The organism is Chryseobacterium indologenes, assembly GCF_002025665.1.
GTDB classification, from domain to species: Bacteria; Bacteroidota; Bacteroidia; order Flavobacteriales; family Weeksellaceae; genus Chryseobacterium; species Chryseobacterium metallicongregator.
In genome coordinates, this window is sequence record NZ_CP018786.1 from 1383835 (window position 1) to 1441505 (window position 57671).

Sequence of the window (57671 nt, forward strand, 5' to 3'; positions counted from 1 at the left end):
GATCAAGATGGCTGATCGCCTGACTGGAAAGCCTATTCATTTGGATATTTCAGATTTGCCGATGAAACAGGGGATTATTACGAATAGAAATAAGTTTATCCTTGGTCCATCGGGCAGTGGTAAATCATTCTTCACCAACCATATGGTGCGACAGTATTATGAGCAGGGAGCGCATGTCCTTCTTGTAGATACCGGAAATTCCTATCAGGGATTATGTGAACTCATTAAAGGTAAAACCAAAGGAGAGGATGGAGTATATTTCACCTATACAGAAGACAATCCTATTGCTTTCAATCCATTCTATACCGATGATGGAATCTTTGACATCGAAAAAAGGGAGAGTATCAAAACCTTGATTCTGACACTATGGAAAAGAGATGATGAACCACCGATTCGTTCAGAGGAAGTGGCTCTGTCCAATGCTGTAAGTGGATACATTGAAGTGATAAAATCTAATGACCTGCATCCTTCTTTCAATGGATTCTATGAGTACATCAAAGATGACTATCAGAAAGTATTGGAGCAAAAGAAAGTCAGGGAAAAAGACTTTGATATTGCCAACTTTCTCAATGTGCTTGAACCTTATTACAGAGGAGGGGAGTATGACTATCTGCTGAATTCAGAGAAGCAGTTGGACTTGTTATCAAAGCGTTTCATTGTCTTTGAAATCGATGCCATTAAGGATCATAAAATTCTGTTCCCTATTGTGACCATTATCATAATGGAAGTCTTCATCAATAAGATGCGAAGGCTCAAAGGAATCAGAAAACTGATCCTCATCGAAGAAGCCTGGAAAGCCATTGCCAAAGAAGGTATGGCAGAGTATATTAAATACCTTTTCAAGACTGTAAGAAAATTTTTCGGAGAAGCCATTGTGGTGACTCAGGAAGTCGATGATATTATCCAGTCACCCATCGTGAAAGAAAGTATCATTAATAATTCAGACTGTAAGATCCTTCTCGATCAGCGGAAGTATATGAACAAATTCGATGACATTCAGGCAATGCTGGGATTAACGGATAAAGAAAAAGCTCAGGTACTTTCTATCAATATGAATAATGATTCACGAAGACTTTACAAGGAAGTTTGGATTGGATTAGGTGGAACGCACTCAGCAGTCTATGCGACTGAAGTTTCTACCGAAGAGTATCTAGCTTATACTACTGAAGAAACAGAAAAAATGGAGGTGATGAACCTTGCATCAGAACTTGATGGCAATGTAGAACAGGCCATCAAGCGGATTTCTCTCAAGAGAATCAAATCGAACACAAAAGACAATTAAATCATTTAAAATCTTACAACAATGAAAAATTTAATCATTAAAACCTTAATGGTAGCATTTTTTGCTGCCGTAACCTATACAAAAGCACAATTTGTCGTAACAGATCCCGCAAACCTGGCTTCGGGAATTTTAAACTCAGCCAATGAAATCGTGCAGACTTCATCAACGGTATCTAACGTTGTTAAGAACTTCAATGAAGTTAAGAAAGTGTATGAACAGGGTAAAGAGTATTATGACCAGCTGAAAGCCATCAATAATCTGGTCAAAGATGCCAGAAAGGTTCAGCAGACTGTTCTTTTGGTAGGTGATGTTTCTGAGATGTATGTGAATAATTTCGGAAAGATGCTCAATGATCCCAATTTCAATGCTCAGGAATTAGCTTCTATTGCCAATGGTTATTCTGCGCTTCTTACCGAGAGTACGGAGCTATTGAAAGAACTCAAAGAGATCATCACTTCTAATGGTCTTTCTCTGAATGATAAAGAAAGGATGGATGTTGTTGACAGAGTCTATAAAGAGGTCAAAGCGTATCATAATCTGGTACGATACTACACCAATAAAAATATTTCGGTCAGCTACCTGAGAGCGAAAAAACAGAACAATACCCAAAGGGTATTAAATCTTTACGGAACCTCCAATCAAAAATACTGGTAAGATGGAACTTAGCAACTTACACGAAGTATTGCGTTCCGTTTATGAGGAAATGATGCCGATGTGCGCTGATATGGCGGCAGTAGCGAAAGGTGTTGCGGGATTGGGAGCATTATTTTATGTAGCACTAAAAGTCTGGCAGTCATTGAGCCGTGCAGAACCTATCGATTTGTTTCCCATGCTGAGACCCTTTGCCATTGGCATCTGTATTATGTTTTTTTCGACAGTGGTACTAGGAAGCCTTAATGGGGTAATGAGTCCCATTGTTCAGGGAAGCCACTCAATGCTGGAGAATCAGGTATTGGATATGAATGAGCTGCAGCAGAAGAAGGATCTTTTAGAACGGGAAGCAATGCTCAGAAATCCGGAGATGGCATATTTGATTTCAAACGAAGAATTTGACAAAAAGCTGGAGGAACTCGGATGGTTACCTTCAGATTTGGTTACGATGTCCGGAATGTATATTGAAAGAGAAATGTTTGCGATCAAGAAAGATATAAGGGATGGTTTCCGCGAGTTTCTTGAAATATTGTTTCAGTCGGCAGCTTTAGTTATTGATACCATCAGAACCTTCTTTCTGATTGTACTTTCAATCTTGGGACCGATTGCATTTGCAATTTCCGTCTGGGATGGATTTCAGACCACTTTAACTCAATGGTTGACTAGATACGTTAGCGTTTATCTATGGCTTCCAGTTGCCGATATATTCAGTGCTATTCTTGCCAAGATACAAACTCTGATTTTAGAACGGGATATTGAAATGCTCGCAGATCCGACCTTCATTCCTGATACCTCCAATACGGTGTATATCATCTATATGGTGATTGGCATCATAGGTTATTTTACGGTGCCAACGGTGACTGGCTGGGTAATTCAGGCAGGAGGAGCAGGCAATTTCATGCGCAATGTAAACCAAACTGCCACGAAATCAGGTAATGTCGCAGGAGCGGCAGTAGGTTCTGCAACAGGAAATATTTCGGGAAGATTATTAAAATAAAAATACAGTTCTATGGAATTTAAAACATTAAGAAATATTGAGAGCAGCTTCAAACAGATCCGTTTGTTTACATTCGTTTTTGCGGTGTTGTGTTTTGGAATTGTAGGGATTGTGGTATTCAAATCCTATCAGTTTGCCGAAGATCAGCGTCAAAAGATCTATGTGCTGGATAACGGTAAATCATTGATGGTAGCCCTTTCACAGGATATGTCGATCAACAGACCTGTAGAAGCAAGAGAGCATGTGAGACGATTTCATGAATTGTTCTTCACCATAGCCCCTGATAAGAATGCTATTGAAAGTAATGTAAAAAGGGCTTTCAATTTGGCTGATCAATCTGCATTCAATTACTATAAAGACCTTCAGGAAAAAGGCTACTATAACAGAATCATTTCCGGTAATATCCAGCAGAGAGTTGAGGTAGATAGTGTCGTTGCCAACTTTGACACTTACCCTTATGATGTTAAAACATACGCACGACAGTTTATAATCAGGTCCAGCAATCTTACCATCAGAAATTTAGTCACTAATTGTTCACTGGTTAATTCTGTACGGTCTGACAGCAATCCTCAGGGATTTATCATTGAAAAATTCAACGTGCTTGAAAATAGAGATGTCGAAACTGTTGAACGCTAATAAGACCGATATGAAAAAACTAAGAGATACACTCGAAAATTATGTTGTAAAGATTGATAAACAATGGAAATCTCTTCCGGTAGAGCGACAAAAATTCCTGACCAAGGTTTTCTTTGGTGGTTATGTTTTGATAACCGTCATCGTCATTGTGAATATCTGTATTTCGACAGGTCAAAGAAGTAATACCATTTCTATCAATCATATTGACGGCATTTCTAAGAAACCTATCGAAAAAGGATCGAAGCATAATGAAATAGTAAACTCATCCACTAAAAAATAGAATATGAAAGATTCAGAGAAAATTAGAGTGATAGAAAATGATCTCTCCCAAAATTCTAACGGAGTGAATGATCATCCCAAGGCTCAATGGGAAAGACTAAAGAAACCTTTCATCTACTTTTTGATGGCTGCTATATGTGCATCTTGCTTTTATCTAATCTTTAAGTCCAAAACCGATCATACCATTATTGAAGAGGCCGGATTTAATGCAGCTATTCCACAGGCAAAAGACGGTCAATTGCAGTCTGATAAGCAAAAGGCTTATGAGCAGCAGTTATTAGAGCAAAAGAATGAAGAAAAGAGAAATTCAATAACAACTTTATCAGATTACTGGAATGACCAGAACGGTGTAAACTATAATAGCAACCCACCTTCTTCAACATCCAATAGAAGTGTTCTTCAGCAATCCGATCAGAATGCTCTAAACAGTTATCGAAATGCACAGCAGACCTTAAGCTCATTCTATAATCGGGATAATCAGGAGGTCAATAACCTAAGGAAAGAAATTTCAAGGCTAAAGAATGAGTCAATGCAAAATCATGCTGTTCCTGTGGGTCTGGGAATGAACGACCAGTTAGAGCTCATGGAAAAATCGTATCAAATGGCTGCTAAGTATCTTCCAACGACGCCAAAGCAGGAAAAACCAGCAGAAAAAGAAGAGGTCGAAAAGTCAACGGAAAAGAAGGTTAAACTGACTTCAGCAATACCGGTACGTTCCAATGTTGTTTCCTCATTATACAGAGACCAGTCGGATAGTGCTTTTGTCGCAGGTTTGAATCAGAATAGATTTTATGACAGTCAAAATGATTCAGAAAACTCGGTTCAAACAAAAAACGCAATAAGAGGTGTGGTCTATGAAACTAAGACTTTGGTCAATGAAAGTACATTATCTATAAGGCTTTCAGAAGCGATGAAAGTCGGACGAGCTGAAATTCCAATTGGGAGTTTACTGATTGCAGTAAGCAAATTTCAGGGTGGGAGGCTTCAGTTAAAAATATCTTCCATTCAATCTCAAGGTAATATCTATCCTGTAGAAATTAATGTTTATGACACAGACGGTCAGATGGGATTGTATGTTCCTTATTCCGCGGAGCAGAATGCGGTAAGCGATATTGTAGCTAATATGAGCCAGACTTCAGGCACCAATATTATGATGACCCAATCTGCAGGGCAGCAGATTGCAGCTGATCTGAGCAGGGGAGTAGTACAGGGGCTGTCTGGTTATTTTCAGAAGAGAGTCAGACAATTGAAAGTAACTGTAAAAGCTGGCCATCAAGTTTTACTCTTACCCAAAAATAACTAATCAAAAAAAATAAAAATGAATACACAAAAGAGTCATTATATTCTCATTATGCTATTACTTCTATTAGTAAGCAAGGCATTTGGGCAGGATTCTGTGACAACTTATATTTCCTTGGAACAGGCAAAATTGGACCCTTTCCGGATTAACGTCACCTACAATAAAACAAGTCATCTGATATTCCCCTCATCAATACGATATGTTGATCTGGGAAGTGACCTCTTGGTTGCCAATAAGGCGGAACCTATCGGAAATGTTCTCCGGATTAAATCGGCTGTAAAAGATTTTGAAGAGGAAACCAATTTTTCGGTTATTACTGAGGATGGAAAATTTTATAGTTTTGATGCATCTTACAGTTCTTATCCCGATATATTAAGCTATGATTTGGTAAAACTTCAGAGAGGTATTGAAAGGCAATATGCTACTGATGTATTATTTGAAGATCTTAAAGGAAGCTCAACTACTCTGACAGAGCTTATTATAGAAAATCTTTACAGGAAAAGCAACAGAACTATTAAGCATATTGCTTCGAAAAGCTATGGAATTGAGTTTTCAGTCAGAGCACTGCACGTTAATGACAGCAAGTTTTATTTCACATTGCAGGTTAAGAATCAAAGTAATGTGGGGTATGCTATTGAATGGGTCAATTTTAAAATTGTCGATAAAAAGAACTTAAAGCGAACGGTCGTTCAGGATAAGATTTTAGAGAAGGTTCGTACCTATTTCCCGGAAAGGATAATAGCTGATCATTCAGACAGTAAAGGGATTTATATGCTTGATCAGTTTACACTCTTAAAAGATCAGGTTTTGGAGATTGAAATTCTGGAAAAGAATGGGGGAAGGCATCTGAAAGTACAGCTTGAAAATGAAGATCTTGTTCATGCAAGATTGATAAACAGTTTAACCATTAAAACGGAGTAAGATGCACAAAATATTTTTAACAGTCATCTTCATGATGATAATGGGTAGCAAAATATTTGCTCAACAGATGATTCCTAAGCAAATTGGTGTTGAATTTACCTATTCGGTATTTCCAAAATCTCCAGAAAAACAAAATTATATGTTAAGTACTGGGCTTGTTTCTTACTCGAAGAATGGTAATTACTTTTTTGGACTGGCAGAATATGGTAGAAAATATTATAAATACACAAGCGGCGATATCCCGATAGATAGTTTCCTGCTGAGCAGTGGGTACAGTTTTTATGTTTGGGGAGACTTCATGCGAAATGTCAATTTTAATCTGGGAATTGGAGGTCTTGTTGGTTACGAGCAGATTAATAGAGGTGATGAATTGTTGTATGATGGATCAAAGCTTAACTCTACAGGTAATTTTATTTATGGGACGAACGGTAAGCTGTCTATTGAAAGCTATCTGACTGAGCATTTAGTTTTCCTGGTCAACGGGCAACTTCGCTTTTTGAAAAATAGTCAAATGGTTAATTTTCACTCTCTGCTGGGGGTAGGAATAAGATATAATTTCTAAAAATAATGAAAAATGAAAAATATAATTAATACAGCTAAAATACAACTAAAGTGTTTCTTGCTACTATTTGTGATTGGACTATTTGTACAATCATGTGAAAAAGATGATTTGGAAATTCAGCAGAATTATCCTTTTAAGGTGTCGGTTATGCCTGTTCCTAAGGATATCGCTAAAGATGAGTATGTGGAGATCCGTATCAAAATTATTCCTGAAGGTAATTTTGCTGACACCAAATATTATCTTCGATATTTTCAGTTTGAGGGAGCAGGAAAGCTGCAGTATTATAACACTCAACCTTACTTTCCTAATGATATTTATCCTCTTTATGAGAAAGAGTTCAGATTGTATTATACTTCAACCTCTGAAGTTTCACAATCATTTACGGTATGGCTCTCAGACAGTTTTGGAAATGAGGAGAAAATTGAATTTCAATTCAACAACAAAAAGCTAAACGGATAAATACTATTTCTTTAGCTTACAAATATATATTTCCACTTCAAATAAAACCATCTAATTTGAGAAGTATTGTTTAGTATTTGCGGAAAGATGGTTGGCCTCCTAAAGGACAAGCATCTTTCCGCGACGCCACAAGAATCCAGACCGGGAACCGGCTCTGGATTCTTATTTTTAGAAATTTAAGTCCCTTATAAAATACCTTCATCGGAGAAAGAGAAGGAGTCGGTTGAAGTTATTATACAATGATCAAGCATGTTAATATTTAATAGTTGGGCAGCCTCCTTTATTTTTTGTGTGATGCCTATGTCTTCGCGAGAAGGTGTAAGGTTTCCGGAAGGATGGTTATGGGCTATAATAAATGATACGGCATTACATAATAGAGCTCCCTGCATGATGATTCTGATGTCAACAAGAGAAGAGGTAATTCCAGATTCTGATATTTTTTGTATTCCTAAGACCTTGTTAGCCTGATTCATATACATTGAGTAAAATGACTCTCTGTAGTCGATCTGATCTGCATCAAAATGTTCCCTGAAAATATCTGTAGCATCCTGGGAGTTCAGTACTTTTTTTTCAGCATTTCCTTTTCTTGTGTAGATCAATTTGATCTCATTTACAATATTATATTTCATTGTTATTGCTCTGAGTACGGCAGAGCCTTTTGTTTCCCGTACTTAAGTTAAAAAAGCATTTATTTAAAACATTATTTAAAACACTATTTAAAACACTATTTAAAACATCTTTGAAATGTTATGTATCTTTTCTGGATCAAAAGCCTTTTCAATCTCTTCTCCATTCTATTTCTTAAAAGCCTTTCAGGCTTCGCTGAATATTTTTCAAAAGAAAAACCGGAAAAAAGAAAGCAGATATGAAGTGTTGACAATGAAAAAAAACAAAAGGAAACGGAATAATTGGAGGGTACCTTTAGGGAGGAAACCGTTTATGCCGTAGTCTTTTGGTTGGATTAGCAAGACGGCTGGCAACAATACCTTAGCTGCCTTTTTACCGGTTTATTATGGAAAATGTTTCGTGTAATAGCAGTCAATAACCTGTTTTTGTATATGAAATGAATGTTTAAATTAACAATGTTGATTTTATTTGTATTTTAGTTGAATCTAAGAATGATGAATTTCTTTGCATCAATTTTCTCTTGTTGCACCTAAAAAATAAATTTAAACGTAATCACATCTTTTATAAATAAAAATTTTTTCCGCCTGATGGTTGATGTTAAGTGTTTCGTTTGATTTTACATGTTTCAAGCGTTAGACATTTATATTTAAAAGCCAAATACATCGCATAAGTGTCTGGGTTTAATTTCAGAACAGTTGTCCAATACTTTTATTAAAAAAGTATTGGTATGGAGAAGAAAGTTGAAATTAGTAACATTACCATAGAGGAGATTATCAAGATTTTTAAAGAAGAGGAGGGAATTGAATTGAGCATTGAGGAGGCGAAAAATATTTTAAGCTTTCTGACGATGCTCTTAAAAATTACCATTAAGAGTTTTTTAGAACAATAATATTTTCTAAGATTTATATATGAAAAAAGCCGATTTATATATCCGTGTGTCAACTGATGAGCAGGCAGATAAGGGATACTCGCAAAGAGATCAGGAGGAACGATTAAAACGTTATTGTGAAAACAATAACATTAAAGTAGGTCAAATCATTTATGAAGATTACTCAGCCAAGACTTTTATCAGGCCAGAGTGGATTAAATTACTGGATACGCTAAAGAAAAAAAGCTCAAAAACGGATCTGCTGCTTTTTACAAAATGGGATCGCTTCAGCAGGAACGCTGGCGATGCGTATCAAATGATTAACATACTTAGGAAAATTAACGTTGAACCGCAGGCCATTGAGTAACCTTTAGATCTTTCAATTCCTGAAAATAAAATGATGCTGGCTATATATCTTGCTGCACCGGAAGTTGAAAACGACAGGCGCGCTCTGAATACTTATTATGGAATGCGCCGTGCTAAAAAAGAAGGCAGATTAATGGGAAGGGCACCTTATGGCTACGCTAACAGAATAACGGAAAACGGGAAAAAGTATGTAATTCCGAAGGAACCGGAAGCTTCCAATATGAAATGGGCATTTAATGAAATGTCCAAAGGCATTTATTCAGCGAGCCAAATCATGGATATGATGAACAGAAAAGAAGGAAAGTCAGTTAAGATAAGTGCCTTTCTTGCAAGTTTACGGAATACCGCATATTGTGGGAAAATTTACGTGGAGCAATTCAATGAAGAGGAGGCTCATTTTGTTAAAAGTATTCATGAACCTTTGATCAGTGAAGAACTATTCGAAAAAGTTCAATGTATAATGGATGGAAATGTGAATCCAGCCAGACCTAATGTAAAAGTACTGTCTGACGATAATTTGCCATTAAGAGGTTTCCTTGTGTGTCCGGAATGTGGTCATTTGATTACAGGCAGTGCCTCTACGGGACGTTCTGGAAATAAATATTATTACTATCATTGCCAGTCCCCGTGTTCATACCGTTACAAATCTGAGATTATTAATTCTAAATTTTTAGAGATATTGCAGTCATTGGAAATGCGCATATCTATAAAAAATTATTTGAAAAAAGTACTGAGGCAAAATTTTGAAAAATTAATCAATAATCCCCAAAGAGAAAGGAAAGCAATTCTATTAGAAATAGATCGTTTAAACAGTAAATTGAAACAGGCAAGAAATAAACTGATGGAGGAAGTCATTGATGATGAAGATTATCTTGAAATTAAGACCGACTGTAAAGCACAAATTGAAAAGCTCGAAGCTAAATTAACTAAAGGAAAGGATAATAAGAAAATAGATTTTCAAAAACTACTAGACCAAGCATTATCGAACCTAGTAGACCTTGCGAAAGTCTATACTGATGGGGATATCGAGGTAAAACGTAAAATAATTGGTTCGATATTTCCTGAAAAATTGCAATTTTCAAAAAATCATTATCGAACCACCCGACCCAATGTTTTGCTCTCTTATATATACCAGATAAACAATGAGTTAGGTATGAAAAAAAACCGGAAAGAAAGTGAATTATCACCTCTTTCCGGTCTTGTACCCAGGACCGGGATCGAACCGGTACTCCTAAGAACTGGTGTTTGAGACCAGCGCGTCTACCAATTCCGCCACCTGGGCTTGATGTTGATTTCAAACGTGATGTTTGTTTCAAATTGGTGTGCAAATATAGGAACTTTTTTCAATGTTCAAAAGCTTTTTGAATAATTTTTTTTAAAAATTAAGTTCCAAACCATCGTAGGCAAGGTGTATTCCGGATGGAAGCTCCTTATCTTCAATGTCATGCAGGCCTAAGTGATGGCTGATGTGTGTTAAAAATAATTGCTTAGGTTTTAGCTCTTCAAACAACTTAATGACATCGGGAAGGATAAAATGGGCAGGATGGGGATCAAATTTTCTGATACAGTTTAAGATCAGAATGTCCAGATCCTTCAATTTTTCTTTCTCCGTTTCAGAAATAAATCCTGCATCTGTAATGTAAGCCAGTTTTTTAAACTTATATCCGAACACAGTAATTTTATAGTGAATCACTTCCACAGGAGTGATTTCCGTATCCAGTACCTGAAAAGGTTTATTTTCAATTTCGTGAAGTTCAAAAGCGGGTGCACCGGGATATCTTACATCTGCAAAAGCGTAAGGAAATCTGTTTTTTATTTCATGAGCCACTCTTGAGTAGCAGTACAACGGAACATCTTTTCCATTTTTAAAAATCAAAGGACGCATATCATCCAGCCCAATCACATGGTCATTATGTTCATGGGTAATCAGCGCAATGTCTACATTATGTTCATGATTGGTAAGCATTTGCTGCCTGAAATCGGGACCACAGTCGATCAGTATTTTTTTATTTTCCTCCGTAGTGATCATCACGGAAGAACGTAAACGTTTGTCTTTTGGATTTTCTGAAGTACACACTTCACATGTACAGCCTATAACGGGTACACCTTGAGAAGTACCAGTTCCTAAAAATTTCAACTTCATTTTGTTTTGAGGTTGGTTTAATTTTGGTAAATTTACAAAAAATTTCATGTCCTAATGTATCAGAAACTAACTCCTAAACAAAAAGCATTAACAATTAATCTAGATCCTACTATTTATGGTACTTTCGCAGAAATTGGAGCAGGGCAGGAGACTGTTCGCCACTTTTTTAGAGCAGGGGGAGCTTCCGGTACGATTGCTAAGGCAATGTCTGCTTATGACAAAGATTTTAGTGATGCCATCTACGGAAAGGAAGTAAAAAACAGGTATGTTACCCAAAACAGGCTTCGCAAAATGCTTCGATATGAAGTAGCTTTGATTGAAGAGAGAATTTCAAGAGATAATAATCCTGATAGAAAATTCTTTTCTTACGCCAATACGGTAACTACTATCAATTTTGACAAAACTGTAAAAGGCCACGGCTGGGTAGGAATTCGTTTTCAAACCAAAGAAAATGAAGATTATAATGAGATCGTTATCCACGTAAAATTCAAAGAAAATGATGCTACACTTCAGCAGGAAACCTTAGGGAATCTGGGAGTAAACCTTATTTTCGGGGCCTTTCATTATTTTGATAATCCAAGAACTTTGGTAGAATCTCTTTATGATGATATTGCAAAAGATAATCTGGAAATTGATATGATTGACTTTAGCGGACCTGCTTTTGCCTATGTTGATAACAGACTGATGTCTCTTCAATTGGTCAAGAATGGAATGACGGATGCTGTGATTTTCAATTCTCAGGGAAGCAACATGCTTCCGGCAGATGTTTTGTACAAGAAAAATATTTTCGCGGTAAGAGGAAGTTTCAGACCCGTGACGAAAGTGAACATTGATATGCTTAAAAACGGTATGGATATGTTCTTCAAAGATGCCACCTGTACTCACGAAGAAACAGAAGTTCTTATTGAAATCACCATTTCCAATCTGAGAGCAGACGGAGATATCGATGAAAGAGATTTCCTGGATAGAGTAGACATTCTTGGAAAACTGGGGTATACCGTTATTATTTCAAACTTCTCTGAATATTACAGACTGATTGATTACTTTGCATCTTACACAAGTGGAGACATCGGGGTAGCAATGGGAGTAAATAATATGTTGATGGTATTCGATGAGAAATATTATAAAAATCTTTCAGGAGGAATTCTAGAAGCCTTCGGTAAGTTTTTCAGAAACGGAATGAGAGTATATCTGTATCCTTATAAAGATCCGGAAACTCATCAGCTGTTGGATTCTTCCAACCTGAAAGTAGAGGAAAACCTGAAAGAATTATATAAATATTTCAAACACAACAACCGTATTGTTGATATTACCAATTATAATCCGGAGTTTTTGGAAATTTATTCCAGAGAAATATTGAGAAAAATTGCATGTTGTGTGAAAGGCTGGGAAACTCAGGTTCCGGAAGGCGTAGCAGAAATGATTAAAGAGCGTGGAATGTTCGGATATAAAGAAGAACTTTCCCTAAAACAATTCTCTTAAAATATAAATACAATGTCAGAATTAAAGAAAAGACTTTCCTCAATTCTTGAAAGTCCTAAACATAATACAGAAGAAAAACTTGAAAAAGTTTGCCACCTGTTGGATCAGGAAATCCCTTACTTCAACTGGACTGGCTTCTATTTCAAAAACGGAGATAAGGAAGAATTGATTTTAGGCCCTTATGTAGGAGCACCAACAGATCATACCATTATTCCTTACGGTAAAGGGATTTGCGGGCAGGTTGCCGTTTCCAATGAAACATTTGTAGTTCCTGATGTACATGAAGAAAGCAATTATTTAAGCTGTTCCATTGATACAAAAGCAGAAATTGTAGTTCCGATTTTTAAGGATGGAAAAAATATCGGTCAGATCGATATTGATTCTCACACCATCGATCCTTTCACGAAGGAAGATCGTGAATTATTAGAATGGCTTTGTAATGAAGTTTCTAAGATTTTGTAATCGAAACTTACTATAAAAAAATAAAAACTCCGGACATTTCAGCCGGAGTTTTTTATGGGTTATTAGTAGTAATAACAAACATAATTAAAGGTTCGTCGCCAGTGTTTTCAACAGAATGATATCCTATGGAGTTGATGGCTGTAATATCTCCTTTTTGAAGTGTTTTCTTACGTATTGTTCCTTCTGTTCCGGTTCTTTCTCTATATTCTCCGGTCCCATGTACAACAACATACAGTTCCTGCTCATTTCTCAGATTGTGCGTATGAAAGCCGGATTCGTCGCCTTTATTCAGTAAAACCATATACGCGGCCAGACGGTTATTGGCAAGCTCTTCCTGCTCAAACATCTGTATCATGTATACTGTTCCGTTTCCACCATACATATTTTCGCGTTTGTCTACACGTGTAATGGTTCTTTCATCTTTTTCAAACGCCATTACATACAGATTAATGTATTTTGACACCTCATGTATAACGTGATTGAATTCTTCTCCTTCAGATAATATAACTGTACCAGACATGTGAATTGAATATTTAAAGTTTAAAGATGATGATAAAAACTAACTTTGCTGCATTGAATGAATTTCTGTGAGAAGTTCTTTAAAATAATTCTCGCATTTGGCAATATGAGTTCCATACCAGGAAAAGGCTTCACCATCTACAATCATTATCTTTTTGTCAGGATAGAAAACCTGGAGTTCCTCAATATGTTTCTCTTTAAACGGAAAAGGTTCAGAGGAAAGCATAATGACATCGGCATCAGCCAGATCTTCAGTGATAATTTGTGGATAACGGGTTTTGTTCTTGAAAATATTTTCAAAACCAATTTCTGACAGAATCCTGTGAATGAAAGTGTCTGAACCAATGGTCATATAAGGATTTTTCCAGATAAGATAAGCGGCTTTTACCGGTGCTTCCAGTTTGGCCTGATTCAGAACATCATAAATTTTAAGATTGAAAAGCTGTGCTCTGTCTTCCTTTCCGAAAAGTTTTCCGAGATTTTTAAGCAGGTAATAATTATCCTCAATCGTATCAATATTGGTTACTGTTACTTTAAAGTCATTCATCAGAGCTTCTACCTGATCTTTTACGTTCTCTTCTTTGTTGGCAAGAATAAGATCTGGCTGTAATGCTTTAATCTTCTCAATATTGATATTCTTAGTTCCTCCGATTACGGCTACATTTTTTATTTTGTCCTGAGGATGAATACAGAATTTTGTTCTTCCTACGACTTCATTTTCGGTCAGTCCAAGGTCAAATAAAGCCTCAGTAATAGAGGGGACAAGTGAAACGATTTTCATATTGGCATGTTAGATGATGCCTAAAATTACAAAAGTTTTCCGGTTAAGAAAAGTCCGGCTACGGTAAAATAGATAATAAGTCCCGTAACATCCACCAATGTTGCTACAAATGGAGCAGAAGAGGTAGCAGGGTCAAGGTTTAATTTCTTTAAAACAAACGGAATCATAGAACCAGATAACGTTCCCCATAATACAATGGCAATTAAAGAGACCGAAACACTTAATCCGACATATACCCAATATTGGCCATAATCAAAAAGACCAATCTGCTGCCAAAGCATAATTCGTATAAATCCGATGACTCCTAAGATTGCCCCCAGACATAATCCGGAAATAATTTCTTTTTTCATGACATACCACCAATCTTTCAGACTGATTTCCTGAAGAGCCATTGCACGGATAATCAATGTTGCTGCCTGTGATCCGGAATTTCCTCCACTGGAAATAATCAATGGAACAAATAGTGCGAGAACAACTGCTTTTTCAATTTCTTTATCGAAATATCCCATCGCAGAAGCTGTCAGCATTTCCGAAACAAATAGAATGATCAGCCAGGTCGCCCTTTTTTTGATCATCTCTGTCCATGAAGTTTGGATGTAAGGAAGATCTAATGCTTCCAATCCCCCGAACTTCTGAATATCTTCCGTGTTCTGCTGTTCAATCTGATCGAGAATATCATCAATAGTTACGATTCCTACCAGAACACCGGCTTCCGTAATAATAGGAAGAGCGCCACGGTCATATTTTTCGAAATAGGTTACCGCGTCTTCTTTGGACGTAGTTGTCGTAATCGCCACGAAATGATTATCTGTGATGTCGGAAACCAAAGTATCTTCCTCTTCCAGCAGTAAAGTTCCAATGGCAAGGTCATCAATTAAGCGGTTTCTTTCATCCACCACATACAGGTAGTTCATGGTTTCCACTCTTTTTCCTACCTTTTTGATCTGTTGAAGACATCTTTTTACCGTCCATTCCTTACGGATCTGGATATAATAAGGTGTCATCAGACGGGCAATCGAATCCGAATTGTATCCAAGAAGTTTTAAAGCAATTCTTCTTTCCTGCGGATTAAGGTGGTTGATGGAATACTTAATCAGCTCATCCGGAAAATCCTCGAAAAGAGCAGTTCTGTCATCCGGAGTCATGGCATTCAGAATTTCGGAAACTTCATCGCTTCCGATACTTCTGATGGTATCCTCTTGAAAATCAGGGTCAAGGTGCGAAAAAACTTCTGCTTTGTATTCTTTCGGAACCTTCAGAAACGCGAGCAGCCTCTCGTCAGCAGGAAGTTCGCTGAGAGTTTCGGCAATATCGGCAGGGTTGAAGATAAGTTCGTCTCTAGAATTCAAAACGTGAAATTTTTTGGATATGCAAAAATAATTCAAATTTTTAAGACTGAGCAATAAAGTGGCAAAATTAAGGATTAATTAAAGTTTAGTGCTTCAGTATAAGGGTAAAAAAAACACCCGCCGAAACGGATGTATAAAAATTAAATTTTAAATTCCAATATTCTTTATATTGGTTCGCATTCTGAAGTAGGAATGTATATGCAGACAGCGTTTGTACAGCATTGATATGGGCCGCAATCTGAGTTGTCACCACACTTTTTTATTCCGCTTCCTTTAATGTTTTTTTGTTCCAGCCTGTTGAGCTTCTTAAGATTTGAATTTTTCATGGTAATCAAATATAGTAAGATTAAGGCTCTATCGGACAGTCATGATCAAGGCATTCTCCATTACAGCAGTATCCCACAGAGCAAGGTCTTGTGATGCTGCATCTGAATGGTCCTATACCGCCATTGATTTGTTTGGCGGCTTCTCTGCTGAGTTTTTTTAGATTTTTCATAGCGTTATAGTTTGGATTTAATGTCAGACTAAAATAGTAAATATTTCTATATTATTCATTTACGAGTGAAAATATTTTACTATGAATCAATGTTTTATTTATGTTTTAAATAAAAACACCTACTAATGCAGGTGTCTGTAATGATCATATATTATTCCAGAGGACATGGATTGACAACACAAATGTTGTGACAACATGATCCGCCCGGACATTCGTAATGTTCTGTACATCTTTTGAAAGGTCCGCTGCCTTTAATTTCCTTTTGTACTTGTCTGCTGAGTTTTTTTAGATTTTTCATAAATTTTGATTTTATACGGTTTAGTTTTATCTTTTATTCAAGGCAGATGAAAGGGGAGCAGATTCCAAAACAGCACCATCCAACGGGACACGGATTAGTTTCGCTGCATCTTTCCATAGATCCTCCATTAATTTGTTTTGCTTTTTCTCTGCTGAGTTTCTTTAGATTTTTCATGAGATTTTGGTTTTAATGTTGGTCTAAAATAGTAAAAAATATTTAATAAATCCTTGTTTGGTGAAAATATTTAATTGTTAATCAGTTGTTTATAGTGTATTTTGAATAATAAAGCACCTGTTCAGAAGGGTGAACAAGTGCTTTGTTTAACATGAAAATATTTATAATTCAGGACATGCATAAGCAACACATACTCTGTGACAGCATGAACCGCCAGGACATTCGAAATGATATTGACATTTTTGAAGACGGATGATACTTCCCAGAATTTCTTTCTGGCTTTCTCTGCTCAGTTTTTTAAGATTTGATTTTTTCATAATAATTTAGATTTAAGATAAAACTAAACTAATGAAAGCTTTCAAATCATTGGTATACATAAAGATATACTACAAGCTAAAATCTATAAAAGAATTATGAATTATGAATTATGAATTATGAATTATGAATTTATTTTGGTAGCTGCATGAAGAAAAATTCACCATTGACTTGCGAAGCAAAATTGACCATTGATGATAAAAGGCTGTATATTCCAACCTTAAACCCAGAACTTTAAACCTTAAAGCTCTGCTTCTGTCGGTTTCAGTTTTCTCAGTTTTTTGATGATTCCTTTTATCGCTCCTTCGGTTCCTATTTTAACAGAGTTGGTTGTAGAACCCAGCAGGCGCATATTTTTCCGGTAAGTATCATGATCGGTTTCGGTGACAAGAGTTCCGTCAGAACCAAAGAGCTTCATACTCACAACCACCTGATTGGAGAAAACATACTTGCCAAATCCTACTTTGAAATATCTCACTTTGGAAACAATAGCAAAATCTGCATCATTGTTCAGACAGTAATCTGCGATAGTTTGCTTATCTATACTGTCGAAGGGAACCTGAACTTCAGCCCTGAGCATTTTATTTTTTCTATTACTGAAATTATCGGTAACGGCATCAAAAAAAGCGTTGTTGGTAGGATCTTTTATTTCATCGATATCAGGCTCTACCTCAGGATTGAAGTAAAGAACTTTTTTTATTTTATCATCAGCACTTTTCTGGGCTTTTACCGAAGTAAGTCCGATGAATAAAAAAGTAGTAACCGCTGTAAAGAATATAATTTTTTTCATTTGTAATTCGAATGCAAAATTACTGCCTTTTCGTTGGATTGCATATAAATTATTAAGAAATTTTTAACATTTTTTTCTATCAAAATTGATATATGAAATCAATAATGTTTGCAGAATCAAAAAATAGTCGTAATTTTGCACCCGTTACATAATAATCATTAAACAATATTGGAATGTACTTAACAACAGACAAAAAGCAGGAAATTTTCGCAAAACACGGAAAATCTGCACAAGACACAGGAAGTGCTGAAGGACAAATCGCTCTTTTCACTTTCAGAATCAACCACTTATCTCAACACCTAAAGGCTAATCGTCACGATTTCAACACAGAGAGATCTCTAGTGAAATTGGTAGGTAAGAGAAAAAGTTTATTAGATTACCTTAAAAACAAAGATATCGCAAGATATAGAGCAATTATTGCTGAACTAGGTTTAAGAAAATAATCTATAAAGATTTTCAAAATAAAAAGCAACTTCGAAAGAGGTTGCTTTTTTGTTTTTACACAACAGGGGATTTTTAATCACAAAAGCCACAAAAGTTTTTTTAGAAAATACGAAATGGTTGAGAAGAACACTTAAATTTCTTAAAGTCTTAGAATTTCATGTGATGATAAAAGAGTATTTAGATTCCTACGGAATGGCAAACTGTATGGATAGACCAATACGCCAATTGTGTCATTCCGTAGGAATCCAGCCGTATTAAACCAACAAGAAAAGCCTCAACAAAAACTCCAATCCTGACCAACATCACAACTAAAGACGTTATAATTCCCTCCCTCGGAGGGGTGGCGAAAATTCAAAGAATTTTTGACGGGGTGGTTCACAACATCACTATTCAGCCTTCTTCCCAATCTTCCCCAAATGCGTATTCTGAAAACTATCCGGATACTTCAAACCGTAACCCAGAATCCTGTCAAACGCAGAGTGAGAAAAGAGAATAGCCCCGATCATTTGTAAATAGGGCAGAGACAAGGCTGTTCCTGCAAAATAAACAATGACAGCTACTCCGAAATGGTGGAAGAGATTATAACAAAAAGCTCCAACTTTTGTATTAACTATATATCCCAGCATAGAAATATCCGGAACAAGAAATAATCCGGCAAACCACCACCAGGAATATCCTGTTTGTGCAAAAGCATATATACCTAACAGTAGAAATGCGGTATATTCAAGCTTTAACTGTATTTTCATAATAATTGAGTTAGTCTGTAAAATAAGTTCCTTTTTCTGACGAAAAGTTACATTTTTAGATTGGAAAAAAGAAAGCGGAATACCTTTGAGATATTCCGCCTTATACATTTTGATTGAATTTGATTTTAATGCCCTGATTTAGTTTCTGTAGTTTCTACATGACCTAAATATTTGGTACAGTAAGCTCCAAATATAAGAATAACCAAATAGCAGAATACAGGAATAATAAATGAATGCTGTACTCCGAACTGATCTGCAAGATATCCCTGGAATATCGGAACAATAGCTCCTCCCAGAATCGCCATTACCACTAAAGAAGATCCCTGGCTTGTATATTTACCCAGTCCTGAAATAGCCAGTGTGTAAATATTAGAGAACATAATAGAGTTGAAAATTCCGATTCCTAAAATACTGTACATCGCCAGCTCACCATGATTCACCATTGCAGAAATTAATAGAATAACATTAATTGCTGCGAAGATGGATAATGTTCTTGCCGGAGCTGCTTTACCCACGAAAAAGGCAATAAAATTAAGTATGATAAACACAATGAAAAAGCTGATCTGACTGAAAGTAAGATTAACAATACTGAAAATCACAAGGAAAACAGCAGCGGCTGCTCCCAGCATATAAACTGCCTTTTTACTTTGGCTTATTGATTGATTTAAAGAAATAGCTCCAAGAAAACGGCCAATCATCGCTCCTCCCCAATATAAGGAAAGGTAATTTTTACTGATGATCTCATTAAAGCCCATTATCTGTGGCTGCTCCAGGAAACTGATGATAAAACTTCCTACGGCAACTTCTCCTCCTACATAGCAAAACATGGCAAATACTCCGAATTTCAGGTGGCTGAATTCAAGTGCTCCCCAACCTTTCACAATTTCTTCTTCACCCATCTGGAATGAAGGAAGTTTAACTCTGGAAATCAATAAAGCAACCAGTAAAAGAATCCCTGCAAAAATAAGGTAAGGAATTCTTGTTGCCACCGCACTGAATGATCCGTCCGGAGAAGAGAAAAATTCAAAAATAAGATGACCTCCCAGTACCGGAGCAATGGTGGTTCCGAATGCATTGAATGCCTGAGTCATGTTCAGTCGGCTGGAAGCAGATTCTTCACTTCCCAGCAAGGAAACATAAGCGTTGGCTGTAATCTGCAGTACTGTAAAGCCGAGTCCTAAAATAAACAAAGCTCCCAGAAACAGAGGATAATATGAAAACGTAGCTGCCGGATAAAACAGAACGCAGCCGAATGCTGCCAGAAAAATTCCGAACAGAATTCCCTTCTTATAACCTAATTTATTGATAGGATCTCCTTTCGTAATGGAAATCATAAAATAAATCAGTGATCCGATAAAGTAAGCTCCGAAGAAACAGAACTGTACCAGCATGGATTCGAAAAAGGTAAGATTGAAAAGTTGTTTCAGATACGGGATCAGGATATCATTCATACAGGTGATGAATCCCCACATAAAAAACAGCAGGGTGATGGTAATCAACGGAACCGTATAATTCCTGCTTTGAGATTGTACTTCTTTATTAATCATAAACATTTATTTATCTGGATAAGGATAGTTCCTTAACTTTTTTTAGCCTACAGCATTGTAATTGGTGAAGTAGGGCAAATATAGGGATCAGCCTATTGGTTTGCAATAATTTTAATAATTTTTAAAATGAAACAGATACTTTTTTCCGTTTAAAGTTTTATTTTCATTTTTTGAGACAATAATACAAAAACGACAGGATTTTTCAATACATTATCCTCAAAAAAATGCTTTTTTGTTTTCAGAAATGATGAATAAGTTTAGATTACTGGTATAAATTTTCAAACTTTCATCAATTGATAGCCAATTTTTTGTATTTTAAATGCCTATTAAAGCAATCGAAAAATTTAATATATCATTATTATATAGTACCTTTGCAAACGAAAATTTAAAGAGTTTAAATATTAATCATACTCAATACGGAGTATAAAGAAGCAAATTTATGAGTATACCTCAAGCGTTTACAGAAACGATTATCCTTGCAGACGGCAGGGAAATCACTATCGAAACGGGAAAGCTGGCTAAGCAGGCTGACGGATCTGTAGTGGTGAAATGTGGCGGAACAATGCTTTTAGCAACTGTTGTAGCCAATAAAGAAGCCAATCCTGGTGTAGACTTTTTACCATTAACGGTAGATTACAGAGAAAAATTCTACGCAGGTGGAAGAATTCCTGGAAATTTCTTCCGTAGAGAAGCAAAACCATCTGATGATGAAGTGCTTACAATGAGATTAGTGGACAGAGTATTACGTCCTCTTTTCCCTGAAGATTTCCACGCGGAAGTACAGGTGATGATCTCATTAATTTCTTACGATAAAGAAGTAATGCCTGAAGCATTGGCAGGTTTGGCAGCTTCTGCAGCTATTGCAATTACAGATATTCCTTTCAACGGACCAATGTCTGAAGCAAGAGTAGTAAGAATTGACGGACAATTGGCTGTTAACCCAAGTTATGAGAATTTATTAAAATCAGATATCGACATTATGGTTGGAGCTACTAAAGACTCCATCGTAATGGTAGAAGGAGAAATGAAGGAGATCTCTGAGCAGGAAATGCTTGAAGCAATCAACTTCGCTCACGCTGAGATCAAAAAACAGATCGAAGCTCAGGAGAGATTAGCTGAAAAAGTAGGAAAATCTTTCCCTAAAAGAGAATACAGCCACGAAGATCACGATGAAGAAATTCGTGAAAAAGTATGGAAAGAGTGCTATGATAAAGTATATGAAGTAGCAAAAACTCCATCTAACAAAGAAGAAAGAGGAGAAAAATTCAAAGCAGTTCTTGCAGATTTCTTAGCACAATATGCTGAAAATGAAGAGGAATTGGCCAGAGTAACTCCTTTCGTTAAAGTATATTACCATGACGTAGAGAAAGAAGCGATGCGTCAGATGATTCTTGAAGACAATATCCGTCTTGATGGTCGTGATCCTCAAACGATCCGTCCAATCTGGTCAGAAATTGATTACCTTCCGGGAGCTCACGGTTCTGCAGTTTTCACAAGAGGAGAAACTCAGTCTCTGACAGCGGTAACTTTAGGTTCTGTGAAAGATGCGAACATGATCGACAGCGTAATCACACAACACGACGAAAGATTCTTCTTACACTATAACTTCCCTCCATTCTCTACAGGTGAAGCAAGACCTTTAAGAGGTACTTCAAGAAGAGAAGTAGGACACGGAAACTTAGCTCAAAGAGCTTTAACAGCAGTAATTCCAGCAGAAAATCCATATACAATCAGAATTGTTTCCGATATCTTAGAATCTAACGGTTCTTCTTCAATGGCAACAGTTTGTGCTGGTACATTAGCATTGATGGATGCAGGGGTTCAGATCACAAAACCTGTTTCAGGGATTGCAATGGGTCTGATCACTGATACAAAATCAGGTAAATTCACTGTACTTTCTGATATCTTAGGAGATGAAGATCACCTTGGAGATATGGACTTCAAAGTAACAGGTACTGCAGACGGTATCACAGCTTGTCAGATGGACATCAAAATCCAGGGACTTTCTATGGATATCATGGAGAAAGCTTTGATGCAGGCTAAAGACGGAAGATTACATATCCTGAACAAAATCACGGAAACTATTTCTCAGCCAAGAGCAGACGTGAAGCCTCACGCTCCGAAAATGGTAGTAATGGAGATTCCAAAAGACTTCATTGGAGCTGTAATCGGGCCTGGAGGAAAAATTATCCAACAGTTACAGAAAGATACTGATACGGTTATTGCTATCGAAGAGATGGGAGAAATCGGACGTATCGAAATTTCTGGTACAGACAGAGAGAAGATCAATGCTGCTATTGCAAGAATCAATGAAATTACTTTCGTACCGGTTATAGGTGAAGTTTACAAAGGTAAAGTAGTGAAAGTAATGGACTTTGGTGCATTCGTAGCGATTGCTAAAGGAACAGAAGGACTTCTTCACATTTCTGAAATTGAGTGGGCTCGTTTAGACAAAGTTCCTTATGCAGAAGGTGATGAGGTAGAAGTGAAGTTCATGGGTTACGATGACCGTAAGAAAATGAAACTTTCCCGTAAAGTTCTTTTACCAAGACCTCCAAGACCGGAAGGACAAGGTAGACCAGAAGGGCAGAGAAGACCAGAAGGACAAGGAAGACCAGAGGGACAAAGAAGACCTGAAGGACAGAAACCACAAGGTGAAAAGCCACAAAGCGAAAAACCAGTGGAAAACCAAACTCCATCTAACGAAGCTTAATAAGATTCATTCTTAAATATAAAAAATCCCTCAATTTGAGGGATTTTTGCTTTGTATCTCATTGCAAAATGCAGAGCATTGAAGCAATAATCTTATTATTTAAATTCAAAAGTGAGACTGCTTCATCTTCAGCTTCCAATGACGTTATTACGTTCCCACTCTCTGTTTCAGGTCCTCAGCACCGCCTGTTTTTCTGGGCTGTCCGTTTTTGGAAGAACCAAAATTATAGGTATATGAGAGCGTTGCTACGCGTGTATCTCTTTTTACTGCAAAGTTTTCTAAATAATCATTATAAACCGTCTGTCCTTTAATATTGCTGGTAAAGAAAACATCTGTGAAGGAAAGTTTCAATACACTGTTGTTTTTAAACTTCTTCTGTGCTCCGATATTCAGGTACCAGTTGGGGCTCATATTCAGATAGGCATAGACTTCTCTGGCTTTGTAATTTCCGGTAAGTTCAGCAGTGAAACCATTTCCCAGTTTAAAGGAATTGATACTGTTGATACTGAACGTAAAATTTCCCTGGTTATTAATCTGCGTTCCGGAGACATTTCCGGTGTATGAACCATAGTAGAAATTGGCACTGTTGTTCATATCCCACCATTTGGTCACCTTCACCGGAGCAATCAGGTTTAATCCAAAATAAGAAGCAGAATTAAGGTTTTCAATAGTCTGTACAGTTACGATCTGTCCGTTTTCTGTTATGGGTTTTAAGATATCTGTAATGTTGTCAGAATTCCTGCTGTAGCTTAATGTGGCGAAATATTTATTACTCAGACTATACGTTAATTCGTAATTCATCGTGATTTGTGGGTTCAGATCAGGATTTCCGGCTTTCAGAGTGGTAGGATCCAGATAGAATTTAAAAGGATTGAGCTGGTTGTAGCTAGGTCTTGTAATTCTTCTGCTGAAATTGATTTCAAGATTACTTTTTTCTGTCAGATCATAGCTCAAAACAGCGCTTGGAAACAATTGGGTATAATTTCTCTTGTTGATCTGGTTAGTGGTAATCTGAGTTCCTTTTACATTCGTGTTTTCAAGCCTTAAACCACCTGTTACTTTAAATTTTTCCCATTTTTTTGATACATTTCCGTACACTGCATTGATGTTTTCTTCATAAATAAAATGATTGGTTTTTCCAAGATCCGGAATAGGAACACCAGAACTCGCATTGAAGAACTTCAGATCGTTGTCTGTCTTTACAAAACTGGTTTTTACTCCGCTTTCCAGCTTCCAGTCGTTGCTGAAGTTTTTTGTAAGATCAGACTTTAAAGAATAGATATTGAGTTTTCCATCCATATCACCTTTAATAATGTCGAGATTATCTGTGTTACTGGCAATTTCATGCGTTCTGGTATCAAAGCTCTGCAAAGAAGAATTAGTGTAGTTAATGTAGTCAAAATCGGTAGAAATATCAGAACCCAACGAATCAATCGTATATTTATGATTAAGATTGAATGAAACATTGGTCCAGCGGTCATTCGATCTGTTGACCGTTGTGAATGTACTTTCCGGAAGATAGTTGCTGCCCAGTGTCACATTGGAATTATCACCGTTCACATTGAATTTGTTGGAAACCAGTCCCACGGAAAATCCAAGTACATTTTTGTCATTCAGATAATAATCCATTCCTGCTTTGGCCACATGGCTGTTGAATTTGAATTTCAGATAATTGTCCTGTACATAAGCTTTTTTAAAGGTATTTGCTTCATAAAAATTTCTGTCAAGCACCAATCCATTATAAGCTTCCCTGTAAGCAAAGCTGTAATTTCCGAAAATATTGATGTTTTTATTCCTGTGATTAATACTGAAACTGTTATTGTTTTTCACATATTTCCCTGATCCTAAAGAGCTGGAAATACTTCCATTAGTTCCTCTTCGCTGCTCTTTTTTAAGTTTAATATTAATAATTGCAGATCCTGCAGCATCATATTTTGAAGAAGGATTGGTGATGAATTCAATCTTTTCAATAGTGGAAGAGGGGATTCCTTTCAGGTAATTGGCAAGGTCAGCTCCCGTCATCGGTGTATTTTTGCCATCGATCTGAATTAAGAGATTTCCTTTTCCGCGAAGACTGATATTGTCATTGTTATCAATGTTCACTCCCGGAGCCTTTTCCAACACTTCAAAAGCAGAATTTCCGGTGCTGGCAATACTGTTTTCAACGTTCATGATCATTTTTCCATCCTGCCTTTCAATGAGAGGTTTAGTTTTCGTAATGGTAACTCCTTCAATAGATTTTACATTGAGGTCAATGGGATTGAGGGTCTTATTTTCGGTTAATGAAATATTTTCTGAGTGATAAACCTCAGTACCGTTTTTATTAATTTTTACCTGATAAGTTCCTTCTTTTAAATCATTAAAATTGAACTTACCATTGGTATCAGCAATTTCTGTTTTGATCAATTTCTGATCAGCGTCAAAGAGATTGATCTCCATCTGCTCTGCTTTGTCGGATTTGATATTTCCTGACAAAGTCAAACTCTGTATTGCCTGCTGGGCAGAAATCCTGCTGCTGAATAGCATCAGCATACAGACAATTATAAGTGAGAATATTCTGGTCATAACGTTTTACTTTTTAGGGTTGAGACAGTTTTCTGAAATTTTCAGTAAAGCAGAATACATCACTTCCAGTTCATTGTTGCTGATGCCCTTTAAAGCTGTTTTTCGGTTCTTTTCTACGATATTCTGAACCTCTTTAATCACTTTTACCCCGGAATCTGTCACTTCCAGCTGGGTTTTTCTTCGGTCTTCAGGATGAACTTTTCTGATAATGTATTCGGATTTTACCATTAAATCAATTATTCTCGTGACAGAAGCATTGTCCTTAAAAACAAGATCACCAATTTCATTCTGGGTAATTCCCGGGTTTTCCAGAATCGCTTTGATGATAAGCCATTGATCAATAGTGATCGTGTAACCATGAACTTTCAGCTGGCGCTGAGCATAGTTTCTATAGGCTCTTATCGCTTTGTCTATGTTGTAGAATATGATTGAATTTAATTTTTCCATATTTTCAGATTTAAAATGATGTATCAATTATTGATATATCAACTAATTAGTAAATCATCATTTTACTTTGTTACAATTCCTGAAAAAATATTTTCAAAAAATTTAAAAACTGTTGGTTGTTTCTTTGGGGTTTGCCTTTACAGAAGCACTTTTAGACCCTGAAGTGAAATTTATATTTTCTATAGTTTTAAATAATCTGTCGATTTGTTTTCTGGTGGAAATATCCGGAGAAACATTATAAAGCTCATTGATCAGATCCAGAGAAGTAGGTTTCTTGGGATATTGGTTGTTATTGAGGAAATTTTTCAAAGCTATATTTAGTTTGTCTTCACCTAATACATTACTCAATTCTACCATTGCTGCAGCTCCTTTGGAATACGAAATATGCGGAACATCTCCGGTCGCTTTATAAATCGGTACATTTTCAGACAGTCCTTTTTCATTGTCGTAGATCTGTTGATGTACTTTTATTCTTTCCATCATTTTTTCTCTGCCATGCATTTTTTTGTAGAGCATCATTTCAGTATACATTGCCAGGGTTTCGGTAAGCATTACAGAACCTTCTCTGTCATCCGGGTTGATCTGACTGTTGCCCCACCAGAGATGGGAAAGCTCATGACCTGCCAGTTCATTGATGACATCCTGTTTTTTATCGGCTTGTATGTTGGCGTGAAAAATCATGTTTTCCGGCATAAAGACGGCAGAAGGATAGGCCGTAGCTGCAAAACCTTTGGTAAAAGAAGAGATCTCTGCAAAAGTGATGCTTTTAAAAGGATATTGTCCAAAATTCTGCTGACAGTAATCTAAAGTAAGCTTTGCATTTTCAAGAAGGTGATTCACATTTTCAAAGTGCTTTTGATGATAAAAGATATTGATGTCAATTCCTTTATAGTTCTCACTTTTGATCTTATATTCTGCTGATGAAACGGCAAACCTGAAAGGAATCTGATCTGCTTTATATTCGAAATAATTACGTCCGGGCTGGGACCATTTTTTGATAAGATCTCCTGTTCCAATGGCTGTCTGGCTTTTTTCCGTGGAAATAATCATATTCAAATTGATAAAATCCCTTTTTGAAATTTCAGGAGCTTCCGGTTTCTTCAGTTCAGTGAGTTTTCCAAGCTTGAATTGGCCTCGCTCTTTTTCATCCTGAATTTCATCATCTTTTTGATAACCGATGGTAGGATAATACCTGCTGATTCTCATAAAAGAACCCTCTTCAATAATGGCATTGAAGGACTGGTGACCGTTGACAGCAAACCATTGATAAGATAATTTAAAATCAAGAGAAGCTGTTTTACCTGGTAAAAGAGGTTGTTGTAATGAAACTTCTGTAACATGTTTATTAATTTTTGAGATTTCAGTACCACACTTTAACACAGCAGATTCCAGTTTTAAATCCTCATTGAAATTGATCAGAACCTTATTAATAGGCTCATTGGTTTGATTTTTAAGAATATATTTTCCTATGATCTGATAAGCATTTTCAGAAGGGAAGAGTTTGATTTCTGTGGTAATATCAGAAATATCAGGCTGTGGAAGATGTTCATATTTCCGATAGTTTTTTTCATATTCTGCAGAGCTTAGAACAGCCTGATCTTCATTTTTTGGAAAATAACCTTTCATAAACAATACTCCGGCAAAGATTCCTGAGATGAGCAGAATGATACTGAAGCCAGATGCAAGTACAGGAACTTTTTTAATTTTTATAATACTGTTGAGTATCCATAAAATACTGATAATCCCTGTTCCGAATAAAAGTCTTAGGGCAAAAGCCTTTTCATAGATTCCATAGCCGTTAAAATCGCTGTATGTACCTTTAAAATCAGAAAAAATCCTGAAGAGAGGATAGGAGATCAGTTTCCCTGAAACCGGACCTGATAATATAAAGACAGCAAGGATGGAAACTCCAAGGGCTATGAATTTATGGGGAATTCTGTCATTAATAAAAAGAATCAATCCGGAAAACAGAATCAAAGGGAAGGTATTGAAAAGAAAAACACCGAGATAAGCATTCCAGTCAATATGAAAATACTGATAGGCTGCCTGAAAAATAATTCCCTGAATAATTAAAATTCCGGTAAAGAAGAACAGCAGAAAGCTGATGGAAATAAAATGTCCGGTTAACCGGTTTTTTGATAAATAGGTACTGTTTTCAATCAGAGAAAACCCTGATGAAGAACTTCTCCAGTAGGCATCGTTCAGGAAATAAGCCGAAATAAGAAGTCCGAGCAGATGAAAATTCTCTGAAATGGTTGTCGCCATAAGTCCTGAACCTGCATACTTCTGCGGAAGACGGATTCCTTTTTCAATTTCGGCATACATTTCCATCCCAACGCAAAATAATAACAGAATGGAAACAGCAGGAACGGCAATGCTTTTAAACAAATAAGTAAGATCCGTTTTGGCAAATGAAAGGACAGATCGAAATGAACTATATTCATTAAATTTGGGCATAACGGTGGAATATTCTGCTTCATTTTTTTCAGAAAATGTAAGAATATTTCCTAGTATTTTTACTTTCTTTCCTGAAGTATTGGAGAAAGAAAATAGCTTGAGTGAAAGCAGAAGAATTCCAACAGATATAAAAAAGAATAAAATTCTGTTAAACAAAAGGTATCCTGAAAAAGGAACCATCTGTATGTTTTTCTGATCAACCGTAAGATCACGAGCTTCCATAAAATAAGCGGATAATCCAAAAGGATCTATTAAAGCCGAAAACTGTTGTATTTCCAGTGACTGGGGAAGACTTCCCGCCATAAAGGGTGAATTGGAAAACAGCAGAATAATCATATAGAAAACATAGAGAAGCAATCCACCTACTACAACCAGTAATTTTCTCTTTACCGTAACAGCAATGAGAAACAGAAAACTACAGACAATCAGGCTATTGATAAACCCGAAGATGAATAAAGGATACATATAATGAAGAATGTTAAAACCTTCCTGCATTTCACTTCCCGTACGCATAATCTGACCTATAATAAATCCTGTCATTAAGAAAGAAAAGCTTAAAAATGTCTGTAGAAAATAGGTGTAGAATTTTCCTTTCAGATAAGAGAATTTTGAAAAAGGAAAAGAAAAAAGGATGCTGTCAAATTTTGAATCCTGATCTTTAAAAAGCAGCTGCAACGCATAAACCGTAGCGAAAAAAATTACGGCAAGACTCAGCATTCCGGTCATAAAACCAATGGTGTAGGGCGAGTTTAAATAAATTCCTTCTCCTACTGAAAGGTTGAACTGGTTTCCACAAAAGATGCCCATTCCTATTAAAAGTAAGGCCACAAGATAGGTGAGCCAGTGCTTGGAAGAGCGTCCGGCTTCAAATAAAAATATCGTATTCATGATTAAGGTTTTTGGGTGAGTGTGTGGAAGTAAACGTGTTCCAGCAAAGGGGTTACGGAACTGAAGTCATTCGGAGATTCTTTAGAGAATACCGTGATGTGAAGCTCTCTTTCCAAAAGCTGTCTGCTGATGATTTCATAGCTGGAATGGTAAGTTTCCAGTTCATCTTTGTGAATGGGTTTTGACCAGATTCTGTTTTCCAGTTCTGCAATCAGTTTTCCGGGATTTCCTTGTCTGAGGATTTGCCCATGATTCATCACTGCCATTTCCGAACAAAGGTTTCTGACATCTTCAACAAGATGGGTAGACAGAATAACGATTACATCCTGACTGATATCATTGAGCAGCGTATTAAAACGGTTGCGTTCTTCCGGATCCAATCCTGCTGTGGGTTCATCTACAATGATGATTTTCGGATCTCCTAATAAGGCCTGAGCAACCCCGAAACGCTGTTTCATCCCACCTGAAAAAGTATGGACTTCTTTTTTAGCAAAATCAGAAAGGTTGACCTTTTCAAGAAGACTCAGAATTTGATTTTTACGTTTGTTTTTATCAGTAATACCTTTCAATAGGGCGATATGTTCCAGTAGGTCATAGGCAGAAACTTTTGGGTATACCCCGAAATCCTGTGGGAGAAATCCAAGATTCTGTTTGATATAATCCGGATTTTTGACGATATCTACTTCATTGAATAGCAGGGTTCCGGAGGTTGGTTTCTGAAGTCCGACAATGGTTTTCATCAAAGAAGATTTTCCGGCTCCGTTGGGACCCAACAGTCCGAACATTCCGTTTTTGATGTCCAGTGAAATGTTTTTAATAGCCTGAAAACCATTTTTATAGGTAAGGCTGAGGTTGGTGATGGATAGTGTATTCATAACGTTGTGTTTGGGGAATAGAAGGACAGGCGGCCTTTCGGCAGCTGATTTAGAAGTTAGAAGTTAATGGCTGGAAGCTAGAAGCAGGAGGCTAGAAGCTAGAGGTTAGAGGAAGTTTCAGATACCATGCTCAAACACTCTCACCTTCAAACTCAAAACCCGCAACTCGCACCCCGAATCCCGTCTACTCTTTAAATTCAAGAATATCTCCCGGCTGGCATTCCAGGATTTTACAGATGGCTTCAAGGGTATCGAATCGGACACCTTTGGCTTTTCCGGTTTTTAAGATAGAGAGGTTTACGGGCGTGATACCCAGTTTTTCTGCCAATTCTTTACTCTGCATTTTTCTTTTGGCAAGCATCACATCTAAGTTGACTATAATTGGCATTTTAAATAAATAGGTCTTGTTCGTTTTGCAAATGTAGTCCTTGCTTAAAGATATTCGCAAGAAACAGGCAGAAAATTCCAAGCATAAAGTGAATAAACACCAGTCCCCATATCATACTTTCTACTTCCACAAAGAAACTCGCGATAATCACCAGTGGAAGAGGAATGAAAATATTATACAGGTAAAATTGCTTAAGCTGATTGATATTTTCCTGAGTAAACAGCTTCTGTTGGAAAAATACTTTGAAAACTTTGGCTGATAACCAGAAAAAGGTTCCATAAGTGATGAGTACCAACATAAAGGAAAAGATCATATAAGGATAATTGTTTTCGATATTCAGAAACGGCTGTTCTGTAAACGGATAATTGATATGAAGGAACTTTCCGTTTTTATAGGGCGTAACTGCAAATCCGCTGCTCAGACAGAATAGAGAATATACAAAAGTGATCAGATATCCGGCTGAAAGTAAGGAGCAGATATAAAATAAAATCTTTGAAATAATTTTGGTCTGGTTCATGGTATGAAGCATAATTGATATTGCAAATGTATAATTAATTATCGTAAAACAATAATTAATTTAAATAAAATTTTATTTTTTCAGATTAAGAGCTCTCAGAAATCTCCATGGAATAGTGTGATAATCATTGTTTTTAATTAATTTTAAATAACAAAAAAATTGAAATCATGGCTTACAGTACAGAACTGGCCGACCGGGTACGTGAACGGCTTTCAATAATAAAAAATATTGAGGTTGAGGAAAAGAAAATGTTCAGCGGACTGTCTTTTCTTGTCAACGGGAAGATGTGTATCAACATCAGTCACGACAATCTTATGTGCCGTTATGATCCTGAGCTGGAAGATGAAGTTTCAGAAAAGAAAGGCTTTCTGCCGATGATCATGAAAGGAAAACAGCTCAATGGATATTGCTATGTAGAACCCATTGGTTTTCAAAAAGCAGCAGATTTTGAATACTGGATCACAATCTGCCTTGATTATAACCCGATAGCAAAAGCTTCGAAGAAGTGAGTTTTGGATTGCAGGGTTTGAGTCGGAGAGTTTGAGGGTTGGAGAGTGAGAGGGTTAGAGAGTTTGAGAGTGGGAGCATTGGAATTTAACAGTCCCACATTCATAATTTATCATTTATAATTCATAATTCTTATCGTACAGTTTTTTCCTTATTTCAATCAGGATTTTTGTTGTTTTTTCTAAATCCGGATATTCAGGAAGATTTGATGTAGAATGATGTCTTTCTATAGATTCTATAAGGTTTTCTGCCTTTTGCATTACATCTTCATACGATTGATTTCCCGCTTTGATGTCTAAGAGTTCATCACGGTTTTCTACACGGATGGTCAGTGAGTTGGTTTTAAAAATCTGTTCACAGGACTGCAGCAACCGGATGGTGTGCATCATGTTCTTGCTGTCATAATTCTGTCCGTGAGTCTGATTGACATTGTAACGGTCTTCATTGCGCTCAGCTACCCATTTCCAATATTCCCTGTAGTCTTTGCAGTACACAGAGTACGCATCAAGGTTGCAAAACAGATAGGCAAGAGGTTTTTCATTTTTAGGAATGGAGGACACGGAAACCTGATTCGCTTCTTCATGATGAATAACACCTTTATAGCCCAACTTTCCCGATTCATCATAAAATAACGAATACATTCCTTTTGTATGGTCAATGTTTATTAATCCGCATTTTTCTTGTGATAAACCACCCCGTCCTTCGGACACCCCTCCAGATGAGGGGAATTCATGCAGCCATTTTTTCAAGGGTACAGAACCTTGTCCTTCCAGAATAAAACAGAAATCCAGGATTGATTTTCTCTCTTTATCAATAGGGTTTAGAATCTTTTTATTGAGACCTTTTGCTTTTTTAATCTGCGAAACAGCATAGCCTGCAAAGGTATCTTTACATAGTTTTGACAGGAAATCTTCAGTTTTCAATAGATCCATCAACGGATGTTTATATTGAATACAGTCTTCCGGACTTGCCAGAACTTCCAGAATATTAGGATTATTTTTCTGCAGCAATTCTATAAACCTCCCGATTTCATAATACGTAATATCATTCGTCTTATTGGAAATCTGCGGAATATAGTTCAGTCCAAAGAAATCTTCCTTCGGCAGATAATAAACCCCACGGATATCCGTATCAGAATTTTCCGTTGCCAGCCCAAAAGCCCGGCTCCCGGAAATGGCTTCGAAGAGGAGGAGGTTTTTGTTTTTTAGGTCTTGGATGGTCATACTACTTTAATAATTCATCAATAATATCTTTTTTGAATTTTGAAAAAGGTCTTTTATGATAATCTTCTTCTTTAACTTCTATGCCGAAAACCATTCTATATGCCTCTTCTTTAGACATTGAGAATTCTTCTGTGAATGTTTTGTTTAACAAATTATCTAAATAATTTTGAGAATATTTATAACGTAAATCTAATAAGTCTTTGAGCTCTCTAGTAGATTGAGTTTTATAAATCTTATCGATTTTATTAAATTCAATGGTTTTTTTTGCTTTTTCATTATTTGATTTTATGATTGCCTTTGGTTGATTAATAGAACTAAAAAAATAGCTAAAAGAAAATGTAGAAGTTTTATCATCTAAATATGGATGGTTAATGTTTTGTAATGCATTGTCCCAACCTCCATCTGGAGCATTATTATGTTTAATGTGATTACATGAATGACAACTTGGGATTAGATTATAAAAACTCAATGCAAGAATCGGATAATTTTCTTTTGGGAACCAATGATCAAGCTCGGCTCGTGCATTATTAAGTTTATCAAAATCTAATGTATAGTTTCGATTACAATATACACAGGTATCAATTTCTAATAAATTTAAAAATTCTTTATTTGGGAAATTATTATAACCAGTTTGAATAAAAAAACTTTTTATTAGCTTTAATTGATGACTGGATAGCCCCTTCTTTTCGAATTCCTTATTTATTTCAAGTAATCTTTCCGGCTTAGCACTTATCAGTTCATCTTTATATCTATCTAAAAAGGACAGAAATTCTGAGGCAAGATTTTTTTGAGTTTTTTCTCGTAATATATATCCCTTTTTAATAGTTTCCTTGAATAGCTTACTAACTTTTTCATTATGGAAATCAATTGCTTCTTTTGTTGGATTTATGTTTAACATGATTATCTTTGAATATTTAATCCTAATTCTTGTGCTTTTTTCATTAATTCCTCAATCTCTTTTTCTTTATTATATTCTTCAGGAAATTTCTCAAAATACATATCTTCTAATTTGTATTTAAGAATTGGTTCGTCAATAATGTTAATTATTTTTTTTGCTTCAACATTGTCCGTTATTAGACTTGTATTACCATTTAAATATTTAATAACCTCTTCTATTTTTTCTTTTGCGAAATCTCCCATTAAACCATCTCTAATAAAGAAACTATCAGATAATAAATCTGTAATGTTTGCACCAAAAGATTTTGTAGGTTTTTCATTTTCTGATAAAACTTCTGTTTTAATTCCTCTTTTTAAGTAAGCAACATTTCTATTTGGGATATCTGACAGAGTTAAAGGGTCATGTGTTGCAAAAACAATCTGTAAATTTTTAATTTTATCTTTTACAGAACTAATTAAAATAGGTAAAGTAGTTGTGAGAGCGTTAATATATTTTTTTTTCCATTCTGGATGAAATCCTAAATCAGCTTCATCTAATAAAAAAATACAATTTTCATTATATTGATGATCTCCAAATCTTTTCAAATAATCGTAGATAGAAGAATATAAATCTAATAGAGCTTTTTCTCCTGTCGATAGTTTTTTTGTGGGTTTAATTTCTAATATGTCTCTACTCTTATTAGGTAATGAATCCGTTAATTCATCTTTTAAAAATTCATATGTTTTAATAAATTTATTGAAAGATTCTAAATCTAACTTTGTAATATCTATTTCAAGTCCACCTTCAATTTCTGTAGTAGATTTGTCATTTATAAGTTGATTTATTTGATTATAGAAGTCTAGTATATTTCTAAAAATAAGTATATGATTTTTTATTACTCTATTGATAGAATCGATTTTAAATCCACCAGGAAAAGTACCATCTTTTAGGCTGTTGTTTTCTGTTAATTCTTTTAATAAAATTTCAGAATCTTCAATATCTAGCTCATTTTTGCCTTTTAGTAAAACTTGATAAAAATATTTGCTTGTTTGAATTATGTATTTATTGAAAAAATGGTGTAATTTTTCTGTGAAGTTTTCTGGTTCCAGAATTTTGTTAAAATCGTAACTCCCGTTATCGTTGTTTATAGTAAAAGTATCATTGATAACTAAAAATGATAGAATATTTATTTCTAAATTTTTTTTAAAATCTTTTCCATCATGTAACAGATGAGAAGATTCTTCTGAATTTTTATATTTACTCCAAACATTTCTTAATTCTTCTTGTAAACCTTCGCGTCTATTAAAATATTCTTCAACTTCATTTTCATTAGAAAAACAATAAGGTGTATTTTTTGCTAATTGCATTAAATCATTTCTAACTCTGTAAAAGTTATTTCCTATTGTTGTATGTATGTAAACCCTTTCAAAATCATCTCTATATAGTTGATTTGCTTTGATTGTTAATTTTTCGTAGAATGGAAAATGTTCATATGATTTTTTTAAACTTTCAAGTAGATTTGTATTTTTTAGAAAGAATAAATGTCTTTGAATATTTTGAATATAAAATGTTGAAATTGATTCGCCATAAAATTGTATCATACTTATTGGTGAATTAATATCAATTAAATCATAGTCAATAACCGGAGAATAATAAATTGTTTCAATTTCATTCTTCTTAATTTTAGCAACCTCATCAATTTCAAATTTTTCAGAGAAATAACAATAGCTGTCTTCTAATAAATTTTCAAAAATAAAAATAGAATCAGAGGCTATATCTTGTCTGTCATAAGGAGAAAATATTTTATTTAAGTTTCTAAAAAGACTTGTCTTTCCTGATCCATTTTCTCCTACAATTGCTGAGACTAATGATAGATTATTACCCCAAAAATTTTCAATATGATTTTTATTTGGAACTTTAGTTATTTCATATTTATTATCTTGTTTATATTTAACATCATAAATGTATTTCCCCCCAAGGTTTAGTATTGAGTCAGAAAACAAAAAATGGTCTTTTAAGTATATTGCTACAAGTCTCATCGTATTATAGAATTATTTAGTTTTTTCTAATATATTAATATTTCAGTATAGTTTCTCAAAAATAAACTACGGCTTCCCGTAATCTCTAACATTTCTCCAATATCTCCCTAAAAACCCTCTCCATCTCACCCTTATCCGCTTTTCCTCCTGACAGACTTTTCGATTTTTCCTCATTTTCAGCGATTGTTTTCTCCAGAAAATCAAACAGTTCCCAATCGTTCGGATGATAATAGGATTCTCCTTTAGTTGCTTTTAAGGCGATAAGATCTTCTATTTTCCGTCTGGTTTCGTCATTGGTTAAAACAAGCAGATCACTGAAGAGTACAGGCGGAACTGTTCCTTTTTCTATGATCCATTTTCCTGTTAATGTGGTTCGTAAGCAATAGAAGTAACTTTTTAATTTTACTTCATCACTTCTGCACGCTTCCAGATATTTTTTGCTCATGCTTAAATAATGGTAAGAAACGGCTACCGGAGAAAAACAGGCATCTGCCAGAGGTCTGAAAAGATCAACAAACTTTTCGTCCGCTTTGTAAACGATAGGAGAATAAAACCAACTTAGCAATGCCGCATTCGACTTCAGTAAGAGATGAAAGGTCTTTCGCAGATCCCATCCGGAGCCGTCAAGATCATCTTTTGTCATAAATTCTATCGTTTCATCCTTGTCCCAGGGGGAAAGATACCAGTCTTTTTCATGCCTGTATATAAAACGTATATCATAATCACTGTCAGGAGACGCAAAACCCCAGGCTCTGCTCCCTGATTCTACAGCAAGAAGGACTTCTACGCCACGTGCTGCTTCTACTTCTTTTATTTTTTCAAGTATTTTTGGTGTCATTGTTTTGTATTTATAGTGCAAAGTAAAAGATGAAGTGCGCAATGTACTCGCGTAGCTGTTTTAAGTTTTAAGTTTCGAGGTGCGGGTTTCGGGTTTGTGAGTTTGGGGGTAAGTGAATGCTGTGGCCAAAATTTTTTTTGACCTTTGAAAATTGTGCATCAAAAAAATAAATTGTGTGAACGTTAAGAAAATTCTCCTGTCTGAGTGCGACAAATATATTGATGCAAAAAAGTAATAATGAATTCGCACGAGTTTAGAATTTTTAGAGAACACATTTTATTTTTAGCTCAATTTTCAAGGTCTTGACCTTTTGTTTCTTTTGTGTCAAGACAAAAGAAAAAGACTCATTGAATTTTACTAATATTGCATTTTTCCATTTAACATAACTATAAACATCCATGTTATCATCAGAATTACAGCATAAAATTGATTTTAAAACAAAGCCGTTAGGGGCATTAGGACATCTTGAACATATTGCCCACAAAATCGGAATGGTTCAGAAAACCACTTCACCGCATTTAGTGAATCCTCATATGGTGGTTTTTGCGGCCGATCATGGGATAGCCACGGCGGGAGTAAGTGCCTATCCACAGGAAGTCACCTACCAGATGGTGATGAATTTCCTTGGCGGAGGGGCAGCCATTAATGTGTTTTGCAGGCAGAATGATATTAAAATCAAAATTGTGGATGCCGGAGTCAATTTCGACTTTCCGGAAGGATTGGATCTGGTGGATAAAAAAGTAAGAAAATCCAGCCGTAATATTCTGGAAGAACCTGCCATGACTCCTGAAGAATATCAGCAGGCGCTTAAAAATGGAAAAGCTGTGGTGAATGATATTGCGAAAAAAGGTTGCAATATTATTGGCTTCGGTGAAATGGGAATCGGGAATACTTCCGCTTCTTCTTTGATGATGAGCAAGCTCTTTGACATTCCGATTATCAATTGTATCGGACGAGGAACGGGACTGAATGATCATCAGTTAGACAATAAGGTCAGTATTTTAAAAGAAGCTATTGAAAAATATCCGGCTGAAATGAACGAGGATGAAATTGCTCAAACATTTGGCGGACTGGAGATTGCCCAAATGATTGGAGCCATAGAAGAAGCTTATCATCACAATATGCTGATCATGGTAGACGGATTTATTGCAACGGTTGCTGTAGCCACGGTCTGGAAAAAGAATCCTGAAGTGTTGAACAACTGTATCTTCTGTCATGTAAGCAATGAAAATGCCCATCCTCAGTTGTTAGGGTTAATGAGAGAGCAAGCCATTCTCAATCTGAATCTGCGCCTCGGAGAAGGAACAGGCTGCGCATTGGCTTATCCGATTATTCAGAGTGCGGTTAATTTCCTGAATGAAATGTCCAGCTTTGAAGATGCTCATATTTCCAATAAGTCATCTTAGTTATACAAAATAATAAAGGGGCGATGAAGCCCCTTTTATCGTATAGAAATGAAAAATACTAGTAAGTTTTAGCAACATCTTTACCTTTAAACATCATACGTACAGGCTTATGTTGAATAGCATCCGGATTAAATTTATAGGTATTAAATATCTGCATAGAAGGAATATACCTGTATAATCCATCGTCAACCAAATACATTTTGCCATCATTGGTATTTTGTACAAGTTGCGTAGAAGAAGTGATATCAGCCCCTCTTTCTCCGGTGTACTCTTCTATATTCACTTTAGAGAGCAGATAGGCTTTGCCCTGAACGGCAAACAGATTATTGATCACTGCAAAAGATTCAATACGTCTCAGGGTACTTTCAAATACGATGTAAAGAGTTCCTGTATTGTTATCCTGGAATAATTCTCCGTCACGGATTCTAAAATCTTTTGGTGGTGAATCTTTAAGGTAGAAAGCAATTCCTTCATAAACATAGCCGTCTTTTCCATCTCCCAATTCATTTTTGTCTCTGGTGTAGAAGTGTGTTTTTTTATCACCATTGAAGTACCTGTAAATCGGAAAACTTCCTGGTTCATCACCATTATAGCTGGTACCAAGGTTGCTTTTTTCCCAGTTACTTTGCCCATTGATTTCATTAGGATTGGTTGTTAATACCTGATCATTCGTAATGGTATTGAACCAGGCTGAAATGGCCGGGCCAGGCCCATCTGCAGAGCCTATTAATCTGTCCAGGTAATAATAGCTTAATCCTGAATATGATTTTGGAAGCATCTCTACTCGGGTATAGTTAATGTACAAATGTTTTTTTGTATGGTTACTGTAGAACCCATAAATAGGATTAGTTAAAGAAAAAAATTTGGACCAGATTCCTGCAGGCGGAGGAGTGGGAGTATCAGGGTTGTCTCTGAAACCTCCTTTTGCCAGCATGCTTTTGCCGGATGCATCTAAGGCTTGTGATTCATTTGTAGTTTCCAGCTCATCGCCGGGAGCTGAGCAGCTTATTATGGATATAAGACATAATCCAACGAAATAAGATTTTTTCATTTGATTTTTTTCATGGTTATTATGGTGCAAAACTAGAAATACTCCGGAAATAAAAGGATAAATTTAAAATGATAAGATTCATGTTTTGTATTTTTTCAATCGATCCCTTTATCATTGTTGAAAGCTTTCCTATTTTTACAGAAATTGATTAATCCAGTTTTATATTAAAACGAACAGATGAAAGTCCTCAAGAATGAACTGATCTACTTTGCAACGGCATTGATGTTTTTTACAAGAATTCCGGTTCCGTTTACCCTTCCTTATTCCAGTGAGATTATGAACAAATCTCAAAAATATTTCGCGTGGATTGGGCTGGTAATAGGACTGATTAATGCCGTGATTCTTTATCTTTCCACAATGCTTTTTAATCTGGAAATAGGGATTGTTTTAATGATGATCGCCAGTGTTTTGCTGACCGGAGCTTTTCATGAAGATGGTTTTACAGATATGTGCGATAGTTTCGGAGGCGGATATGGGAAAGAAAAAATTCTGACTATTATGAAAGACAGTCGGGTAGGAGCCTACGGAACCATTGGTATTATCCTGCTTTTTGCTCTAAAATTCTACAGCATCCAGGCTTTGGGAGTTATGGATTCATTGAAAGTTTTAGGGATCATTGTTTTAGCTCATACGTCAAGCCGGTTTATTTCAGGAACAATGATTTATACCCATCAGTATGTTACTGATATTGATGTCAGCAAATCAAAGCCTTTAGCCAATAAACCATTGGACGGAATGGCTTTGCTAATAGGATTCATCAGTGTTTTAATGGCTTTTGTCCTGATTCCGGACTGGCGGCTGATTTTTGCTTTTGGTCTGGCCTATTTAGGGAAAATCTATATGGGCTGGTATTTTAAAAAACATATTGGAGGCTACACAGGAGATTGTCTGGGTTCTGTACAGCAGGTTTGTGAAGTTTTATTTTATTTAGGAACAATCATCGTATGGAAATTCATCTGATCCGTCATACTGCTGTAGACAATCCGGAAAACCTCTGTTATGGTTTTGCTGAAATGCCTTTACGTAAAGATTTCACTGAAGATTTTAAAACGTTGGATATAGACAAGGATTACGACGTAATTATTTCAAGCCCTTCTCAACGCTGCCGTCTTTTGGCTGATTTTTTCAAGTTGGATTATCAGATAGATGAAAGACTGCGTGAAATGAATTTCGGGAGCTGGGAAATGAAAAAATGGACGGATATTCCTGAAGAAGAAATCAATCCGTGGTATCAGGATTTTGTGATTGTAAAAGCCTCAGGCGGTGAAAGTCTTCTAGAAATGCAAAACCGCGTTCTCAGCTTCTGGAATGAATTCATTCAGAGAAAAGATCTGGAAAAAGCACTTATAGTTACACATGCCGGAGTTATTCGTCTGATCCTGCAGGCGGTGCTTCAGTTTCCCCTGGAGAATATGTTTGCTGTTCAGATTGATTATGGCAAAAAAATGATTATTAATGGGAATGATGGTATTTTTTCTGTTAAAAAGATGAATGTATAACATTGGGAAAATTCTATACTAATATGGATGGTTTAGATTCCTACGGAATGACAAACTGTGTGGGTAAACCATCATTACAAATGGGTCATTCCGCAGGAATCCAGCCTTCTTTTACCAAAAGTACAATCCTAACCAACCTCTCAACCGAAGATGTGAAAATTCCCCTCCTTCGGAAGGGTGGCGAAAATTCAAAGAATTTTTAACGGGATGGTTATCCAACATTTTTTCTATAACATTCCACAAAAAAACGCCACCCGATACCATCAGATGACGTTATGGAATTTATTTAAAAATTCTGATAAAACTATCTTTTTCCAGGCTTTCCAGTGAGAAATCAAAATCAGCTTCTGCTTTTTCTGTGGTAATCTCACCTCCAAGTTCTTTGATAAGCTCGTTGAAAGGCATCGCTTCATACCATTGCTGGTACAATGCCGTTGTGGCCATCATGGAAACCTGGCTATTTCCTGAAACATGTGAATGTCCTGCTCCGAAATTCAACAGTACGAAACATTGCTTTTCGTTCTTTGTCACCAGCATTCCCAGAATCATTTGCTTCTGAACAGAATTACATCTGGCCTCAGCAAAGAGATGATTAGGATTCATCATAAAATCGTAGGAAATATCATCTCCTTTTCCGATCACAATTTTATATCCACAGTTGGCATCTCCACTGAAAACGTTGTTCATGACAAGTGTAGGTTCACAAAGACCTTTATTGGCATAAAGATATTCCACAGCACCGTTGGGAGCAGAAGTCATATCTCCTGAATACATCAACTGTCCGTTACCATGATTATAAGCGGCATTCCAGCCTATTTTTCCAGCGATATTCAATCCCGAAAGGTCAAGGTCATTAGCACCCCATCGGTCTTCCCAATAAATACCTACGGCCAGCCTATCCGCATAAAAACGTGTTCCGGTAGGAATGTTTCCAACAAACATCTTTTCAGAAGTTGGCAATGCGAATTCCACATTTTCAGGGAAATAGAATTTCTTTCCGGAAAGGTTTTCATATTTAAGTTTCAAGAAATCCAGAATGAAATCATAATTGAACTGATTCACGTAAGTTTCCTTACCTTTTTTAGTCCATGATTTTCCGTTTCGGACTCTGTAGACAAACGTATCCTGACCATACATTCTTGAGTAACATGCTGACAATGCTTTGAATAACGCAAACGGTGTTGCATTTTCCAGCCAGTGCCAATCGCTGTTTTCCAATAGAGTATTTGTGGCATCATTCAATGGGTTTGAAATCAATGGCTTATGATATACTTTAGATAACTTTGATATTTTATTGATCGCTTTTGGTGCTCTGTTTTTATAAGCAAGGAATAAAGGCTTAAATCTATTGAAAATTTCCGCCATTTTCTCCATTCCAAAGCTTTCAAATAAGGATGTCGGATTGAAATTACTCTGCTTGATTACATCAATCAAATCATCGTTTTTGATTAAAAGCGTTGTATTCGTTGTTTTATAAATAACATAACGGAAAAACTCAACGGGATTTTCAGGATAAATATCATAAAGGTCAGCTATTTTTATAACCGCTTCTTTATTTCTGATGTTTTCTTTTCCGGTAAAATCATATTCCAGCTCTGTATGTAAAACAGAAAGCAAATCATCAATGGTTTCTTCTTTTAAAGCAATACCTGATCTTAAAAGAGCAAGACATTTTTCCTGCATTTCTTCCACAGAGTAGGCTTTGATAACTTTAAAAACCAGCTTCATGTCAGGAACATTCAAGATTTCATTGGGAATATAGATTTCACTTTGGAAATCACTTCCATACGTTGAAATATAATGGGTGATCTGTTCAAAAAATAAATCAATTCTGGAAGTGTTCTTTATTTTTTCCCAGGATTTATGAAAGGTTTTATTCAAATCATTACCATTCAGTTTTTCCTTTGCATAAAAAGAGATGATTTCATTTTTTGCCCATAAAGCATCTGGTTCAATGATGAATCCATCATTAGAAATAAATGGTTTTCCATCAGATTTTCTGGCCAGTACAGCATTGAATAATTATAGTGTTTTCATTGTTTTAATTTTAAAAAATAAGTGAGGAGTAGATTCATTAAAAGTGAAGGGTATAGGAACTCCTTTTACCTATAGTTTATAAAAAGCGGGGAGTGATTTATCCAAAAAATATAGGAACTCCCTTTGCCTTATAATTTGTAAAAAGGCGGAAAGTAAATCTGGAAATATAGGAACTTTCTTTGCCTTTAATTTTTTTTTAAAAATAACTTTTTAGTGCTGTGAAATTTTGGTTATTGTTTTTATTCAAACTTTACGGGTTTCTAAAACCCGTAAGGTTATTTATTAGTTATAGATTTTGTTTTAAAATCATGCTTTTCTGAATTTCTTCTTTTTCTTCCACGGAGCATTTTTCTCAACATCTCCGGCCATAATACATCCGTAAGGCATCACTTCATCCAGAACTTCGCAAAGTCCATATTCCTCAATCTGTGCTCTCACATTCTTAGCACTTTTATAAGCGCTCGGAAGCTCAGAAATATCAACTTCATTAGAGTAAAAACGGATATCTAATCCTTCTGTTTCTTCATTGAAGATTTCCTCAGTTGTTTTATGAGCCAAAGACTTTTTATGCTGGCTTCTGCTGAAATTTCTTCCAGCTCCATGCGGGGCAAACCCTAAGTTTCTTTCATTGGTTTTTCCCTGAACAATCAATACCGGTTCTGCCATATTCAACGGAATCAGTCTTGGTCCTGTAATATCAGGCATAAACTTATCATCCAGTGGAGTAGCTCCTTTTGCGTGATAGAACAGATCTCCATCTTTGAAAACGAAGTTATGTTCGTTCCAATATCTGTTTTCTTTCTCCATTTCCAGCTTATTCAGCACGGCATCATGAAGGGAAGTATGGTTTTCTTTTGTCCATTGTCTTATCAGTTGCAGGGCTTCCCAATAAGATTTACCTTCATCCGTATCATAAGGAATCCAGGCATTTTCTCTTAATGTTTCAGGAGAGATTTCCTGTCTGAAACGGTTGGCAACCTTCATTCCTTTATCATATAAAGCAGCACCCGGAGCTCTTGATCCGTGGTGTGTTACCATCATAGTATTTCCAGTATTTTTGGAAATTCCGACAAAAAGGAAGTGGTTTCCGTCTCCCTGAGTTCCCATATGAGAACGGGCGATGCTGATCAGTTTTTCATCTTGTAAGAATTCATTTTCTCTGAAAGCATCCATCAGTTCCTGAGACATCGGTATCTGTTCCCCTCTTGGTCTTCCTCCGTATCCGAAATGAGTGATAGAATGTGCTGCATCCAAAACATCTTTAGGATTGGTTTTTCCAAAATCCGTCAACATTACAGAACAACAGATATCAGCACTATGGAATCCCGGGTGAATGGCATTTTTTGCTACTACCACACCGCCTACGGGAATCTGACCTTCAGGACCTGTAGGACAGGCATCAGGCATTAAAGCTCCGCTAATCAGTGTAGGGGTTTTCATCAGAACTTTCATTGTTTTGATTACTTTTTCCACATTATCATTCTCACTTTCGTGTTCCGCACGTATGTTGATCATAAAATCTTTAGCTGTTTCATGAAGCGGAATAAGATCTGATTGTTTGAACTGTACCAGATACTCTGTGATCTGATGTTCACCCAGATTATTCTCGTTGATATGGCTAATAGCATCTTTAAACCATTTTGCCGGTCTATATCCTAATTCGATTAAATGATTTCCATTAAATTCCATTTTGTTTCATTTTGATGATGCAAAGTAATATCATTATTGCGCAATAGTTTTGCGTAGATAAAGAAATTTTAATTATTTTTACAAAAATTAATTAAAAAGACGAAAAAGCACATTGGCAGACTCGTAAAAATAATATAAAATTAAAAAAAACAAGGCTCATGGTATTATTAGAACAATTAAAACATTTCCCGGAAACGATTCAGTTTAGTGATGTGATCACTCATATTGATGAACATTATGAATTTACTCCTACTGCCTTTCAAAACGGAGATACAACCAATCAGGCCGGGCAGAATAATGGTTCGTGCAAAGTGTTCAGTTTTGCAAGTATTCAGGATCTGACGAAAGAGCAAACCCTTTGGCTTTTTGGTGAGTTCTACAGAGAAGATGTTTTGAAAAATCCTGAAGGAAGTGACCATCAGAATATCCGAAACTTTATGAAATTCGGCTGGGAAGGAATTACTTTTGATGAAAATGCTTTGAGAGAGAAATAGTTTTCAAGAAAAGAGCAGAAATAAAAAGCAGTTTTGCTTATTAAAAAACACCCAATCATTAAACACTAAGGTATGTCATCCAATAAAAATGCTCTGATCCGGTATAAAACTTTAGATAAATGTCTTAAAAACAAATACAGGAAATATACGCTGGAAGATCTCATAGATGAATGTTCGGAAGCATTATTTGAATTTGAGGGAAAAGAATCTTATGTGAGTAAGAGAACTGTTCAGCTTGATCTTCAGAATATGCGGAGTGAAAAGTTCGGATATGAAGCTCCTATTGAAGTCTACGAAAGAAAATACTATCGTTACAGTGATCCGGAATACAGTATTCATAATATTTCTGTGAATGAAAGTGATCTGAAAGCGATGAATAATGCGGTTCAGATTTTAAAACAGTTTAAAGACTTTTCCATGTTCAAGGAGATGAATGGGGTGATCCAGAAACTGGAAGACTCTATTCATGCAACCAGCCAGAAATCCATTATCCATCTGGATAAAAATGAACAGCTAAAAGGGTTGGAACATATTGATATTCTGTACGAAAGTATTGCTAATAAAAAAGTGTTGAAGATTCTTTATAAAAGCTTTACAGCAAGGGAATCCAATATTTTTACGGTACATCCGCAGCTGTTGAAGGAATTCAATAACCGTTGGTTTCTGATCTGTCTTTACAAACAGAAAATGTACAATCTGGCACTGGACAGAATGGAAAGTATTGAAACAGATGACAGTCTTCTCTATATTGACAAGGATCTGGATGGAGATGAATATTTTAAAGATATTGTAGGAGTAACTGTTGCAGAGTCAATGGATCCCAGGAATGTGATCTTTTGGGTGGATTCGGGTAATGCTCCTTATGTGAAAACAAAGCCGCTGCATAAAAGTCAGGAAATAGTAAAGGAAGACCGTAGCGGAACGCTGTTTAAAATATGTGTGCAGATCAATTTTGAGCTGGAAAGGCTCTTGCTTGGGTTCGGAGACTCTTTGATTGTACATAAGCCCAAAAAGCTACGGCTGAAAATGGAGGAAAAGTTTAATGCTGGCAGTAAAAATTATCAGAGCCTTATTGTTCCTGAGGGAAACTAACTTATTTTAAATGTCCAATTTACAAGGCTTTATTGAAGATAATTTATTTTCATATTTTTATCTTGGCTTGGAAATTGTACTATTAACTTAACAATACCAAATTAATTATGAAATCAAGAATATTTAAAGCATTAATTGCAATTATAGCACCGCTGGCGATAGAGTATATCGTTAAAAAAATATCTGAGAAAATAGATAAAAAACAAGAAGAGAAAGAGAACGAAAAAAAGCAGATTACTGCCTAAACGTATAAGTAGTTAAAATTTAAAATTATTGAAAAGAGACTGTCATGAGGATGTACGGTCTCTTTTTTGTTAATGGATCTTTTTGATGAATGCTGAAAACCACCCCGTCAAAAATTGTTTGAATTTTCGCCACCCCTCCGAGGGAGGGGAATTTTTTACTTTTCAGCTGAGGTGTGGTCAGGATTGGTTTTTTGGGAAAGAAGGCTGGATTCCTGCGGATTGACAAACTGTGTGGATAGATCACCATTCCAATTGTGTCATTCCGTAGGAATCTAAACATACTTATTATCCATTTTTTTAGATCAATGCTTCTAAAAAAACTTTTGTGACTTTTGCGGTTTCGGTTTCCTACACAAAATCATAAATACCATCTTTCCATCCCAATACTTTGGAAGAGTCTGCTTTAAGCCAGTTTTTTAAAATTGTGGCATATACTTTCCTGAAATCTTCTTTGTAGATAAGATCGCCTTCATTCAGATTCTGAAGATCGGGAAGGGCGTTCAACAGTCCTTTTTTCTTAAGATTTCCGCTGATAAAAAACATTTGGTTGGCTGTCCCGTGATCTGTTCCGTTACTGGCGTTCTGTGCCACACGACGACCAAACTCCGAAAAGGTCATCAGCAGTATATTTTTAAATAGCCCATTACTTTTCATATCGGCTACAAATGATTTTACTGCTTCATTAATATCATCGAATAGCTTTTTCTGTCTGTCATTCTGGTTGACATGAGTATCAAAACTTCCCACAGAAAGATAATACACCTGAGTATTGATATCTGACTTTATCAAAGAAGCCACAGTTTTAAAATCCTTTCCTAACTGAGAATTTGGATAGATCTCTTCTGTTTTTTTGGCTTTGCTTTTTTCAAAAATATAATCAGCATTATTGATGGTAGAGCCTAGGGTCTGGTAAAGATAAGATACTGTTTCATCATCATGATGATGGTCGTAGAGAGATTTAAAATATTTCTCCTGGCTGGTCTGATAAAGTCTTTTAGGATCTTTAAAGGCGAAAGCTTTATTATTTTCACCTTTTAAGGCAAGACTTAGCATGTCATCTACTTCCAGCGCCTGGGTAGGATGGTCACAACGATAGCATTCTTCATCCAGAAAACGTCCCAGCCAGCCAGTTTCCAAAAACTGGTCACTTCTGCTTGCCGATTGCCAGATATCCATGCTTCGAAAATGAGATTTGTCCGGATTGGGATAGCCCACGTTATTCATCACAGACAGTTCTCCGTTATCAAAAAGTTCTTTAAAATAAGAGAGTGAAGGGTTGATTCCTGCCTCATCTGTAAGCGGTATAGAATCCTGAATAGCCAGAGTTTTTCTTTCCCTGAAATAAATGTCATTTTTAGCCGGAATAATAGTATTCAAGCCATCATTTCCTCCTGTAAACTGGAGAACCACCAGAATGTTCTGATTGGGATTCAGAGCTTCATCCAGCGTCATTGCTTTTAAGAAATTGGGCATCAGCATAGAAGCGGTAGCCAGTGAACTTATTTTGAGGAATTCTCTTCTTTTGATTAACATAATTTTGTTTTTAGGGTTTAAGGTGGCAGGTAGCAGGTTGTAGGACTGGGCTGTATTTTTACTGGCATTTATTTTCATAACAGTAAAAGATAAATAAATGGTAATTAAGCTATACTATGACAGCTATTACCTGAAACCTGCAACCTAAAAATCTCCTACCTAGCTCAACTGGTATTCCGGAGTAGACATCAGGTTGATGACATTCATTTTTATGCTCTTGTCTGAAAAATTCTTTACTGAGTTCATATCAAGACTTTGGGCATTCTGCAGAAGATAATCTTCACAGTTTTTATTAGCGAAAAGCTTTTCAATACGGTTCCAGTCGATGGTGATATTAGGATTTTTAAAGCTTTTGTTTAAAGCTGTTTCACGGGATTTCATTCCCATATCAATATCATCATCCTGCCGTGGGCTGTATTCCAAAGGGCGAAGTCCGGACCAGATCTGTGGAACCTGAAGTCTCAACATTAAAGTAGAGCTGTCAATCCATGATTTTCCGCTAGGCCATCCTGCTACATTGGGTGGATAAAGCAGCATTTGTCCCAATAATTTCTGGTATACGATGAGGTTTTCAGGATTCTGGATGTGCATAGGAAGAATTCTCATAATTCCTGCCATCAGTTCTACAGGCGATTTTATACGGTTGCCTATATTCTTCTGATCATAAAACCATGTACTTGAAAATATCTCAGTCATCAGTTTTTTGATATCATATCCTGAATGGTAGAAGTTAGCGCTGAGTTGATTAACAATCTCCTGATCTGGTTTTTCATTGACAAAGAATTTGTAAATCTTTGTCGTAATAAATTGTGCCGTAGCTTTTTGTTCCAGAATAATATTGAGAATATCATTTCCGTCAAAGTTGCCGGTTTTTCCTAAAAACGTTTTGCTGCCTTCGTCATGAAGATTTTTTCTTTCTTTAAAATTCCCTTCTTTATCATAGCTCCATCCTGTGAAAGCTCTGGCTCCTTCTCTTACATCCTTTTCTGTGTAGTTTCCTCTGCCCATCGTAAACAATTCCATCACTTCACGGGCAAAATTTTCATTAGGATGATCCTTTTTATTCTGCTGATTATTCAGGAAATTAAGCATGGCTGGTGATTGACTTACTTCAAAAAGCAGATCTTTGAAATTTCCCAGTGCATTTTTCCTGATTGTATTCAAAAGCTGTTTGTTGAACCTTGGATTTTGTACTCTTGATGCAAAATGTCCATGCCAGAAAAAGGCCATCTTTTCTCTCATCTGTTCCTTGCTGTTAACGATGGAGTTCAGAAAATTCAGGTTCAGTTCGTTATTTTGTTCCCTGTTGATCCGCTGCATTTCTTTCTTCTTTTCTGCAGGAGCTGTACTGCTCATATAATCTTCTGCTGAAACCGGATCAGGAGTGTCGTAAGTGATTTCGCTGAAGCTTTCTTCTTTAAATAATTCATTCATCAACGTTTTAATGTTTTTATTTTTCAAATCATCTATTTGATTAATGCCAACGCCAAAACCTGCTCGCCAAAGAAGATGCTTGTTTTTTAATAATGAATCAGCCATCATGGAGAATTTATTTTTTGATGTATTTTGAAGAAAAAGGTTAAAATGATAACGGGTTAAGGATTGTTAATATTGTTGAGAGGGCTGGAAGCGGAAGTTTGGGGTTGGAAGTTTTGGATCGTAGAAATAGGGTTGATTGTATGGAGTTATATTTCTTCCAGCATCCAGCTTCCTATCTTCCATCCTTTAATTCACTTTTTAGCTGTCATTTTTTGATAAATTTTGTTAAACAATTATTTAAATTTTGTTAAAATTAATATATTGATATTCATTGTTTTATGTATTTTTTGAATGTTAAAATACAAGAAAAACCTTTGCTTGGCATGATTTTTACATCCTCTTGTTTAGTAAAATTTAAAAATTAGAGTTATGAAAATGTTTAAACAAGCAATAGTACTGGCTGGTATTTTAACAGCAGGTATCGCAAGCGCCCAAAGTGCTCAAATGAACAATATGATCAAGGTAGGTGCAAATGTTGGTTTAGCAGTTCCCGCAGATAATCTTTCCGCTGCAGTAGGAGTGGATGTAGCGTACCAGAATCTGATTACACCAGGATTCGGATTAGGTATCGCATCAGGATATACTCACTATTTCGGTAAAGAAAACAACGGATATAAAAACAATGATGTAGGAGTAGTTCCTGTAGCAGCTTTAATCAGAATTTATCCAAAACAAACCGGTTTCTATTTCGGAACGGATTTAGGATACGGATTCCTGGTTGGCGATAAAACAGTGGCCTCAAATACAAGTGTTGAAAGAGCAAGCGGAGGTTTCTACCTTAAACCGGAGATCGGATACCACAACAGAGACTGGAATTTCTTCGTACAATACCAAAAGGTTTTTGTAGGTACAAAAGGAGATTTGCCAGGTCAGGACTATAATGTGGGGAATATCGGAGTAGGATTCGGTTACAATATTCCATTAGGAAAGTAGTTAGATTTAATATATAAACAATTATTAACCAAAACCTTTTCACGAAAGTGGAAAGGTTTTTTTGTTGCGTGCAGGATTTACAAAAACAATTATTATATTTGGTAAAATTTGAGGTTATGATTCTGAATCCAAAATTTCCACTTTATTTACCAGGAGTAGAGAACAGTAATAATGATAATGTTTCTATCATTGGAGCAAGCCTCCGTGAAGATATAACAATCTTAGGCTATTTCGTTTCCGGGAACGGAGGTCTTGAGATAAAAGTAGAAAATAAATTTGCAACCAAAGAGTATGCTTCTTTTTCAGATATTTTAAAGAAGTTTATTCAGGATAATCAGCTTGAAAATGTAAAACGTCTGGGGATGGCAGTGCCTGGTCCTGTATTGGACGGGAAAAGCAGCCCTGCAAGATTGGGATGGCATTTAGATATTGCTGAATATGCACGTGATTTCGGGTTTGAAAAAGTAGAAATGCTGAATGACCTGGAAGCTTCTGCTTATGGAATGGCTCTTCTTGAGGATAATCATCTTGAAGCCATTTATACAAGCGGACATCTTGAAAAAGGAAACGTAGCGGTTCTTGCTCCCGGAAACGGATTGGGAGAAGCGGGATATTTCTTTGACGGAAAATACCTGAGACCTTTCGCAACAGAAGGAGGGCACTCTGAGTTTTCACCAAGAACCAACGTAGAAGTTGAATTTTATCAGTTCCTAAATAATATCTATGGTATTGTAAGCTGGGAAAATGTACTTTCAAAGTCAGGTTTATTCAATATCTACAGATTCTTAAGAGATGTGAAAAGACATCCTGAACCGGAATGGCTGGGAGAACGTCTTGCACAGGGGAATTTCGTGGAGGAATTATATAAAGCTGCTGTAGAGGAAAATGTACTGATCTGCAGAATCGCTTTAGATACTTTCCTTGAGTTTCTGGCAAGAGAAGCGAATAACTTAACTTTAAAATTAAAAGCTACCGGAGGATTACTGATTGCCGGAGATATTCCACAGATGATCGCAGAATATATCGATAAGGCGAAATTCTACGAGAAATTCAAGATCAGTGATAAAATGGAGGAAATGCTTAAAAATACTCCTATTTATCTGGTCAAGCAAAATCACACCGCATTAAATGGTATAGCGCTTTACACCGCTTACTATCAGCTATAAAATAAAACTCCGGAGAAATCCGGAGTTTTTTTATGGAATGATATTATTCATGAAAATAATAAATTTTATTGATATACATCAATGAAATCTATTGAATAAGATACTTACATTTGCATCATTAAATAAGTAAATAACTCTATTCAATGAAAAAAATATTTTTATTAGCAGTTTTGGCTGGTGGTTTAGCTTTCGGACAATCAAAAAAAGTAGTAGCGTCTGATGTACACTGGTGGGGATATAAAGTAGCAAAATCTGAGGCTAGTTCTCACGACGGTACTGTAAAAGTAAAGTCTGGAGATATGGTAATGAAAGGAAACCAATTGGTAGGCGGAAGCTTCGTATTGGATATGACTTCAATCAGTTCTACTGACCTTACAGGAGAGTATCAGCAGAAATTAAACGGACACCTTAAGAATGGTGACTTCTTTGAAGTTGAAAAATTCCCAACTGCAAGTTTCAAAATTACAGGAGTAAAGAAAAACAACGATAAAGTGTATAGCTCTCTTGTAACAGGAAACCTTACTGTAAAAGGAAAAACAAGCCCAATCTCTTTCCCTGCTAAGATTTCTTACAGCAAAGGAGTGGTAAGTTTAGTATCCAACAAATTCTCTTTCGACAGACAAAAATTTGACGTAGCTTACAAGTCTACGATGCAGGATGTTTTTGTGAAAGATGATATTGATATGCTTGTAAAGGTAACTGCTCAATAAATTAATCAAAAAAAGATTATTAAAAGTGTAGAAGTTCTACACTTTTTTTTATTTTTGTTGAATTGTAAATAAAAAAGAATGAAAAGATTACTATTGTTTGCTATGGTGTGCGTAAGTATATCATTTGTTTCTGCCCAAAAGAAATTTGATAAGGTTGCTAAAGTGACTTCATCAGAGATCAGATGGTGGGGGTATAAGGTGGTGAAAACTGAAGAAACTTCCCACTCAGGAACAGTAAAGCTAAAAAGCGGAAAATTCAACTTTGACCATACGGTGCTTGTTGATGGAGAGTTTGTAATAGATATGAGAAGTATGATGGCGGGAGATGTTTCTGATGAAGATCAGATCAAGCTTACCAACGATTTGAAGAGCTCGAACTTCTTTGAAGTGAAAAAATTCCCTATTGCAAAATTCCATTTGACTAAAATTATTCCTTTAGCAAACAGTGAATACAATTCAACAGTATACGGTGACCTTACCCTTAAAGGAGTGAGAAAAACAATCTCTTTCCCTGCGAATGTATATGTTACTCAGTTTACCACATCTATTGAGTCTGCCAAGTTCTCCCTGAACAGAAGAGACTTTAAAGTATTCTATCAGTCTTCATTGAAAGATTATTTCATTAAGAATGAAATGGATATTCAGTTCAAAGTGACTACTGAAATGCTGGATAACGAAAATAGAATTCAGAAGAAGAAAAAATAAGATCCAATATGATCAATATAGAAATGAGATGTTCCCGGGAACGTCTCATTTTTTTTGCAGCTATTCTCTGTTTCCCGGTATTTTTATAAATTAGTAGTATGAAAATTTATATCGTAAGCGGTCTGGGAGCAGACTTCAAGGTCCTTGAAAGAATAGAGTTTCCCAAACACTGTGAATTGATTTTTATAGACTGGCTTATTCCTGAAAAAAATGAGCCTTTCGATGCTTATGTCAAAAGAATGGCAGAGAAAGTAGATGATTCAGAACCATTCTGCCTGCTAGGTTATTCTTTCGGAGGAATTATTGTGCAGGAGATTAATCAATTGAAACCTGCAGAAAAAGTAGTGATCCTTGGAAGTATAAAATCAGATAAAGAAAAATCTAAATTTATAAAGACCGGTGAGGTTACCAAAATTCCAAGAATTCTTCCTGTAGGATTGTTCAACGATAAAGCAGCCAACGTGTATGCTGTTATCCGAAAACTTTTTGATCCTAAAAATCCTAAACTTCTTCAATATTTTAAAGTAAGAGACCCTTATTATCTGAAATGGTCCGTAGAAAAAGTTTCTGAATGGAAGTTTGATGAAAACCCGAATGTTATTCAGATATTAGGTGATAAAGATATTGTTTTTCCTATCCGTTATTCGAATCCTGATTACGTGGTAAAAGGAGGAACGCATCTTTTTCCCGCTACAAAATCCAAAGAAGTTTCTAAAATACTGAAAGAGGTGTTTTGTTAAAATTTTATGATGTTATTTATTAAATAGTGTTTTTTTTAGGGGTATTGTGTTTTAAAATGTGATTTTTGTGGAATTTATATTTAAATTTGATAGGGTTAAATATAAATTTTATGAAAATAGGATTAAAATGGATTGTTTCATTCTCTGTTATCACTCTGGTTGCAATTGGAGGTTTGTTCTGGAATCCAGCTGCAGATATTACTGATACGGGAGCATTTTTAAGTGAAGATAAAATTGTGGGCGCTGACGTAGCCTGGATTCTCGCAGCAGCGGGACTCGTTCTTTTGATGACACCGGGACTTTCCTTTTTTTATGGAGGAATGGTGGGGAAGAAAAATGTGATTTCTACGATGTTGCAGAGCTTTATTGCTTTAGGAGTTATCTCTATGGTCTGGGTAGTAGTTGGTTTTTCTTTATCCTTTGGTGAGTCTCTGGGAATTACCATTGCAGGAAAACATTATGGAATTATTGGAAATCCATTAAGCTATCCTTTCTTTAGCGGAGTAGGAAACCTGCCTCATAAGTTGATGGCCCCTACGATACCTTTTATTCTTTTTGCTTTGTTTCAGATGAAGTTTGCTGTTATTACTCCGGCTATTATTACCGGATCTTTTGCAGAAAGGGTTCGTTTTATTTCATATTTACTATTCATCGTTCTTTTCAGCATCTTTATTTATACACCGCTTTGTCATATGGTATGGCATCCGGAAGGCCTTTTAAACAAATATTTTGGAGTAAAAGACTTTGCAGGCGGAACGGTAGTACATATGAGTGCCGGTTTTGCCGCACTTGCAGGAGCTTGGGTAGTAGGAAACCGAAAAAATCCGCATCATGAACCTTCTAATATTCCGTATGTACTTTTGGGAACAGGAATGCTGTGGTTCGGATGGTTTGGGTTCAATGCAGGATCTGCTTTGAGTGCTTCTGCCTCTGCTGCTACAGCCTTTGGAACAACTACTATTGCCTCTGCTTCAGCAATGATGACCTGGATCTTTTTTGACCGAATCAATGGGAGAAGTGTTTCGGCTTTGGGAGCCTGTATCGGAGCAGTAGTAGGACTGGTGGCCATTACTCCCGGATGTGGTTTTGTAAGCATTCAGGAAAGTCTTTTTATCGGATTTATTACTGCTATCGTTTCAAATGTGATGGTCAACTGGAAAGGATTAAAGAAAATAGATGATACACTGGATGTTTTTGCCTGTCATGGAGTAGGAGGGATTATGGGAATGATTCTTACCGCTATCTTTGCTCATGGTGAAAAAGCAAGCTTATTACATGGAGGAATTGATGTTTTTCTTCATCATATGGCAGCATTGGTTTTGGTTTCTGCTTTTACATTCTTCGGTTCATTGCTTTTATATAAGATTACCAATTCTATTATTACCCTCAGAGTTTCTGAAGAGTCAGAAAATAAAGGGCTTGATCTGTCTCAGCACGAGGAAAGTTTTAGTTAACAAAAAGGACATTAAGTATTACCTAATGTCCTGAATGATATTAATTAAAATCAGAAGTACTTTATTGAATGGATTCAATGGCTTCGAAGATTTTATTTTTAGAATTTTCAAAGATTTCACCACCAAATTCCTCATTATCCAAGGAATGAATGATGATATTTTTCACGCCCATGATCCCAAAAATATGCTTCAGATAAGTCGTTTGAAAATTGATGTGTCCGTTCTTTTCATTTTCTCCGTATCCGGTATCGCCACGGGTTGAGAGAATAAAAAGCTTTTTGTTTTCAAGAAGTCCTACATAATCACCATCCGGAACTCCGGATCGGAATTTCCACGTTTCATTGATTCGCATGATCTGATCAATATAAGCTTTTAATCCGGACGGAATAGACCAGTTATACATGGGAGTTCCGATGACATATACATCATGTTCTTTGAGCTCTTTGACCAGTTCATTACTCAGCTGTAAAGGCTTTTGGTTTTCTTCAGTTTTGTCTGAAGATCTTTTGAAAGCGCCTGCAATCCAGGATTCATCAATATTGGGAATCGTATCAGTTCCCGCTTCTCTGTAGGTGAACGTGTCAAGAGGATATTTTGTTTTCCAGTTTTCAACGAAAAGCTGGGTTAGTTTTCGGCTGTAAGATCTTTCATTTCTTACACTGGCATTAATAATCAGTATTTTCATTTGTTAAGAATTTATACCAGCAAAATTCCTGATTATTTATTGCTGAAAAATTGATCTAGTTCAAGAGGATTTATTTTTTTTCCTAATTCTGCTGATAAATTCCGGGGTTACACCGAGGTAAGAAGCAATCAGATACTGAGGCACTCTGGAGGAAATATCAGGATAGGTTTCCAGAAAATCATAATACTTCTGTTCTGCTTTGTGCATATGATTGAACACGACTCTTTTTTCCAGTGTTCCAAGATAGCTTTCCAGAATGATTCTGAAGTATCTTTCTAAGGATGGAATTTCCTTCAGCATTTTTTGAAAGGATTGATGGCTAATCTGTAGGAGTTTTGTTTTTTCCACTGCCTGAATATTATAAATGGAGGGTTTCTGTTTTGAAAAACTGGCAATATCTGTGGCCCACCAGTGATCAATAGCTAAAAAGAGAATTTCCTCATTTCCGTTGTCTTCATTGATGCAGAAAGCTTTTAAAACACCTGAAATGATATAACTGTCATGGCGGCAGATTTCCCCGTTTCTCAATAGGAAACCACCTTTTTCCAATTTTTTTTCGGTCCAGAAACTTTTAAAGACTGTTATTTCTTCCGGACTTAGTTGGACATGCTGTAAAATGCTTTTAATTAATGTTTCCATTTAAAAAAATGATTAAAAAGAACAATATAATTGGAAATTCGTACAACCAGCTAATCTACAAAAATACTTGTTTTATAAACTGTCAAAGCCAAATAAATCTAAGATTTTGCTATGCATATATTAGGATTTATCATGTATCTTTGTTTTTGAGGAAAATGACGAATCATTTATGGAATCAATATCGGTTTTTGAGATTATTAAAGTAGGAATAGGCCCATCCAGTTCGCATACGATGGGACCTTGGAATGCAGCAGCAGCATTTATCAGGATTATAAAAAGAGAAAGATCAATCGAAGAAGTTAAAGAGGTTTTTCTTGAATTTTTTGGCTCACTCGCAAAAACGGGGATTGGGCACGGAACTGATATTGCAGGAATGCTTGGTTTGAATGGGGAAGATTTTAAGACGATCAATACTTCAAAAATTGATGAGAAAATAGAATACATCAAAAGTACTCAAACCATTAATCTGGGAGGGGAGAAGGTGATTCCGTTTGTTTACGGACATCATTTGATTCTGAATATGAAAAAGAGCCTTGATTTTCATCCCAACGGAATGATTTTCAGAGCTGTTTTTGAAGACGGAACTGAACTTGTACAGGATTTTTATTCTGTAGGAGGTGGTTTTATTGCCAGCCAGGAAAAAAACTCAATTCAAAAGCAGTGTGTTCGTACATTGTATCCTTGTCATAAGGCTTCGGATATTGCAAAATATTGTGAGAAACTGGGATTTGATAAGATTTCAGATTTGATTTTCATGAATGAAGAAAGCTGGAGGACTCAGGAAGAAACGAGACAGGAAGCGCTTTACATCTGGCAGCAGATTAAAGAATGCATTTACAAAGGGGTAAACAAGGAAGGGATTCTTCCGGGCGGACTGAATGTTACCCGAAGAGCTGCAGGAATCAACAGAAAGCTGCTGGGAGACAAAATTTATAAAAATAAAGACGAATGGTTCCAGCAGGTGGTAGATGCTGAGGAGAACTTCACCAATATCAACAAATGGATTGCCTGTTTTGCTCTGGCAGTGAATGAAGAGAATGCAAGCTTCGGAAGAATTATTACGGCACCGACCAATGGAGCGAGTGGCGTAATTCCGGCGGTATTGATGTATTCTCAGGCATTTACACCATTTATCAGTGAAGATGATATCGTGAGATTCTTGCTTGTAGCTGGAGAAATCGGTACATTATTCAAGAAAAATGCAACCATTTCTGCTGCAATGGGAG

Annotated in this window: 59 protein-coding genes and 1 tRNA gene (2 of these 60 only partly in view); 30 read left to right on the forward strand and 30 right to left on the reverse strand. The window is 36.1% G+C overall.

Translation table 11 applies throughout. From position 1 onward, the window contains the following. The 9 genes in view from BUE84_RS06300 to BUE84_RS06340 are tightly spaced (at most 48 nt apart) and all read left to right on the forward strand, a layout consistent with a single transcriptional unit that may run on beyond the window. On the forward strand, window positions 1-1282 hold the 3' portion of the coding sequence (locus tag BUE84_RS06300) for a TraG family conjugative transposon ATPase (protein WP_079240910.1). 1229 nt of this gene lie to the left of the window's left edge; the window shows 1282 of its 2511 coding nt (coding positions 1230-2511); its start codon lies beyond the left edge, outside the window; it ends in the stop codon at window positions 1280-1282. 48 nt (window positions 1283-1330) lie between these two features. Then, a complete protein-coding gene (locus BUE84_RS06305) occupies window positions 1331-1936 on the forward strand; it encodes a DUF4141 domain-containing protein (RefSeq protein ID WP_047433371.1) in 606 nt (201 codons plus the stop codon). 1 nt (window position 1937) lies between these two features. Continuing rightward, a complete protein-coding gene (gene traJ, locus BUE84_RS06310; protein WP_047432740.1) occupies window positions 1938-2930 on the forward strand; it encodes a conjugative transposon protein TraJ in 993 nt (330 codons plus the stop codon). Window positions 2931-2942: 12 nt separating this feature from the next. Beyond that, window positions 2943-3566, forward strand: a complete 624-nt coding sequence (traK, locus tag BUE84_RS06315; protein ID WP_047432738.1) for a conjugative transposon protein TraK — start codon at window positions 2943-2945, stop codon at window positions 3564-3566. Window positions 3567-3576: 10 nt separating this feature from the next. Further along, on the forward strand, window positions 3577-3846 hold the full coding sequence (locus BUE84_RS06320) for a hypothetical protein (RefSeq protein ID WP_238594378.1): 270 nt from the start codon (window positions 3577-3579) through the stop codon (window positions 3844-3846). Window positions 3847-3849: 3 nt separating this feature from the next. Then, entirely contained in the window at window positions 3850-5148 is a 1299-nt protein-coding gene (gene traM / locus BUE84_RS06325; RefSeq protein WP_047432735.1) for a conjugative transposon protein TraM, read from the forward strand. A 15-nt stretch (window positions 5149-5163) separates the two neighbouring features. After that, complete coding sequence (traN, locus tag BUE84_RS06330) at window positions 5164-6066, forward strand: conjugative transposon protein TraN (protein WP_052187016.1); 903 nt, start codon at window positions 5164-5166, stop codon at window positions 6064-6066. Window position 6067: 1 nt separating this feature from the next. Continuing rightward, on the forward strand, window positions 6068-6628 hold the full coding sequence (locus tag BUE84_RS06335; protein WP_047432732.1) for a conjugal transfer protein TraO: 561 nt from the start codon (window positions 6068-6070) through the stop codon (window positions 6626-6628). A 12-nt stretch (window positions 6629-6640) separates the two neighbouring features. Continuing rightward, window positions 6641-7087 (forward strand): DUF3872 domain-containing protein, encoded by a 447-nt coding sequence (locus tag BUE84_RS06340; protein ID WP_002980926.1) that lies wholly within the window; start codon window positions 6641-6643, stop codon window positions 7085-7087. Between the two features lie 185 nt (window positions 7088-7272). Here BUE84_RS06340 and BUE84_RS06345 read toward each other — a convergent pair whose 3' ends face one another. Then, a complete protein-coding gene (locus BUE84_RS06345) occupies window positions 7273-7716 on the reverse strand; it encodes a JAB domain-containing protein (RefSeq protein ID WP_007846375.1) in 444 nt (147 codons plus the stop codon). A gap of 725 nt (window positions 7717-8441) precedes the next feature. Between BUE84_RS06345 and BUE84_RS24545 the strand changes: the two genes are divergently transcribed. The 3 genes from BUE84_RS24545 to BUE84_RS24780 all read left to right on the forward strand — a co-directional run bounded on the left by BUE84_RS24545 (window position 8442) and on the right by BUE84_RS24780 (window position 10197). Beyond that, on the forward strand, window positions 8442-8603 hold the full coding sequence (locus tag BUE84_RS24545; protein WP_167348773.1) for a hypothetical protein: 162 nt from the start codon (window positions 8442-8444) through the stop codon (window positions 8601-8603). Between the two features lie 19 nt (window positions 8604-8622). Further along, window positions 8623-8949 carry a recombinase family protein gene (locus BUE84_RS24775; protein ID WP_238594372.1) on the forward strand — a complete coding sequence of 109 codons (327 nt, stop codon included), beginning with the start codon at window positions 8623-8625 and terminating at the stop codon, window positions 8947-8949. 240 nt (window positions 8950-9189) lie between these two features. Further along, window positions 9190-10197 (forward strand): recombinase family protein, encoded by a 1008-nt coding sequence (locus BUE84_RS24780; RefSeq protein WP_238594419.1) that lies wholly within the window; start codon window positions 9190-9192, stop codon window positions 10195-10197. Here the strand turns inward: BUE84_RS24780 and BUE84_RS06355 are convergent. Next, window positions 10151-10230 (reverse strand) — tRNA-Leu (locus BUE84_RS06355). The genes BUE84_RS24780 and BUE84_RS06355 overlap by 47 nt on opposite strands. 93 nt (window positions 10231-10323) lie before the next feature. Then, window positions 10324-11091, reverse strand: coding sequence for an MBL fold metallo-hydrolase (locus BUE84_RS06360; protein ID WP_079243865.1), 768 nt, complete (start codon window positions 11089-11091; stop codon window positions 10324-10326). A 54-nt stretch (window positions 11092-11145) separates the two neighbouring features. Between BUE84_RS06360 and BUE84_RS06365 the strand changes: the two genes are divergently transcribed. Together BUE84_RS06365 and BUE84_RS06370 are read left to right on the forward strand one after the other, a co-directional pair. Further along, entirely contained in the window at window positions 11146-12573 is a 1428-nt protein-coding gene (locus tag BUE84_RS06365) for a nicotinate-nucleotide adenylyltransferase (RefSeq protein ID WP_079240911.1), read from the forward strand. 12 nt (window positions 12574-12585) lie between these two features. Next, window positions 12586-13035, forward strand: a complete 450-nt coding sequence (locus BUE84_RS06370; protein ID WP_079240912.1) for a GAF domain-containing protein — start codon at window positions 12586-12588, stop codon at window positions 13033-13035. A gap of 52 nt (window positions 13036-13087) precedes the next feature. On the opposite strand, the gene BUE84_RS06375 is transcribed toward BUE84_RS06370, so the two are convergent. The 8 genes from BUE84_RS06375 to BUE84_RS06390 all read right to left on the reverse strand — a co-directional run bounded on the left by BUE84_RS06375 (window position 13088) and on the right by BUE84_RS06390 (window position 17757). Further along, window positions 13088-13555: a cupin domain-containing protein gene (locus BUE84_RS06375; RefSeq protein WP_079240913.1), complete on the reverse strand. Its 468-nt coding sequence runs from the start codon at window positions 13553-13555 to the stop codon at window positions 13088-13090. 39 nt (window positions 13556-13594) lie between these two features. Then, a complete protein-coding gene (locus BUE84_RS06380; protein WP_079240914.1) occupies window positions 13595-14335 on the reverse strand; it encodes an ABC transporter substrate-binding protein in 741 nt (246 codons plus the stop codon). 26 nt (window positions 14336-14361) lie between these two features. Beyond that, window positions 14362-15684: a magnesium transporter gene (mgtE, locus tag BUE84_RS06385; RefSeq protein WP_034692244.1), complete on the reverse strand. Its 1323-nt coding sequence runs from the start codon at window positions 15682-15684 to the stop codon at window positions 14362-14364. 346 nt (window positions 15685-16030) lie between these two features. Then, window positions 16031-16180, reverse strand: a complete 150-nt coding sequence (locus tag BUE84_RS24370) for a bacteriocin-like protein (protein WP_158521347.1) — start codon at window positions 16178-16180, stop codon at window positions 16031-16033. 151 nt (window positions 16181-16331) lie between these two features. After that, window positions 16332-16478 (reverse strand): bacteriocin-like protein, encoded by a 147-nt coding sequence (locus BUE84_RS24375; RefSeq protein ID WP_156106370.1) that lies wholly within the window; start codon window positions 16476-16478, stop codon window positions 16332-16334. Window positions 16479-16511: 33 nt separating this feature from the next. Then, complete coding sequence (locus tag BUE84_RS24380) at window positions 16512-16652, reverse strand: bacteriocin-like protein (RefSeq protein ID WP_158521348.1); 141 nt, start codon at window positions 16650-16652, stop codon at window positions 16512-16514. 161 nt (window positions 16653-16813) lie between these two features. Beyond that, on the reverse strand, window positions 16814-16969 hold the full coding sequence (locus tag BUE84_RS24385) for a bacteriocin-like protein (protein ID WP_158521349.1): 156 nt from the start codon (window positions 16967-16969) through the stop codon (window positions 16814-16816). Window positions 16970-17208: 239 nt separating this feature from the next. Next, entirely contained in the window at window positions 17209-17757 is a 549-nt protein-coding gene (locus BUE84_RS06390) for a pyruvate decarboxylase (protein WP_079240915.1), read from the reverse strand. A gap of 173 nt (window positions 17758-17930) precedes the next feature. Between BUE84_RS06390 and rpsO the strand changes: the two genes are divergently transcribed. Then, window positions 17931-18200, forward strand: a complete 270-nt coding sequence (rpsO, locus tag BUE84_RS06395; protein ID WP_034692246.1) for a 30S ribosomal protein S15 — start codon at window positions 17931-17933, stop codon at window positions 18198-18200. A gap of 387 nt (window positions 18201-18587) precedes the next feature. On the opposite strand, the gene BUE84_RS06400 is transcribed toward rpsO, so the two are convergent. Together BUE84_RS06400 and BUE84_RS06405 are read right to left on the reverse strand one after the other, a co-directional pair. After that, window positions 18588-18947 carry a DUF4260 domain-containing protein gene (locus tag BUE84_RS06400; RefSeq protein WP_079243866.1) on the reverse strand — a complete coding sequence of 120 codons (360 nt, stop codon included), beginning with the start codon at window positions 18945-18947 and terminating at the stop codon, window positions 18588-18590. Window positions 18948-19072: 125 nt separating this feature from the next. Beyond that, window positions 19073-20494 carry a sugar MFS transporter gene (locus tag BUE84_RS06405; RefSeq protein WP_079240916.1) on the reverse strand — a complete coding sequence of 474 codons (1422 nt, stop codon included), beginning with the start codon at window positions 20492-20494 and terminating at the stop codon, window positions 19073-19075. 439 nt (window positions 20495-20933) lie between these two features. Here BUE84_RS06405 and BUE84_RS06410 point away from each other — a divergent pair, with 439 nt between their 5' ends. Continuing rightward, window positions 20934-23207, forward strand: coding sequence for a polyribonucleotide nucleotidyltransferase (locus BUE84_RS06410; protein WP_034692249.1), 2274 nt, complete (start codon window positions 20934-20936; stop codon window positions 23205-23207). Window positions 23208-23354: 147 nt separating this feature from the next. Here BUE84_RS06410 and BUE84_RS06415 read toward each other — a convergent pair whose 3' ends face one another. The 6 genes from BUE84_RS06415 to BUE84_RS06440 all read right to left on the reverse strand — a co-directional run bounded on the left by BUE84_RS06415 (window position 23355) and on the right by BUE84_RS06440 (window position 31344). Beyond that, window positions 23355-25772 carry a TonB-dependent receptor gene (locus tag BUE84_RS06415; RefSeq protein ID WP_079240917.1) on the reverse strand — a complete coding sequence of 806 codons (2418 nt, stop codon included), beginning with the start codon at window positions 25770-25772 and terminating at the stop codon, window positions 23355-23357. Between the two features lie 6 nt (window positions 25773-25778). Continuing rightward, on the reverse strand, window positions 25779-26219 hold the full coding sequence (locus BUE84_RS06420) for a MarR family winged helix-turn-helix transcriptional regulator (RefSeq protein ID WP_079240918.1): 441 nt from the start codon (window positions 26217-26219) through the stop codon (window positions 25779-25781). Between the two features lie 102 nt (window positions 26220-26321). After that, complete coding sequence (locus BUE84_RS06425) at window positions 26322-29564, reverse strand: ABC transporter permease/M1 family aminopeptidase (RefSeq protein ID WP_079240919.1); 3243 nt, start codon at window positions 29562-29564, stop codon at window positions 26322-26324. Window positions 29565-29566: 2 nt separating this feature from the next. Beyond that, on the reverse strand, window positions 29567-30439 hold the full coding sequence (locus BUE84_RS06430) for an ABC transporter ATP-binding protein (RefSeq protein WP_079240920.1): 873 nt from the start codon (window positions 30437-30439) through the stop codon (window positions 29567-29569). Between the two features lie 184 nt (window positions 30440-30623). Further along, window positions 30624-30827 carry a helix-turn-helix domain-containing protein gene (locus BUE84_RS06435; protein WP_002980904.1) on the reverse strand — a complete coding sequence of 68 codons (204 nt, stop codon included), beginning with the start codon at window positions 30825-30827 and terminating at the stop codon, window positions 30624-30626. A gap of 1 nt (window position 30828) precedes the next feature. Continuing rightward, window positions 30829-31344, reverse strand: a complete 516-nt coding sequence (locus BUE84_RS06440; protein WP_079243867.1) for a DUF2975 domain-containing protein — start codon at window positions 31342-31344, stop codon at window positions 30829-30831. Between the two features lie 167 nt (window positions 31345-31511). Here BUE84_RS06440 and BUE84_RS06445 point away from each other — a divergent pair, with 167 nt between their 5' ends. After that, window positions 31512-31853, forward strand: coding sequence for a TfoX/Sxy family protein (locus tag BUE84_RS06445; RefSeq protein ID WP_079240921.1), 342 nt, complete (start codon window positions 31512-31514; stop codon window positions 31851-31853). 114 nt (window positions 31854-31967) lie between these two features. Here BUE84_RS06445 and BUE84_RS06450 read toward each other — a convergent pair whose 3' ends face one another. From BUE84_RS06450 to BUE84_RS06465, 4 genes are all read right to left on the reverse strand, one after another. After that, the gene (locus tag BUE84_RS06450) at window positions 31968-33074 is read right to left on the reverse strand and encodes a DNA polymerase beta superfamily protein (protein WP_079240922.1); all 1107 of its coding nucleotides are present in this window, start codon (window positions 33072-33074) and stop codon (window positions 31968-31970) included. Between the two features lies 1 nt (window position 33075). Next, entirely contained in the window at window positions 33076-33972 is an 897-nt protein-coding gene (locus BUE84_RS06455) for an HNH endonuclease (protein ID WP_079240923.1), read from the reverse strand. 2 nt (window positions 33973-33974) lie between these two features. Next, a complete protein-coding gene (locus BUE84_RS06460; protein WP_079240924.1) occupies window positions 33975-35990 on the reverse strand; it encodes an AAA family ATPase in 2016 nt (671 codons plus the stop codon). 85 nt (window positions 35991-36075) lie between these two features. Then, a complete protein-coding gene (locus tag BUE84_RS06465; RefSeq protein WP_079240925.1) occupies window positions 36076-36828 on the reverse strand; it encodes a DNA polymerase beta superfamily protein in 753 nt (250 codons plus the stop codon). Between the two features lie 398 nt (window positions 36829-37226). Here BUE84_RS06465 and cobT point away from each other — a divergent pair, with 398 nt between their 5' ends. After that, on the forward strand, window positions 37227-38234 hold the full coding sequence (gene cobT / locus BUE84_RS06470) for a nicotinate-nucleotide--dimethylbenzimidazole phosphoribosyltransferase (protein WP_079240926.1): 1008 nt from the start codon (window positions 37227-37229) through the stop codon (window positions 38232-38234). 58 nt (window positions 38235-38292) lie between these two features. Here cobT and BUE84_RS06475 read toward each other — a convergent pair whose 3' ends face one another. Beyond that, window positions 38293-39285, reverse strand: a complete 993-nt coding sequence (locus BUE84_RS06475) for a hypothetical protein (protein WP_079240927.1) — start codon at window positions 39283-39285, stop codon at window positions 38293-38295. Window positions 39286-39462: 177 nt separating this feature from the next. Between BUE84_RS06475 and BUE84_RS06480 the strand changes: the two genes are divergently transcribed. Together BUE84_RS06480 and cobC are read left to right on the forward strand one after the other, a co-directional pair. Further along, window positions 39463-40245, forward strand: coding sequence for an adenosylcobinamide-GDP ribazoletransferase (locus tag BUE84_RS06480; protein ID WP_079240928.1), 783 nt, complete (start codon window positions 39463-39465; stop codon window positions 40243-40245). Beyond that, window positions 40230-40784 carry an alpha-ribazole phosphatase family protein gene (gene cobC / locus BUE84_RS06485; RefSeq protein WP_079240929.1) on the forward strand — a complete coding sequence of 185 codons (555 nt, stop codon included), beginning with the start codon at window positions 40230-40232 and terminating at the stop codon, window positions 40782-40784. The genes BUE84_RS06480 and cobC overlap by 16 nt, the downstream gene beginning before the upstream one ends. A gap of 282 nt (window positions 40785-41066) precedes the next feature. Here the strand turns inward: cobC and BUE84_RS06495 are convergent, their stop codons facing one another. Both BUE84_RS06495 and BUE84_RS06500 read right to left on the reverse strand, forming a co-directional pair. Continuing rightward, window positions 41067-42665 (reverse strand): hypothetical protein, encoded by a 1599-nt coding sequence (locus BUE84_RS06495; protein ID WP_079240931.1) that lies wholly within the window; start codon window positions 42663-42665, stop codon window positions 41067-41069. 462 nt (window positions 42666-43127) lie between these two features. After that, a complete protein-coding gene (locus BUE84_RS06500) occupies window positions 43128-44510 on the reverse strand; it encodes an RtcB family protein (protein ID WP_079240932.1) in 1383 nt (460 codons plus the stop codon). Window positions 44511-44668: 158 nt separating this feature from the next. Here BUE84_RS06500 and BUE84_RS06505 point away from each other — a divergent pair, with 158 nt between their 5' ends. The 3 genes from BUE84_RS06505 to BUE84_RS24550 all read left to right on the forward strand — a co-directional run bounded on the left by BUE84_RS06505 (window position 44669) and on the right by BUE84_RS24550 (window position 46341). Then, window positions 44669-45004, forward strand: a complete 336-nt coding sequence (locus BUE84_RS06505) for a HopJ type III effector protein (RefSeq protein WP_079240933.1) — start codon at window positions 44669-44671, stop codon at window positions 45002-45004. A 72-nt stretch (window positions 45005-45076) separates the two neighbouring features. Beyond that, the gene (locus BUE84_RS06510) at window positions 45077-46096 is read left to right on the forward strand and encodes a helix-turn-helix transcriptional regulator (protein WP_079240934.1); all 1020 of its coding nucleotides are present in this window, start codon (window positions 45077-45079) and stop codon (window positions 46094-46096) included. A 107-nt stretch (window positions 46097-46203) separates the two neighbouring features. Beyond that, window positions 46204-46341 (forward strand): hypothetical protein, encoded by a 138-nt coding sequence (locus tag BUE84_RS24550; RefSeq protein WP_167348772.1) that lies wholly within the window; start codon window positions 46204-46206, stop codon window positions 46339-46341. A gap of 348 nt (window positions 46342-46689) precedes the next feature. Here BUE84_RS24550 and BUE84_RS06515 read toward each other — a convergent pair whose 3' ends face one another. Both BUE84_RS06515 and BUE84_RS06520 read right to left on the reverse strand, forming a co-directional pair. Then, window positions 46690-47874, reverse strand: coding sequence for a DUF1501 domain-containing protein (locus BUE84_RS06515; RefSeq protein ID WP_079243868.1), 1185 nt, complete (start codon window positions 47872-47874; stop codon window positions 46690-46692). A gap of 159 nt (window positions 47875-48033) precedes the next feature. Next, window positions 48034-49416, reverse strand: coding sequence for a DUF1800 family protein (locus BUE84_RS06520; RefSeq protein ID WP_079240935.1), 1383 nt, complete (start codon window positions 49414-49416; stop codon window positions 48034-48036). Window positions 49417-49782: 366 nt separating this feature from the next. On the opposite strand from BUE84_RS06520, the gene BUE84_RS06525 reads away from it, so the two are divergent. The 6 genes from BUE84_RS06525 (at window position 49783) to BUE84_RS06550 (ending at window position 55121) form a co-directional block, all read left to right on the forward strand. Continuing rightward, window positions 49783-50346: a hypothetical protein gene (locus BUE84_RS06525; RefSeq protein WP_079240936.1), complete on the forward strand. Its 564-nt coding sequence runs from the start codon at window positions 49783-49785 to the stop codon at window positions 50344-50346. A 116-nt stretch (window positions 50347-50462) separates the two neighbouring features. Further along, window positions 50463-51512 (forward strand): glucokinase, encoded by a 1050-nt coding sequence (locus BUE84_RS06530; protein WP_079243869.1) that lies wholly within the window; start codon window positions 50463-50465, stop codon window positions 51510-51512. A gap of 143 nt (window positions 51513-51655) precedes the next feature. Further along, complete coding sequence (locus BUE84_RS06535; RefSeq protein WP_079240937.1) at window positions 51656-52222, forward strand: YceI family protein; 567 nt, start codon at window positions 51656-51658, stop codon at window positions 52220-52222. A 78-nt stretch (window positions 52223-52300) separates the two neighbouring features. Beyond that, window positions 52301-52927, forward strand: coding sequence for a YceI family protein (locus BUE84_RS06540; protein ID WP_079240938.1), 627 nt, complete (start codon window positions 52301-52303; stop codon window positions 52925-52927). 98 nt (window positions 52928-53025) lie between these two features. Next, complete coding sequence (locus BUE84_RS06545) at window positions 53026-53667, forward strand: alpha/beta hydrolase (protein ID WP_079240939.1); 642 nt, start codon at window positions 53026-53028, stop codon at window positions 53665-53667. Between the two features lie 110 nt (window positions 53668-53777). Continuing rightward, complete coding sequence (locus tag BUE84_RS06550; RefSeq protein WP_079240940.1) at window positions 53778-55121, forward strand: ammonium transporter; 1344 nt, start codon at window positions 53778-53780, stop codon at window positions 55119-55121. 61 nt (window positions 55122-55182) lie between these two features. Here BUE84_RS06550 and BUE84_RS06555 read toward each other — a convergent pair whose 3' ends face one another. Then, on the reverse strand, window positions 55183-55806 hold the full coding sequence (locus BUE84_RS06555; RefSeq protein ID WP_079240941.1) for an FMN-dependent NADH-azoreductase: 624 nt from the start codon (window positions 55804-55806) through the stop codon (window positions 55183-55185). A gap of 60 nt (window positions 55807-55866) precedes the next feature. Further along, complete coding sequence (locus BUE84_RS06560; RefSeq protein ID WP_079240942.1) at window positions 55867-56445, reverse strand: Crp/Fnr family transcriptional regulator; 579 nt, start codon at window positions 56443-56445, stop codon at window positions 55867-55869. A gap of 169 nt (window positions 56446-56614) precedes the next feature. On the opposite strand from BUE84_RS06560, the gene BUE84_RS06565 reads away from it, so the two are divergent. Then, window positions 56615-57671, forward strand: the 5' portion of a protein-coding gene (locus BUE84_RS06565; protein ID WP_079240943.1) for an L-serine ammonia-lyase. 362 nt of this gene lie beyond the right edge of the window; 1057 of the gene's 1419 nt are visible here — the first part of the coding sequence; it begins with the start codon at window positions 56615-56617; its stop codon lies off the right edge, out of view.

Excerpts from the sequence above, each read along its gene's own strand:
- BUE84_RS06305 (WP_047433371.1), top strand. The coding sequence starts at position 1,331 with ATGGTAGCATTTTTTGCTGCCGTAACCTATACAAAAGCACAATTTGTC.
- traJ (WP_047432740.1), top strand. The coding sequence starts at position 1,938 with ATGGAACTTAGCAACTTACACGAAGTATTGCGTTCCGTTTATGAGGAA.
- traK (WP_047432738.1), top strand. The coding sequence starts at position 2,943 with ATGGAATTTAAAACATTAAGAAATATTGAGAGCAGCTTCAAACAGATC.
- BUE84_RS06320 (WP_238594378.1), top strand. The coding sequence starts at position 3,577 with ATGAAAAAACTAAGAGATACACTCGAAAATTATGTTGTAAAGATTGAT.
- traM (WP_047432735.1), top strand. The coding sequence starts at position 3,850 with ATGAAAGATTCAGAGAAAATTAGAGTGATAGAAAATGATCTCTCCCAA.
- traN (WP_052187016.1), top strand. The coding sequence starts at position 5,164 with ATGAATACACAAAAGAGTCATTATATTCTCATTATGCTATTACTTCTA.
- BUE84_RS06335 (WP_047432732.1), top strand. The coding sequence starts at position 6,068 with ATGCACAAAATATTTTTAACAGTCATCTTCATGATGATAATGGGTAGC.
- BUE84_RS06340 (WP_002980926.1), top strand. The coding sequence starts at position 6,641 with ATGAAAAATATAATTAATACAGCTAAAATACAACTAAAGTGTTTCTTG.
- BUE84_RS06345 (WP_007846375.1), bottom strand. The coding sequence starts at position 7,716 with ATGAAATATAATATTGTAAATGAGATCAAATTGATCTACACAAGAAAA.
- BUE84_RS24545 (WP_167348773.1), top strand. The coding sequence starts at position 8,442 with ATGGAGAAGAAAGTTGAAATTAGTAACATTACCATAGAGGAGATTATC.
- BUE84_RS24775 (WP_238594372.1), top strand. The coding sequence starts at position 8,623 with ATGAAAAAAGCCGATTTATATATCCGTGTGTCAACTGATGAGCAGGCA.
- BUE84_RS24780 (WP_238594419.1), top strand. The coding sequence starts at position 9,190 with ATGTCCAAAGGCATTTATTCAGCGAGCCAAATCATGGATATGATGAAC.
- BUE84_RS06360 (WP_079243865.1), bottom strand. The coding sequence starts at position 11,091 with ATGAAGTTGAAATTTTTAGGAACTGGTACTTCTCAAGGTGTACCCGTT.
- BUE84_RS06365 (WP_079240911.1), top strand. The coding sequence starts at position 11,146 with ATGTATCAGAAACTAACTCCTAAACAAAAAGCATTAACAATTAATCTA.
- BUE84_RS06370 (WP_079240912.1), top strand. The coding sequence starts at position 12,586 with ATGTCAGAATTAAAGAAAAGACTTTCCTCAATTCTTGAAAGTCCTAAA.
- BUE84_RS06375 (WP_079240913.1), bottom strand. The coding sequence starts at position 13,555 with ATGTCTGGTACAGTTATATTATCTGAAGGAGAAGAATTCAATCACGTT.
- BUE84_RS06380 (WP_079240914.1), bottom strand. The coding sequence starts at position 14,335 with ATGAAAATCGTTTCACTTGTCCCCTCTATTACTGAGGCTTTATTTGAC.
- BUE84_RS24370 (WP_158521347.1), bottom strand. The coding sequence starts at position 16,180 with ATGAAAAATCTAAAAAAACTCAGCAGAGAAGCCGCCAAACAAATCAAT.
- BUE84_RS24375 (WP_156106370.1), bottom strand. The coding sequence starts at position 16,478 with ATGAAAAATCTAAAAAAACTCAGCAGACAAGTACAAAAGGAAATTAAA.
- BUE84_RS24380 (WP_158521348.1), bottom strand. The coding sequence starts at position 16,652 with ATGAAAAATCTAAAGAAACTCAGCAGAGAAAAAGCAAAACAAATTAAT.
- BUE84_RS24385 (WP_158521349.1), bottom strand. The coding sequence starts at position 16,969 with ATGAAAAAATCAAATCTTAAAAAACTGAGCAGAGAAAGCCAGAAAGAA.
- BUE84_RS06390 (WP_079240915.1), bottom strand. The coding sequence starts at position 17,757 with ATGAAAAAAATTATATTCTTTACAGCGGTTACTACTTTTTTATTCATC.
- rpsO (WP_034692246.1), top strand. The coding sequence starts at position 17,931 with ATGTACTTAACAACAGACAAAAAGCAGGAAATTTTCGCAAAACACGGA.
- BUE84_RS06400 (WP_079243866.1), bottom strand. The coding sequence starts at position 18,947 with ATGAAAATACAGTTAAAGCTTGAATATACCGCATTTCTACTGTTAGGT.
- BUE84_RS06405 (WP_079240916.1), bottom strand. The coding sequence starts at position 20,494 with ATGATTAATAAAGAAGTACAATCTCAAAGCAGGAATTATACGGTTCCG.
- BUE84_RS06410 (WP_034692249.1), top strand. The coding sequence starts at position 20,934 with ATGAGTATACCTCAAGCGTTTACAGAAACGATTATCCTTGCAGACGGC.
- BUE84_RS06415 (WP_079240917.1), bottom strand. The coding sequence starts at position 25,772 with ATGACCAGAATATTCTCACTTATAATTGTCTGTATGCTGATGCTATTC.
- BUE84_RS06420 (WP_079240918.1), bottom strand. The coding sequence starts at position 26,219 with ATGGAAAAATTAAATTCAATCATATTCTACAACATAGACAAAGCGATA.
- BUE84_RS06425 (WP_079240919.1), bottom strand. The coding sequence starts at position 29,564 with ATGAATACGATATTTTTATTTGAAGCCGGACGCTCTTCCAAGCACTGG.
- BUE84_RS06430 (WP_079240920.1), bottom strand. The coding sequence starts at position 30,439 with ATGAATACACTATCCATCACCAACCTCAGCCTTACCTATAAAAATGGT.
- BUE84_RS06435 (WP_002980904.1), bottom strand. The coding sequence starts at position 30,827 with ATGCCAATTATAGTCAACTTAGATGTGATGCTTGCCAAAAGAAAAATG.
- BUE84_RS06440 (WP_079243867.1), bottom strand. The coding sequence starts at position 31,344 with ATGAACCAGACCAAAATTATTTCAAAGATTTTATTTTATATCTGCTCC.
- BUE84_RS06445 (WP_079240921.1), top strand. The coding sequence starts at position 31,512 with ATGGCTTACAGTACAGAACTGGCCGACCGGGTACGTGAACGGCTTTCA.
- BUE84_RS06450 (WP_079240922.1), bottom strand. The coding sequence starts at position 33,074 with ATGACCATCCAAGACCTAAAAAACAAAAACCTCCTCCTCTTCGAAGCC.
- BUE84_RS06455 (WP_079240923.1), bottom strand. The coding sequence starts at position 33,972 with ATGTTAAACATAAATCCAACAAAAGAAGCAATTGATTTCCATAATGAA.
- BUE84_RS06460 (WP_079240924.1), bottom strand. The coding sequence starts at position 35,990 with ATGAGACTTGTAGCAATATACTTAAAAGACCATTTTTTGTTTTCTGAC.
- BUE84_RS06465 (WP_079240925.1), bottom strand. The coding sequence starts at position 36,828 with ATGACACCAAAAATACTTGAAAAAATAAAAGAAGTAGAAGCAGCACGT.
- cobT (WP_079240926.1), top strand. The coding sequence starts at position 37,227 with ATGTTATCATCAGAATTACAGCATAAAATTGATTTTAAAACAAAGCCG.
- BUE84_RS06475 (WP_079240927.1), bottom strand. The coding sequence starts at position 39,285 with ATGAAAAAATCTTATTTCGTTGGATTATGTCTTATATCCATAATAAGC.
- BUE84_RS06480 (WP_079240928.1), top strand. The coding sequence starts at position 39,463 with ATGAAAGTCCTCAAGAATGAACTGATCTACTTTGCAACGGCATTGATG.
- cobC (WP_079240929.1), top strand. The coding sequence starts at position 40,230 with ATGGAAATTCATCTGATCCGTCATACTGCTGTAGACAATCCGGAAAAC.
- BUE84_RS06500 (WP_079240932.1), bottom strand. The coding sequence starts at position 44,510 with ATGGAATTTAATGGAAATCATTTAATCGAATTAGGATATAGACCGGCA.
- BUE84_RS06505 (WP_079240933.1), top strand. The coding sequence starts at position 44,669 with ATGGTATTATTAGAACAATTAAAACATTTCCCGGAAACGATTCAGTTT.
- BUE84_RS06510 (WP_079240934.1), top strand. The coding sequence starts at position 45,077 with ATGTCATCCAATAAAAATGCTCTGATCCGGTATAAAACTTTAGATAAA.
- BUE84_RS24550 (WP_167348772.1), top strand. The coding sequence starts at position 46,204 with ATGAAATCAAGAATATTTAAAGCATTAATTGCAATTATAGCACCGCTG.
- BUE84_RS06515 (WP_079243868.1), bottom strand. The coding sequence starts at position 47,874 with ATGTTAATCAAAAGAAGAGAATTCCTCAAAATAAGTTCACTGGCTACC.
- BUE84_RS06520 (WP_079240935.1), bottom strand. The coding sequence starts at position 49,416 with ATGATGGCTGATTCATTATTAAAAAACAAGCATCTTCTTTGGCGAGCA.
- BUE84_RS06525 (WP_079240936.1), top strand. The coding sequence starts at position 49,783 with ATGAAAATGTTTAAACAAGCAATAGTACTGGCTGGTATTTTAACAGCA.
- BUE84_RS06530 (WP_079243869.1), top strand. The coding sequence starts at position 50,463 with ATGATTCTGAATCCAAAATTTCCACTTTATTTACCAGGAGTAGAGAAC.
- BUE84_RS06535 (WP_079240937.1), top strand. The coding sequence starts at position 51,656 with ATGAAAAAAATATTTTTATTAGCAGTTTTGGCTGGTGGTTTAGCTTTC.
- BUE84_RS06540 (WP_079240938.1), top strand. The coding sequence starts at position 52,301 with ATGAAAAGATTACTATTGTTTGCTATGGTGTGCGTAAGTATATCATTT.
- BUE84_RS06545 (WP_079240939.1), top strand. The coding sequence starts at position 53,026 with ATGAAAATTTATATCGTAAGCGGTCTGGGAGCAGACTTCAAGGTCCTT.
- BUE84_RS06550 (WP_079240940.1), top strand. The coding sequence starts at position 53,778 with ATGAAAATAGGATTAAAATGGATTGTTTCATTCTCTGTTATCACTCTG.
- BUE84_RS06555 (WP_079240941.1), bottom strand. The coding sequence starts at position 55,806 with ATGAAAATACTGATTATTAATGCCAGTGTAAGAAATGAAAGATCTTAC.
- BUE84_RS06560 (WP_079240942.1), bottom strand. The coding sequence starts at position 56,445 with ATGGAAACATTAATTAAAAGCATTTTACAGCATGTCCAACTAAGTCCG.